This window comes from Limnohabitans sp., from assembly GCF_036804465.1.
Lineage (GTDB): Bacteria > Pseudomonadota > Gammaproteobacteria > Burkholderiales > Burkholderiaceae_C > Limnohabitans.
Genome location: NZ_DAIRSK010000004.1, coordinates 55,472 through 113,142 on the forward strand (window position 1 = coordinate 55,472; position 57,671 = coordinate 113,142).

Consider the following 57,671-nt stretch of genomic DNA (forward strand, 5'->3'; position numbering starts at 1 on the left):
CGCTGATGTGCAGGCACGTGCCATCGAAGAGGTGCGCAAAGCGAGTGCCTCGGATGAGATCAAAACCAGTTGGGCCAACAGCGGCGCCGATTTTCCAAATTTAACGGGCGCGCAGTTCGGCAGCTTTGTGTCGGCTGAAATTAAAAAGTGGGCGGTTGTGGTGAAAGCTTCAGGCGCCAAGCTTGATTAATTGAAAACAGATGATGAATCACAACCTGTATGCGGCCCTGCGGGCCGGGTTTGCGAAAGCGTTGAACGCAACCGCGATCGAAACTGCCGATGGCTTGCATTACAGCTGGTCTGATCTTGAGCGTGCCAGCGCGATGGTGGCCAACCTGTTGGACTCACTGCACATGCCAAAGGGCTCGCGCGTGGCCGTGCAAGTGGAAAAGTCGGTCGAGGCCCTCATTCTCTACTTAGCCACTTTGCGTGCGGGCTATGTGTTCTTGCCTTTGAACACGGCTTACCAAAGCGCTGAGATGGAATACTTCATCAGCAATGCCGAACCTGCCGTGGTGGTCTGCAGCAGCAACAACTTTGGTTGGGTCAGCAAGATCGCCTTCAAGGCCGGCACACAAAGTGTGTTTACCTTGGACGATGACCGCACGGGTAGTTTGCTTGTGCGTGCTGCGCATTTTTCAGATCAGCACCAAGTGTCGCAAAACAAGGCTGACGATCTGGCCGCTATTTTGTACACCAGTGGTACGACCGGACGAAGCAAAGGCGCGATGCTCTCGCATGGCAACATGCTGAGCAACGCGCAGACCTTGAAGGATTATTGGGGCTGGAAGCCAGATGATGTGTTGATTCACGCCTTGCCCATCTTCCATGTGCATGGTTTGTTTGTGGCCATACACGGCGCTTTGCTCAACGGCAGCAAGATGATTTGGATGTCCAAGTTCGACCCCAAAGGTGTCATCGCCAAAATGCCACACGCCACGGTCTTCATGGGCGTTCCCACCCTGTATGTGCGCATGTTGGATGAGCCGAGTTTGACGAAGGCACAAGCCGCCACTATGCGTTTGTTTGTGGCGGGTTCTGCGCCGCTGTTGCTGGAAACTTTCAACGCTTGGCAAGAGCGCACAGGCCAGACGATCCTCGAGCGCTACGGCATGAGCGAAACCGTCATGCTCACCTCCAACCCTTACGCCGCCGATGCGCGCTACCCCGGCCAAACCGAACGCCGTGGCGGCACGGTGGGGTTCCCGCTGCCCGGCGTGTCGCTGCGTGTGCAAGATGACGCAGGCCAAGCCTTGCCTGTGGGTGAGATCGGCGGCATCCAAGTCAAAGGCCCCAACGTGTTTGGCGGCTACTGGCGCATGCCCGAGAAAACCAAAGAAGAGTTCACCTCAGACGGCTATTTCAAAACCGGAGATGTGGGCAAGGTGGACGAGCGTGGTTACGTGGTCATTGTGGGTCGCAGCAAAGACCTCATCATCAGCGGCGGCTACAACGTCTACCCTGCAGAGATCGAGGGCTACATCAACGACATGGCGGGTGTTGCTGAAAGTGCTTTGGTTGGCGTGCCGCATCCCGACTTTGGTGAAGTGGGCGTGGCGGTTGTCATTGCCAAACCCGGTGCCAAGGTTGATGCTGACACCGTCATTGCCGCACTCAAGTCACAGCTGGCGAACTTCAAAATTCCTAAGAAGTGTTTTGTGGTTGCAGAGTTGCCTCGCAACACCATGGGCAAAGTGCAAAAGAACTTGTTGCGCGACCAGTACAAGGGTTTGTTTTAAAAACTTAGCCGGACAAAGCAGCGGAGTTCACCCGCTGCGTGATGTGCGCCAAGGCCTCATCCACTTGGTCAATCAAGATCAAGCACAAATCGCCTTTTTGTAAACGCGCCATCGCGCGGTCAATCGCCAAAAATTCACCATGAATTTCATCGATGTGCGTTGTCCGCTTGGCCCCCTCCAATCCTTGACGCAAGAGCTTGAGCACCTCGCCATCGACGCGACCGCGTTGACAGGCGTCTTGGTACAACACCACATCGTCAAATGCTTCGCCAATGATGCGCGTTTGTTCACGTATGTCTTCGTCTCGACGGTCTCCCGCCCCGCTGATCACCACGCTGCGACGCTGGGCGGGCAGGTTGGTCACGGCTTGGACCAGCGCTTTGATGGCATCTGGGTTGTGCCCGTAGTCGGCAATCACAGTGGCGCCTTTGTAGTCAAACACATTGAAGCGTCCGGGTACCGCGTTGCTGTCGCTCACAAAGGTAGCCAAGCCTTTGCAAATGGTCTGCCAAGGCACACCAACAGCCCAAGCGGCACCAATCGATGCCATGACATTTTCAATTTGAAAGCCAATCGCACCACCACGCGTGACAGGAATTTCTGACAAAGTAATCCTCACCGAGTGGTTGCCTTGCATGGCTACGATTTGGTCATCATCGACAAACACCACGCGTTTGCCTTGCGCTCGGTGGGTCGCAATGATGGGGTGGTGCGAATCTAAACCAAAGAAGGTGACTTGTCCCGGGCATTTGTTGGCCATGGCCGCGACGATGGGGTCGGTGGCATTGAGCACTGCCGTGCCAGACTCTGCCACGTTTTGCACAATCACGCGCTTTAAGACAGCAAGGTCTTCTACAGTGGAGATGTAATTCAGACCCAGGTGGTCGCCCATGCCAATGTTGGTGACCACCGCCACTTGGCAGCGGTCAAAGGCCAAACCTTCACGTAGCATGCCGCCGCGTGCTGTTTCGAGTACGGCGGCGTCCACATCAGGATGGGCCAACACATTGCGTCCGCTGCGGGGGCCGCTGCAGTCGCCGCTGTCCGTTTGTCGGCCATTCACATAAACGCCATCGGTGTTGGTCATGCCCACGCGCCAACCATTGGCGCGTAGCAGGTGCGATGTCAAGCGCACCGTCGTGGTTTTGCCGTTGGTGCCAGTCACAGCGATCACTGGAATTCGGCCATCGCCACCGTCTGGAAACATGGTGGCTATGACCGCCTCGCCCACATCACGGCCTTTGCCAAAGGATGGGCTCAGGTGCATGCGTAAGCCAGGAGCTGCGTTGACTTCGACCACGCCGCCGCTTTGTTCCTCGAGGGGACTCAGCACGGATTCGCACACCACATCGACGCCGCAAATGTCCAAGCCGACCATTTGCGCCGCAGCAATGGCACGCAGAGCCACTTCTGGATGCACATCATCGGTCACATCTGTGGCCGTTCCGCCAGTGGACAAGTTGGCGTTGTTGCGCAGAATCACGCGAGCACCTTTGGCAGGAACGCTGGTGGCTGTGTAGCCCTGTTCTTGTAGACGCGCAATGGCGATGTCATCAAATTGAATTTTGGTCAGCGAGGTGGCGTGTCCTTCACCGCGGCGTGGATCGGCATTGACGATATTCACAAGTTCGCGCACTGTGTTTTTACCGTTACCAATGACCAGGGGCGGCTCACGTCGCGCTGCAGCAACCAACTTGTTACCGACCACCAACAGGCGGTAGTCGCTGCCGGGCAAGAAGCGTTCAACCAGTACTTCTTGGCGGCAAGCGCGAGCAGCCAAATAGCCCGCTTTCACACCTTCTTGCGTCGTGACGTTCACAGAGATGCCTTTGCCTTGGTTGCCATCTCGAGGTTTGACGACAACCGGTAGGCCGATCTCTTGTGCTGCAGCCCATGCATCATCTGGGCTGCTCACGGGCCGACCCCACGGTATAGGGACACCAGCCGCATGCAGCAAGCGTTTGGTGAGTTCTTTGTCTTGCGCGATGGACTCGGCAATCGCGCTGGTGGAGTCAATTTCAGCTGCTTGAATGCGGCGTTGTTTGCTGCCCCAGCCCAGCTGAACCAAGCTGCCTTCGGTCAAACGGCGGTAGGGGATGCCGCGCGCTATCGCAGCGTTGACGATTGAACCGGTGGATGGGCCTAGGCGAATATCTTCGTCCAGTTCGCGCAGTTGCTCAATGGCAGCGTCCACATCAAAACTGGAGTTGTTGAATGCCGCATGGCAGAGTTCATTGGCCAGTTGGATGGCCATGACCCCCACTTGTTCTTCGGTGTACTCCACGGCAACTTGGAACAAGCCCAGGTCTGTGGTTGCCGTGCTACGGCTGAAGGTGACGGGACAGCCTGCCTCGATTTGCAAATGCAAGGTCGCAGCTTCAAGGGCATGCGCCATGCTGAGTTTGACTTTGTGATCGGTGGGCTGCAGGTTGCCAACGCCAGGAAATAAATTGCGCAATCGGTTTTCAAAGTCAGGATGTTGGCTCAGGTCGATTTCACCTTCAGCACAGGTCACCATGGCCTCTATTGCCGTGTGCCGCGTCCAGAGATTGGGGCCGCGTAGAGCGCGAATGCGAGAGACTTCCATGAACCATTCATCCTTGCAAGGTGTGGGCAACATGTTGGTTTTGTTGCCCGAAATTTTTTAAGCCAGCACGAATCAGCAATGGTGCAATGTCTAGCGACCATGCAGCGGCAACAGCCGCCAGCAGGGTGGAGATGTGCAAGCCGTTTTTGAGCAAGCGGGCAATCAACTCGAGGTCTAAGTGAAACAACTGAGTTTCTTGGTCGCCACGCGCCAAGGTCACATGACCTTCTTTGCAATAAACGCCTCGCCCACCAGATTGCAAGTGGGTCAGCATGGTGGCGTTGTCTTTGGTCTTGGCGTAGAAAAGCACTTCGCCGTCGCTCAATTCGGCCAGTGAGGTCACGGCTTGTTCGTCAGCGTTGAGCACGGCGGCACCTTCGGGTAAAACCAAGTCAATTTGGGTGCGAACCACCGTGCGCATTTGATCGGACGTTTGGATGTCGTGCTTGTCAATTAACGTGGGCGTGGTATCGGGCATGTTGGTCACGATACCGACCAAACAACGGTCGTAAGCCAAGCCTTCGTCCAAGATGAGGGCTGGCGTGGTTTCAAACACCGCAGCATCCAGCGCGCGGTTGATGAGCAAGCGCTCTGAGGCTTCAAAGCCCCGTGAGTCGGTTTTGCCCAAATGCTGTTGGTCCATATAGAGCCCGTCCTTGCAAGCCAAGCCGGTGCGTTTGCCCGAGAGGTGCAGCAGCCAAGCCACCAACTGTGACAGCTCGGTGGTTTGTTGGCTGCCCACAATGCCTACCACGGGGATGCGGCCAGATTCGTTGGGACCAAACAAGTGTTCAACAATGGCTTTGCCCACGGGTCGGGGCTGACCTACCGCGGGTTTGACGTGCATCAGCAAGCCTGGTCCTGCGTTGACTTCGATGATGGCGCCTTTGGTTTCTTCCAAGGGGCGAGAGATGTCTTGGGTGACGATGTCAATGCCCGCAATGTCCAAGCCAATCACACGAGCAGCAAGGGTGGCCACCGCTGCGACGTCTGGATGGACCCAATCAGTCACATCATTGTTCAGATTGCCGTTGCGTTGCACCACCACGATGCGGCCTTGGGTGGGGATGCTTTCGGGCTTTAATCCTTGGCGTTGGATTTCGAGCAGCGACATTTCGCCACGCGGTGTGTTGAGGCGAATCAGGTCAAGCGGAAAGCCTTCTGCAAGACCTCGACGTGGGTCGGTATTGATTTGAGAGTCAATCAGCTGCTCCACGGTGGAGATTCCGTCGCCCGTGATGCAAGCTGTTTCGCCTCGTGTAGCGGCCACCACGCGGTCACCCACAACCAATACGCGGTGCTCGTCGCCGCGCACGTAGCGCTCAATCAGCACCTCACTGCCTTCTTTTTCAGCGGCAGTCCAGGCGGCGCGCACACCCTCTTCGGTATTCACATCGAGTGACACGCCCCAGCCACGGTTGCCGTCAAGGGGTTTGACCACCACGGGCAAACCAATGTCTTGGGCAGCCTCCCAAGCTTCGTCAGCAGTTTTCACAATCTGGCCCTCAGGCACAGGAATGCCGCATTGCGTGAGCAAGCGTTTGGTCAAATCTTTGTCGCTAGAAATACTCTCGGCAATGGCGCTGGTTCGGTCGGTTTCAGCAGTCCAGATGCGGCGCTGTTTGGCGCCATAGCCCAGTTGCACCAAATTCCCTTCGGTCAGGCGTATGAAAGGCGTTTTGCGCTCGACCGCGGCATCCACAATGCAGGCAGTGCTGGGGCCTAGGCAGCGCAAGTCAGCAATCTTTTTCAAACGATCGACGGTGGCCGTGATGTCGAACGCAAGGTTGTTGGCCGCTGCCATCACGATCGCGCGAGCAGCCAAAAAGCTTTCGCGGCCCAGTTCTTCATGCTCGGTACGAAACACCACTTTGTAGATGCCACGTTTGCTGATTTCTCGCGCTTTGCCAAACTCAGCGCGTGCGCCAGCCAAGAGTTGCAACTCGATGGAGACGTGCTCCATGATGTGGCCCATCCAAGTTCCGCCCACCAAGCGGGTCAAAAACCCGCCGCGGTGACCCACGCCGCAGTGATGCTCGACCAGACCAGGGAGCCAGCCATTGATACGGTCGTTGAAGCCGTCAATTTTGTTGGAAGGGTGGTCTTCCATCTCGCCCAAGTCGATCAGCGCTTCGATGATGGGGCGGTAAGTCCAGATATTGGGCCCGCGCAAGTAGTTCATGCGCAGGATTTGGATGTCTTTGAAGGCCATAAAGTAGCGTGTGTTTAAAGCGGGAGTTTGGGTGGCCTAAGCAGGAGAGCGCGCCAAGGCTGCGGCGATACAATCAATTGCAAACGTGCTGGGGTTCAACAAAGTCCTGGCTCCTGCTTTTTTATTTTTATCGCCGTCCGTCGATTTGCATCGATTGAAAGCAGCAACATTCCAATAATGAATTCTTACTTATCGGCTTTTGCCAAAGTTGTTTTGCCTGAGGGCTGGCAATCTTCGGCTTTGGCGCAACTGTCACCTCAAGAAAACGTTCTAGCTTGGCTAGAGGTTGACTTGAACGCCCAATTACATTTTTCGCTAGGGCTACTCATTGTGACAGACCAAAGGGTGCTTTTTGCCTCTCAAGACCTGGGTTCAAACCCTGCTTGGAGCAGTTGGGCGTTGGTGGCAGGCATGAAATTGACGCACACCGACCACGCGGGTGTCGGTACCTTGAGCTTGTTAGATGACAAGCACCGTCTGGCGAGTTGGCGATTTACCTTGACGCACAACGTGACGGCCATGCGTTTGCAAGAAACCTTTGCAGACCGATTGGAAGTGCTGACACACGGCAAATCGATGGCGGCCTCGGTGCAGGCGCGCTGCCCACAATGCAAATTACAGCTGGAGACGGTGGGTGATGATTGTCCCGTGTGCAGTCGTGAACAGCATGCACCTTTGTCGACTTGGGGCTTGTTTCGCCTGTGGCGCTTTGCCCATCCCTACCGTTGGCGCTTGTTGGGCGGGTTCTTTTTGACCTTGGCTTCTACGGCGGCCACTTTGGTGCCGCCTTACTTGACCATGCCGTTGATGGACGATGTGCTGATCCCGTTTCAAAATGGCAAAGACATTGACCATGACCTGGTCTACCTGTATTTGGGGGGCTTGCTGGGTGCGGCCTTGTTGGCATGGGGATTGGGCTGGCTGAAAACCTATATCTTGGCCTTGGTATCCGAACGTATTGGTGCTGATTTGCGCACCACGGCCTACGAGCACTTGATGCGTTTGTCACTCGAATACTTTGGCGGCCGTCGCACGGGTGACTTGATGAACCGTATTGGCGCTGAGACTGACCGCATTTGCGTTTTTTTGTCGCTGCATTTGCTGGACTTTGCCACTGACGTGTTGATGATTGTGATGACGGCTTCGATCCTCATCAGCATCGATCCCAAGTTGGCTGCAGCCACTTTGCTGCCGCTGCCATTCATCGTGTGGTTGATTCACACCGTGCGCGACAAACTGCGCACGGGTTTTGAGAAAATTGACCGTGTGTGGTCAGAGCTCACCAATGTGTTGGCCGACACTATTCCAGGGATTCGTGTGGTCAAAGCTTTTGCCCAAGAAACACGCGAAGCCAATCGCTTTCGCGATGCCAACAAACACAACTTGGCCGTCAACGACCGCATCAACTTTGTGTGGTCGTTATTCTCGCCCACCGTCACGCTGATGACCGAGGTGGGTTTGTTGGTGGTGTGGGGGTTTGGCATTTACTTGGTCTCACATAACCAAATCACCGTGGGTGTGTTGGCTGCATTTTTGGCCTACATAGGGCGTTTCTATACGCGGCTTGATTCCATGAGCCGAATCGTCTCACACACGCAAAAAGCGGCGGCGGGTGCCAAGCGTATTTTTGAAATTTTGGACCACGTCTCCAGTGTGCCTGAGACACTCAATCCACAAAAACTGCCTGTGCCTTTGCAAGGCAACATTGAAATTCAAGATGCGGGTTTTCGTTATGGCAACCGTGCGGTGATTCGCGGCATGAACCTGAGCATCCGCCCCGGCGAGATGATTGGATTGGTGGGCCAAAGCGGCTCGGGCAAGAGCACGCTGGTCAACTTGATTTGCCGCTTTTACGATGTGAGTGAAGGTTCGATCAAGCTCGATGGCATCGACATTCGCAACATTGCCTTATCAGACTTTCGCAGCCACATCGGCATGGTGTTGCAAGAGCCTTTCTTGTTCTTTGGCACGATTGCAGACAACATTGCCTATGGCAAGCCCGACGCCACGCGCGAAGAAATTGTGGCTGCCGCCCGTGCCGCGCACGCGCATGAATTCATCTTGCGCTTGCCACAAGGCTATGACTCTTTGGTGGGTGAGCGCGGCCAGGGCTTGTCGGGCGGCGAGCGTCAGCGCATCTCGATTGCACGTGCTTTGCTCATCAATCCTCGTATCCTCATCTTGGACGAGGCCACCGCTTCGGTGGACACCGAGACCGAGCAAGAAATTCAAAAGGCCCTGGACAACTTGGTGCAAGGCCGCACCACGATTGCCATTGCACACCGTTTGTCTACCCTCAACAAAGCCGATCGTTTGGTGGTGATGGAGCAGGGCGTGGTGGTGGAGGAGGGCGACCATGACACGCTCATGTCTCAACAAGGCGCTTATTTCCGCCTTTATGAAGCCCAAGCGAAAAATGCACAAGACGCCGTGGTACGCGCTTCGACTCAGGAGACTGTATGAGTGCTGCGTTCAGCTTAGCGTTTGATGCCTTTGGCAAACTGGTGGTCACCTTGGCCGACGGCACGCAACATGTGGGCGCTGTGGTGGCGCGTGCGTTCCCCATTGCGTCGCCCACTCAAAGTATCTCGGTGTTGAGTGCCGAAGGCAAAGAGCTGGCTTGGGTGGAGAACCTCAATGACTTGCCAACACAAGCGCGCGAGATCGTGGTGCAAGCTCTGCAAGGTCGCGAGTTCATGCCTGAGATATTGCGTTTGGACGGCGTGAACAGCTTTTCGACGCCCAGTGTGTGGCGCGTGCAGACCAACCGTGGCCCAACGCAGCTGGTACTTAAAGGCGAGGAGGACATTCGACGGTTGAGCGCCAGCCGCCTCATCGTGGCCGATGCCCATGGCGTGCAGTTTTTGATTCGTGACTTGCCCACGCTCGACCGTCACACCCGCAAGCTGCTCGACCGCTTTTTGTGAGCCCGCCAGGGGCGGGCGCGTTTAGTTGAAAAAGCGCTTGAGCTTATCGGCCCAACCCCCCTCGGCAGGTGAGTGCTTGGTGCCACCCTTTTTCAGTGAATCGTCTAACTCCTTGAGCAGCTTGCGTTGATGCTCGGTGAGTTTGACCGGTATTTCCACCGAAATATGGCAGTAAAGATCGCCGGGCAAACTGGAGCGAATGCCCTTCAAGCCCTTGCCGCGTAGTCGGAACTGCTTGTCGCTTTGCGTGCCTTCTGGAATGTCAATCGCTGCTTCGCCTGCCAATGTGGGCACGCGTATTTCGCCACCCAAGGCTGCGGTGGTGATGCTGATGGGTACCGAGCAATGCAAGTCGTCGCCATCACGCTCAAAGATGTCGTGCTTCTTGACGCGAATTTCGATGAACAAGTCGCCTGGTGGGCCGCCATTCGTGCCAGGTTCACCGTTGCCAGTGCTGCGAATGCGCATGCCGTCGTCGATGCCTGCCGGAATTTTGACTTCCAGTGTTTTTTGCTTTTTGATTTTGCCCTGACCATGGCAACTGGGACATGGATCAGAAATGGTTTTGCCACTGCCTCGGCAATGAGGACAGGTTTGTTGTACGCTGAAAAACCCTTGGCGCATTTGCACCTGACCGCTGCCATGACAGGTGCCACAAGTTTTGGCCGATGTGCCGGGCTTGGCGCCGCTGCCATCGCATGGTTCACAGGCGTCCCAGCCTGGAATTTTGAGTTGGGCGTCTTTGCCATTGGCCGCTTCTTCGAGCGTGATTTCCATGGCATAGCTCAGGTCATTGCCGCGGTAGACCTGTCGGCCCGCAGGCCCGCGGCGTTGCTGACCAAAGATGTCACCAAAGATGTCACCAAAGGCCTCACCAAAGCCCGCACCACCAGCCCCAGCGCCAAAGCCGCCGGGTCCACCGCGCATATTGGGATCGACACCTGCGTGGCCGAACTGGTCAAAGGCAGCTCGCTTTTCTGGATCCGACAACATTTCATAGGCCTCTTTGACCTCTTTGAACTGCGCCTCAGCCTCCTTGGCTTTGTCGCCTTGGTTGCGGTCAGGATGGTGCTTCATCGCCAGTTTGCGATAAGCCTTTTTGATCTCATCATCGCTGGCGCCTTTGGCAACCCCGAGGACTTCATAAAAATCGCGTTTGGACATGGTATGGACGGTGCCGTGTTTTGAGGGGCTTGGTTACGACGACGCCGCGTGTTCACCTGGTCAGGTGAAACGCGGCGAGGTCAGATCAGAAGTTGGGAAAGGCTTAGCCTTTTTTGACTTCTTTCACTTCAGCGTCGACCACATTGTCGTCGGCTGGTTTGGCTTCAGGGGCAGAGGCTGCACCACCACCCGCAGCTTGGGCTGCTTGCATGTCGGCGTAGACTTTTTCACCCAATTTTTGCGAGGCAGTCATCAAGATTTCTGTTTTCGCATCAATGAGGGCTTTGTCTTCCCCCGTCAGTGCTTCTTCAACTTCTTTGATCGCCGCTTCAATGGTTTCTTTTTCGCCAGCATCGAGTTTGTCGCCGTGCTCGCCCAAGCTCTTTTTCACGCTGTGCACAGCTGCGTCAGCTTGGTTGCGAGATTGCACGATCTCGAGTTTTTTCTTGTCTTCAGCGGCGTTCAACTCGGCGTCTTTCACCATTTGTTGAATTTCGTCTTCGCTCAAACCAGAGTTGGCCTTGATCGTGATTTTGTTTTCTTTACCAGTGGCTTTGTCCTTGGCCCCCACATGCAAAATACCGTTGGCATCAATGTCAAAAGACACTTCAATTTGAGGGGTGCCGCGAGCTGCAGGTGCGATGCCTTCCAGGTTGAACTCGCCCAAGCTCTTGTTGCCGCTGGCCAATTCGCGCTCGCCTTGGAAGACCTTGATGGTCACGGCGGGTTGGTTGTCATCGGCGGTGGAGAAGGTTTGTGCAAACTTGGTAGGAATGGTTGTGTTCTTGACAATCATTTTGGTCATCACGCCGCCCAAGGTTTCGATGCCCAGCGACAGCGGTGTGACGTCCAGCAACAACACGTCGGTGCGGTCGCCAGACAAGACTTGGCCTTGAATCGCAGCGCCCACAGCCACAGCTTCGTCGGGATTGACGTCGCGGCGAGGCTCTTGGCCAAAGAACTCTTTGACCTTTTCTTGTACCTTGGGCATGCGGCTCATACCCCCGACCAAGATCACGTCGTCGATGTCGCTCACTGACACGCCGGCATCTTTGATGGCGGTGCGACAAGGCGCGATGGTGCGCTCGACCAACTCATCCACCAGTTGCTCCAGCTTGGCGCGGTTGAGCTTGATGTTCAAGTGCTTAGGGCCTGAGGCATCGGCCGTGATGTAGGGCAAGTTAATGTCGGTCGAGGTGGCGGATGACAACTCGATCTTGGCTTTTTCAGCGGCTTCTTTGAGGCGCTGCAGAGCAAGGACGTCTTTGGACAGATCCACGCCAGACTCTTTCTTGAACTCAGCAATGATGAAGTCAATGATGCGTTGGTCAAAGTCCTCGCCGCCCAAAAAGGTGTCGCCGTTGGTGGACAACACTTCAAATTGTTTTTCGCCATCGACGTCGGCGATTTCGATGATGGACACGTCAAACGTGCCGCCACCCAAGTCATACACCGCAATCTTGCGGTCGCCTTTTTCGGTCTTGTCCAAGCCAAATGCCAAAGCGGCGGCAGTGGGCTCGTTGATGATGCGCTTGACATCTAGGCCTGCGATGCGGCCTGCGTCTTTGGTGGCTTGGCGCTGTGCGTCGTTGAAGTAAGCGGGTACGGTGATGACGGCTTCAGTTACTTCTTCGCCGAGGTAGTCTTCGGCGGTTTTTTTCATCTTGCGCAAAATTTCAGCGCTGATTTGGGGCGGAGCCAACTTGTTGCCGCGCACTTCCACCCAAGCGTCGCCGTTGTCGGCTTTGGCGATCGTGTAGGGCATCAAGTCGATGTCTTTTTGAACTTCTTTTTCCGCAAATTTGCGGCCGATCAAACGCTTGACCGCATAAAGTGTGTTGCGGGGGTTGGTCACCGCTTGGCGCTTGGCAGATGCACCCACCAAGATTTCACCGTCTTCTTGGTACGCAATGATGGACGGGGTGGTGCGAGCGCCTTCGGCGTTCTCGATCACTTTGGTTGTGTTGCCTTCCATGATGGCCACGCACGAATTGGTTGTGCCCAAGTCAATACCGATGATTCTTCCCATGATTAACTCCAGTGATTTTCAAAAATTCAGTTAAGGCTTAGTTGTGGATAACTTCGCCAATTTCAAGTGTTTTATTTCGGTGCGGCCACGGTGACCAGTGCAGGGCGTAACACGCGCTCGGCAATCAAGTAGCCTTTTTGCAGCACGGCAACCACGGTGTTGGCCTCTTGCGTGGATTCGGGTGGCACGGGCACCACGCTGATGGCTTGGTGTTGCGCGGGGTCAAATTTGGTGCCAGCGGCTGGGTCGATGGCGACGATTTTGTTGCGCTCCATGGCGCTTTTGAGCTGACGCAGCGTGGCTTCAGCGCCTTCACGAATTTGTTCGGGTGTGGCAGTTTGCACGGCCAAGCCGGCCTCTAAGCTGTCAAGCACGGGCAGCAAGCTGTCGGCAAAGCTCTCGAGAGCAAATTTGCGGGCTTTGGAGACTTCGTCATCCGCACGACGGCGGGCGTTTTGCACATCGGCTTGGCCGCGCACGAATTGGTCTTGCAATTCAGCAGCTTTGGCTTGCAAAGCAGCAATTTCGGCGTGAGCGGCGGCCAGTGGGTCGAGCGCCGCTGGGGCTTCAGCCGATGCTGGCGCTTGTGCGGCAGGCGCCATGCCTGCCATGTGGGCGGCCAAATGGTCAGCGGCAGAGGGCGCGGCTGCGCTGTCTTTGTTTTCTGTAGGTTCTGACATGCTGTGTAGGGCGGGTGTGAATGAGGTGCAGCAGAGCTGAGGCCATCCAACCCTTTTTCAAGAGGGGTTTTGTAAAAAATTTGAACAAGAAAAACAAAGCGGGGTCTAGCCCCGCTGTGACTTGGCAGCCCAACAGGGCTACCGTGGCGCTTGTTTATTCGACGCCAAGCAGCTCGACGTCAAACTTCAGGGTGGCATTGGGTGGAATTACGCCACCCGCACCGCGCGCGCCGTAGCCCAGCTCTGGCGGGATGATGAGGGTGCGTTGGCCACCAATCTTCATGCCTTGTACGCCTTCGTCCCAGCCTTTGATGACCATGCCTGCGCCCAGCGCGAAGTCAAACGCGTCATGGCGGTCACGGCTGGAATCAAACTTAGCACCTTGCTCGCCGTCTTGGTAAAGCCAGCCGGTGTAGTGCACGCTCACATGCTGACCAGCGGCGGCTTGTGCGCCGTCGCCCACCACGTTGTCGATGTATTGCAGGCCGGAAGGGGTTGTGTTCATGGCAAATCCTTGATGTGGTCGATTAAATAACTTGCCCAAGATTCTACCCAGTGACAGGGTCTGGCCATGCAGGCGGATGGCGCTGGTAGGCGTCATGCATGAGAATCTGGGCTTGCTTCATTTCTTTCCTGTTTGGAGATCTCTGTTATGTCAACACGTCGCTTCTTCGTTTCTTATGTGGCCACCGCTTGTCTGTTGATGTTTGGCGCGGCCAGTGTGCAGGCGCAAAGCTACCCCACAAAACCTCTGCGCATCGTTGTGCCCTTTGGCGCGGGCGGCGTGGCTGACTTGACGGTACGCACCGTTGCGCAAAAAATGTCTGAGGGCTTGGGCCAATCGGTGGTCATCGAGAACCGCCCTGGCGCTGGCGGCATTGTGGCCGCCGAGATGGTGGCCAAGTCTGAGCCCGATGGCTACACCTTGCTGTTGATGTCGAATGCCAACGCGGTGAGTGCCGGCTTGTTCAAGTCGCTGCCTTTTGACCCCGTGAAAGACTTCACGCCCGTCGCCTTGATGGGCACCTTTGACTTGGCCATCGTCACCAGCGCCGAGTCGCGTTTTCAAACCTTGCCCGAGTTGCTGACATGGGCCAGAGCCAATCCTGGCAAGCTCAACATGGGCAGCATCAACATCGGCAGCACCCAGCATTTGACGGCCGAGCTCTTCAAGTCGGTGGCAGGTTTGGATGCGCAGGTGGTGCCTTTCAATGGCACACCTGCGGTCATCACGGCCTTGCGTGGCGGCCAAATTGATGTGGCGGTGGAGGTCCTCAGCCCGGTGTTGCCGCAAATAAAAGGCGGTGTCATGCGTGCCTTGGCCGTGACAGGCCCCCAACGCAACGCCGCGTTGCCGCAAGTGCCCACGGCCAAAGAGGGCGGCGTGCCCAATTTGGTGGCCACCTCTTGGAATGGTTTGGGCGTGCCTGCCAAAACACCGCAAGCGGTGGTGGATCGGCTGAACAAAGAGGTCAATGCAGCCTTGCAAAATCCAGGCGTGCGCCAAAAGTTGTTGGAGTTGAATGTAGAGCCTCAACTCACCACCGTGCCTCAATCGTTGGAGTGGTTGCAAACCGAAATCAAGCGCTGGGGTGATGTGATTCAACGCGCTGGGATTCAAAAACAATAAGCTGCCTTGACGTGATGCACATCAACGAATCCGAAGTTGAGGTCACTGCCATCCGTGCCCAAGGTGCGGGTGGGCAACACGTCAACAAGGTGTCCAGCGCCATTCATTTGCGCTTCGATATTTGGGCGTCCTCGCTGCCTGAGGATGTGAAAGAACGCTTGCTGTGTTTGTCAGACCACCGCATCACCCAAGAGGGCGTGGTGGTCATCAAGTCGCAAGAGCACCGCAGCCAAGACATGAACCGAATCGAGGCATTTGCGCGTTTGCATGATTTGGTCAAAAGCGTGGCCAAGCCGCCCAAAAAACGCAAACCGACCAAGCCCACGTATGCCTCTCAGTTGCGACGCTTGGACAGCAAGAAAAAGGCCTCGGCGATCAAGTCAAACCGAGCTCGGGTGCTTTAGCCCCGTTGCCTGCCGTGATGTTTTAACTTGGCAATGGCGCCAATTCTTGCAACCATTTTTGTGCAGGCAAAGACCAGCGAGTTTGAATCATCTGCGCCTGCAACAGCAAGGCGCGCTTGTCCCATGCGCGCGGTGTGCGAAACGCCAACACAATGGTGTTGCCCGCCGAAGTGGGCTTGAAGGCCCACATGGCTTCTTGGCCAAATGCTTTGGCGATGCGTTGCACGCTGGTTTCTAAGCGCGAATGGCGGCCATACACATTGACGGTCATGCAGCCTTGGGCTGTGAGCAGTTTGTGGCAATCGGCATAAAAAGCTTCGCTGTCCAGCGCAGGGCAGGCGGCCTCTTGGTCATACAGGTCAACTTGCAGTGCATCGATTTTTCCGTGCCATGTGTTGTTGCTGGCAATGTCAGCAGCGTCTGCCAAAAGCACTTGTAAGTTGGCGTTGTTTGGGGGCAGATGAAACCAGCGCCTGCAGGTGTCAATCACTTGCGGGTTGAGCTCCACGGCGATGGTGGGCATGCCCAATCGCAGGTGACAAAACTTGGTCAGCGATGCAGCACCCAAGCCAAGCTGCATCGCTTGCAAGCGTTGGACTTGATCCAAGTCGGCCACCAGCAACCAGGCCATCATGCGCTGCACGTATTCGAGGTGGATTTCGTGAGGCTGGCTGATCTTCATCGAACCTTGAACCCAAGGGGTGCCCAAGTGTAAAAACCGCATGTCGCCATAGTCTGCAAAAGTCACAGCGGGCAAGTGACCTGCTTGCTGTTTTTGCCCGCTGAATTGAAGGGCTTGTTTTTTTGCCAACTGCACGCCCACAAAAACTGCTGCCAAGCATCCCATCACGGCGTAAATCAGGTCGGCTAGCTCAAAAGAAGCGGCCCAATCTGGCGAAATGATGTTTGCTAAATCCATGTTCAAAATTTTAGGGTGCTCAGCCAGCTTTTCATTGATTCAAAAATAGGTCATAAAAAATACACAAAGTCATAGTACAAATGTCTTTGTCAGATTTGCAGGCGATCCCTGCGTCTGTCACGTGTGAAGTCTGAATGTTTGAAAGTTGCACATTCCACAAGGAGGTTGCCAATGGACACGTCAGTTTTTTCAATAGAGGCATTAGCCAAAGAGTTTGGCCAATCGTTGTTTGAAAGAGGATTCTCGCGTGGTGTCCTCAGGAGCCTCAAACCTCAGCAATGCAGCGGTGTACTGGAGAGTGAACATGCTGTACTTGGCTTGGTGCTCTCGGGAGAGCTCTTGATTGAACTGCCCGAATGCCTCTTGCTCAACGGGGTGGGCGACGAGTTTTTTCTTCCCCCAAACATCTTTTTCCAAGCGACAGCGGGTGAGTTAGGCGCACAGTTTTTGTTTGCCAAACGAAGCGCACTTGCCCCTGTTTGTTCAGCTTAGGTCAGGCTAGCCTCAGCGAGGAATGATGGCTATGCCTTCTCCTCGGCCACCCGCTCGAGTTTCCTGCTGAGAACCCACGACAGCACGAGGAAAACAACCAGCATCACGATGCCCAGTCCTGAGAACGCATCGCTCATGAGCTTTTCTGAGACTTGGCCAAACGCATGGCCTGCCGAGACAATGGCACCCGACCAAAGCCCTGCAGCGACGAAATTGAATGCCATGAATGTGGGCCAGGGCAGTTTCGACATGCCGTAGGCAAAACCGGCGACCCCGCGAATGCCATGCGGATAGCGATGAAACAAAATCAGCCACACATAGTAGTGATCCACCAACCGCACCACGATCTGGCTGGTGCGGTAGAGCCTTGGAAAAGGTGAAAGCCATCGGTTGCCGAAAGTGCGGCCTATCCAAAAGCGGACCGCATCCCCCAGAAAACTGCCGGCCCAGACGACCGCAACGAGGGTGCCCAAATCAAGCGCCCCTGAACTGGAGGCATATCCTGCAAACAGTGTGAGCAGCAGACTGTGCGAGGTAGCGAAGGCAAAGATCAGGCCATAGGCCTCATCACCATACAGTCGCAACAGCTCGAGAAACGAGGCTAAATCGGTGGGGTAGATCATGGATGAATACCTCTATGAATCATGGTGGACATGGCGCATGCGCATGGATGTTTATTTGGCTTGACACACCACTTGTTGTGCTTGAAGTGGGGTTTGCAGATGGGTCTGAGGCGCGTTTTGAATCCAGTGGGTGATGTCTTCTAGCGTTTCTCGGGGGCTCAGTTGGCGCGTCAGCATGTGCCAACCCTCTTTGTAAATCAAGACATCGGTTTTGTGCGTGACAGACGCAGTGCTATTCAAGTTCGTCAACCAATCGCACACCGGTTGCGGCGGAATAATTCTGTCGCGCAAACCGTACAACACCAAGGTGCGCTGTGGTGGTAATTTTGTTTGGGTTTGGGCACGCCCCATAAGTTCGGTCAAACCCGCCAAACTGCTCACGCGGGTCGCTTTGATGACCAGTGGGTCACGGCTGAGATCGCGTGCGACTTCGGGGTCGTCGGTGGGACGAATGCCTAGCGAGGGTAGACCTCGTCCAGTCAAGCTCATGTCTGGTGCGATCCAATTCATGGTGTACAGGCTCAGGCGTTGGTACAGCGGCATGCTTTGCGCGCCCCAAACCGCAGGGGCTTTGAGGATGAGTTGGTCTGCTGCAAGTCCTGGTGTCTCGCTGGCAGCCACCAGCACCACAGCGCCTCCCATGCTTTCACCGATCACGGTCAAGGTTAAATCAGGATGGCGCTCACGCAGTTGCGCGGTGATGTGGCGCAAATTCTCGACCAATGCTTGAGATCCAGGCCAAACGCCAGGCAGTGGGTTAGCACCAAAGCCGCGTTGGTCATAGGCATACACCGTGGCTTGCGTTTCAGCAACAAGGTGTTGGGCCAATCGCTCAAACGATTTGCTGTAGTCGTTAAAGCCATGCACCCCCAGCACGATGTGCTGAGGCTTGGCATGGCGCCACACCCGAGCTGCTAGTCTGGATCCATCCGGTACATTGAAGTGTGTGGATTGAGCGGGCAACAGGTTGGCTGTTGCGCTCGCGTCACCCGCCAAGGCTTGCCATGAGATGGCAGAATAAACCGTCAGCAATGCGACCCGCGCGATGGTTGACCTATACATGAGCCGCATCAAAAACATGGGTATGGCGTGCATCAGAATGTGGGCAGCATTCTTGGCACAATGAATTGGCCCTCGCCCCAAGCCTCGGTCTTCGTGATGGCGCCTTCGGCGGTGGCCAACACTGATTGCACAATGACATCGCGCGCTGCGTCCAATGACATGGCTCCTGCGATGACTTGGTCGAGTGCCACATCGATCCCATCATCCCAATCTCGCAAAGTCTGTGGATTGCCGCAGACCTTGATCGTGGGGGCCAGCTGATTGCCTGACGGGTTGAACACGCCCATCGAAAACAGCGTGACCTGAGCGCCTGCAGCCAACATGCCTGTGATGGAGCAGGGGCTGAAAAAAGGCGTGTCCATGAAATACAAGCCAGCAGCGTCTGGCGGCTCCGCAAACGAGAGGCATCCAACAAAGCGTGTGCTTCCGATCTTGCAGACAGCACCCATGGTTTTCTCGACCAAGGTGGTGAGACCGCCTTCGATATTTTCCGCCGTGGGGTTGACGCCTCGGTATTGGTCTCCGTCGCCCTCCATGCGTGCTTCTGTTTCAGCGATGCGATCAATGATGGCTTGGGCAACTGCAGGGGATACGGATTGCGCGCGGACCACTTCTTCGCCGCCGATGAATTCGGCTGTCTCTGAAACGATCACGCTTGCGCCCTGAGCGGTGGCCCAGTCGACAAAACGGCCGATGGCTGGGTTGGAGCAAACGGCGCTAGAGGCATCGGAGCCTCCGCATTCGAGGGCAAATGTCAGGGCACCAAAAGCGCAGGGCACGCGCACTTGGCCTTGCAGTGGTTGGCCCAGCTTGGCCAGATGCTGTGTCGCCAAATCGATGGCGCGTTGCACGCCTTGGCTGTCCATCACGGCCATGACCTCTATCGGCTTGCTTGCCTGCGCGAGACGCTTTTGCCAAGTGTGTGCCGCGCGCCTATCGTGACACAGCACCAAGACTGCGCCAATGTTTGGATGGTCGACGATTTGCGTCAGCACTTGGTCTTGAAGGCGTGCGTCTGCGTGTTGGAGGCCGCGTTGGAAATCGCCCTTGACCACTAGGACAGGCTGTCCGCTCTCGGCCTCATGGCGCTGCGAAGCGAGCTCGCCTATGCGGTTGCACAAGGCCACGGTGGAGACCACGGCCAGATGGTTGCGGACACCGACACGTCCCCCGCTGCGTGCATAGCCCAGAAAGGTAAGTGGTTGCAAAGGGGTGTGAGGCTCAACGGCAGTTGTGAACATGAACATGGTCTCCAGACTTGATGTCATGGGTGGCCACGCCGATCAACACGCCGTACTTCACCACAGGTTGACCCATTTGAATGGCTCGCAGGGCAACTTTGTGACCAAAGGGAATGGGGGCGGCGAGCGAGAGGCCGTCTTGGGTCAACCGCTCTTCGAGATTGAAATCTAAGAGCGTGGCGACGTTGTCATCGGGATGGACGGTGAGGCTGATGCGTGGCATGGTGTTGTGATGATAGATTGGGGTAAAAGGCTATGGAGGTCAGGCTGGCAAAGGCAGGGCCCAAGCCTTGACTGACGCCAAGTCCAGCTGCAGCCCCAGACCTGGTCCATCATTCAAGCTGACCCAGCCTTCATGGGGCGTCAAGGCGCCTGCAAGAACCTCATTGCGCAGTGGGTTGGGATTGATGTCCATCTCCAAAAGGCCTGCTTGTCCCGATGCCGCCAACAGGTGAGCCGAGGCCATCAGGCCGATTCCGCCGCCAAGGTAATGCGGGCAATAACTCACCCCGTGACGGCGCGCTTGGCGAACTACCTCGAGACAACCTGTGAAGCCCCCCCACTTGGCGAGATCGGGTTGAATTACACCCAGTCCCCATGTTTGCAATGCAGCTTCGAAGGCAGGCAGATGATTGATGTTCTCTCCTGCAGCGAGCAACAGAGGGGCGCGAGATTTCAAGGCCTGCCAGTCCGCCGCAGAGGAGTCGGCTGCCAGGGGTTCTTCGATCCAGGCAAGGCCGAACTCTTCCAGCACAGGCATGAAGGATGCGGCTTGTGTGAGCGTCCAACCTTGGTTGGCGTCGGCTGCAAGCCATTGGTCGCCCGCCGCTGCCCGAGCCTCCTTGAGGGTGTTGAAGTCCTGTTCATGGCCAAAGCCAACTTTCACTTTGAACGCACGGTGGCCAGCTTTTTGCGCACGTTCCAGCGTCTGCGCAGCGCCTTGGGGGTTGATGCCGCTGGCATAAGCCCGTACCTGCGGCGAAGAGGGTGGTGAGCTCACGCCCTGCGCCTGTGGGGAGGTCGTGTGCATCTCACTCGACAAGTTCGCGCCAGTGTTTGAGGCATGCAGCGCTTGATGCAACAACGCGTAGAGGGGTTGCCCCAGTCTTTTGGCATACAAATCCCAGATCGCCCCATCTAGTCCCGCAGCGCATTGGTCGATTGGGCCGTATTCAGCTGATTGCAGCCGCAGGATGCGCGTGTGAGCGGTCACCTGTGCGCTCAGTTGTGCAGGATTGTCCCCGCTTAACCTAGGCAGCAGCAGCGCGAACACCTCTTGGATCAGCCTGCACCTATGCAGCGCCCCGCTGTCTGGGAAGTTACACCAGACCTCGCCCCAGCCTTCAACCCCGTCCGCGTCTCTCACGCAAACCCATAATGCCCACCGCGCACGCATCGTTCCAAACGATGTGACCACAGGCTGATCGAGCGGTACCCGGTACAAGTGCGGTGTCACGGATTGCAAGCGAAAAGTGTTCATATTAGGGAAAACATTAAAATATTAAAGTTCCATCTATAGTAACATTCAACCCATACCAAAGATTAGGAGAAACGCTATCGTGGCACGTCTGCATCATCTCAGTTTCCTGCTTTTGCCGTGGATTCTGCTCATCGGGCTGTGGCAGATGGTGGCTACATCTGGCTGGGTCAACCCAGGTCTCATGCCCACGCCGTGGCAGGTCGCGTCCAAGTTGGTCGATCTGCTTTTTAACGGGCGTCTCGCCATCGACATCCTGAAGTCAACCCAGCGCGTCATATTGGGCGTATCCCTGGGTATTGCTGCGGCTGTGCCGGTGGGTTTTCTCATTGGCTGGTACAAGGGTGCACGCACTTTTTTGGATCCTCTGATTAACTTTTTTCGTGCGTTGCCGCCGATTGCGCTGATTCCTCTGGTGGTGGTGTATTTCGGCATTGATGAGCCAGCCAAGGTGGTGATCTTGTTTTACGCGAGCTTTTTTGCCGCTGTGATTGTGATGTACGAGGGCGTTTCACAGATTAGCCCGATCTTCATCAAGGTGGCGCGCACGCTCGGTGCCAACGATTGGGAGATCTTCAGCCGCGTGATTGTGCCCATGACCACCCCCCACATTCTCACATCGGTGCGCGTCGCGCTGGGCGTGGCTTGGGCGACGCTGGTCGCGTCCGAGCTCGTGGCGGCGCAGCAGGGCCTTGGCGCCTTGATTCAGAGTGCGGGGTCATTTTTTCAGCTCGACGTGATCTACGTGGGTATCGTGTGCATTGGCTCGGTCGCGCTGAGTATGGATATGGCGCTGCGAGTGCTCACGCGCCGCATGTTGCGTTGGCAAGACCGTGTGGAGGCCGCATGAACGCGCCGCGTATTCAATTTCAAAATGTCTCGGTTGACTTCCAGACTGAAACCGGGCCGCTCAGAGTGGTGGACAACCTAAGCCTTGATGTCCGCGACAACGAGTTCATCTGTGTGGTCGGCCCCTCTGGCTGCGGTAAGACGACCTTGATGAATCTTTTGGCAGGTTTTGTGCAACCCACGCAGGGGCGTGTCACGCTCGATGGCCAGCCCGTGCAGGCGCCGGGTCGCGACCGAGGCGTCATATTTCAAGAGTACGGGGTGTTTCCTTGGCTGACCGTTGAGCAGAACATCCAGTTTGGTCTGAATTTATCGGGTAGCAAGACGCCAGCCGCTGATCGGGATGAGGTGTGCCACAAATATTTACAGTTGATGGGCCTCAAGGACTTTGCCAAGGCTTTTCCCAAAACGCTCTCGGGCGGCATGCGCCAACGCCTTGCGATTGCACGTGCCTATGCAGCGCAGCCTGAATTTCTGTTGATGGACGAACCGTTTGGTGCGCTGGATGCCCAGACCCGCTCCAAGATGCAGAACCTGCTGCTGGAGGTGCTTCAGCGAGAAGGCAAGACGGTGATGATGATCACGCACTCGGTGGATGAGGCCGTCTACCTTGCCTCGCGCATTGTGGTGGTGACCGCGCGCCCGTCTCGCATCAAAGAAATCATCGACGTGCCATTTGCTTACCCGCGCCAAGATGACCTGCATGAATCGCCCGAATTCATCGCCATCAAGGCGCATGTTCGGGACCTCGTGATGGCGGAATATGAGGCTCAGCAAAAGTTGGGCGCCGCCGCCGGATAAATTTTTCAACCACGCCACCTGAGCCAACCCACCAAGGAGACTTTCATGGACAAAAACTTCCAACCCAATCGCCGCCAAGTTGTGATGAGCCTGGCCGCCGCCGGCCTGACCACGATGGGGGCCCCGGCTATCGCGCAGCAACGCACCAAAATTCGAATTGGTTATGTCGACACCTTAGCCGTGACTGGGCAGCTTTGGACGGGTATGCACCGGGGCCACTGGGCCGCGGAGGGCATCGAGTTCGATCCGGTCAAATTCAACACGGGTCTGGAATTGTTCAACGCCATGATTGGCGGCAGCTTGGACATGCTCTCCACTGGCGCGGTGATCTCCAACTTTCCGGCACGCGGACAAGGCAAGGCATTCCTCATTAACAACATTGAGTTCGCAACCGCGCAGTTGTGGATTCGCGAGGACCAGGGCGTCAAGACTTGGGCTGACCTCAAGGGCAAGAAGATTGCAACCACATTGGGCACGACCGCCCACGTGTTTCTAGACGCCGCGCTGCGTGCCAATGGTCTAGATCCCGCCAAGGACGTGGAGTTGGTCAATCAAGGCATGCCAGTGGCTGTGACGTCCTTTATCTCCGGTGCAGTGCCAGCGGTGGCGCTGTGGGTGCCCTTCAATATGCAGGTGAAGGCACGCGTGCCAGGTGCGAAGATGTTGGTCGATGCCTCCGCCTACTTCCCCAAGTCTGCCATCGTGGGTGGCTGGGCCGCCCGCAACGATTACTTCGAAAAGAACCGTGCAGTCGTGGCCAAAGTGGTCAAGGGCTGGGCCGCGGCCAATGACGACTTGATCAAGAACTCGGCTGCCATCTTGCCTACCATTCAGGCGCAAAACTATGCGCAGGTGCCGCTGGTGGAGTTGCAAGAGCAGTTCAAAGCGTCCAAGTACCACACCGCCTCTGAGTGGCGCAAGTTGTATCAGGACGGTACGGCGCAAGAATGGTTGCAACAGGTCACCGATTTTTATACGCGGTTTGGGGGCATTCAAAACCCTGTGCCGTCCAAAACATACTTCGACACCAGCCTGCTGCTTGATAACGTCAAAGGCTGATCGATGTCAAACATCACCGGCAATTGGGATCATATTGTGGTTGGCGCGGGTTCGGCTGGCTGCGTGGTGGCTAACCGGCTGCTTCGCGCGGGTCGGCGTGTGCTGATGCTGGAGGCGGGCGGTGCCGATCGCTCCTTGTGGCTCAAGCTGCCGGTGGGTTACTTCCGAACCATCTTTGACGAGCGCTTCGCCCGTCAGTTTCAAGTGCAGCCGCAGCCTGAGAGCGGCAACCGCCCCATCATCTGGCCACGCGGTCGCATCTTGGGTGGTTCGAGCTCGATCAACGGGCTGATCTACATCCGCGGGCAACACGCCGATTACGATGGCTGGGAGCGCTTGGGCGCAAAGGGTTGGTCCTACGCTGATGTGCTGCCATTTTTTCGCAAATCAGAGGCGTTCGCTGGTCAAGCCAATCACTACCATGGCACGCAAGGCGAGTTGGGCGTATCCGAGCTACAAAACGATGACCCGAGTTGCCAGGCATGGTTGGATGCGGCGCAAGAATACGGGCTGCCTTTCAACCCAGACTTCAATGGTGAGACCGACTACGGGGTGGGCCGCTACCAATTGTCCATCAAGGGCCGGTGGCGATCCAGCACAGCGGCGGCCTTCTTGCGGCCTGTGGAACACCACTCAGGTTTGACGATAGCGACGGGGGTACTGGTCTCGCGCGTGTTGATCGAGCAAGGCCGTGCAGTTGGCGTGGTGTGCCGTCAAGATGGGCAAGAGCAAACCTTTCGCTGCGACGGCGATGTGATCCTGTGTGCCGGTTCGCTCCAAAGCCCTCAGCTTTTGCAACTCTCTGGCGTGGGTCCAGCTGATCACTTGCGCGCATTGGGCATTCCTGTGGTGCACGACGCGCCTGAGGTGGGTGAGAATCTGCAAGATCACTACCAAGCCCGCACCATCGTGCGCCTCAAAGATCGCATTTCACTCAATAACCAAGTACGCAGCCCCATAGGTCTGGCGCGTATGGGGCTGCAATGGTTGTTTGATGCGCGTGGCCCGTTGACGGTGGGCGCAGGGCAGGTGGGGGGTTTCGCCCGCACCTCGAATGCCCAAGACGGTCGCGCCGACATTCAGTTCAATGTGATGCCGTTGTCAGTTGACAAACCGGGCACGCCTTTGCACGAATACCCGGGCTTCACCGTCTCGGTGTGCCAATGTCGTCCGATGTCCAGGGGTTCGCTTCGTATACAAAGTGCGGATCCGCAGCAAGCGCCGACCATTGTGTCCAATTACTTGAAAGAATCGCTCGATGTCCGAACCCTGGTGGAGGGTCTGGGCATGTGTCGTGAGATTTACCAGCAAAAGAGTTTTGCCCATCTCTGGGTCGAGGAGAAGCTGCCAGGCCCGAGCGACTTGGAGGCCTTCGCGCGCAACTTCGGCAGCACCGTGTTTCATCCAACCAGCACCTGCCGCATGGGAGATGACGACCTTGCGGTAGTCGACCCAGAACTGAGGGTTCACGGTGTAGAGGGTCTGCGTGTGATGGATGCCTCGGTCATGCCGCGCGTGGTGTCGGCCAACACAAATGCTGCGACCATCATGATCGGCGAAAAGGGGGTCGCCATGCTGCTGCAGGACGCCGTTTAAACACATCCCCCCATGCGCCATTGATTCCTTGTTGGCGATATTTTTTTACCTTTTCAGCGACCCCTGACCCATGACTGACTATCCTGACATTCAGCTTTATATCAACGGACACTGGCGAGAGGGTGCTGGCGCGCGCCAGCTGCCTGTGCACAACCCCGCCACTGGCAAAGTACTGGGTCAGGTGGCATGCGCCGAGACCGCCGATCTGGCCGAGGCGGCCGATGCTGCCGAGCGTGGCTTTGCCCGTTGGCGAATCACCAGTGCGTTTGAACGCTACAAAATCTTGCGCAAAGCCGCGCAGTTGTTACGCGAGCGGCTTGAGCACGTGGCTAGGCTGATGACTCAGGAGCAGGGCAAACCTTTGGCAGAGGCGCGGATGGAAATTCTGGCCGCTGCAGACACCATCGACTGGTTTGCCGAAGAGGGGCGACGGGCTTATGGCAGGGTGATCCCCCCACGCCAGCAAGACGTCTACCAATTGGTCATCCAAGAGCCCGTGGGGCCCGTGGCTGCTTTTACACCTTGGAACTTTCCAATCAATCAAATCGTGCGCAAGCTGTCTGCAGCTTTGGCGGCGGGGTGTTCCATCATTGTCAAGGCACCCGAAGAAACGCCAGCCTCACCAGCCGAGTTGATTCGTGTTTTTATTGATGCTGGTGTGCCCGATGGCGTTGTCAATCTGGTTTACGGAGACCCTGCTCACATTTCGTCTTTCTTAATCGCACACCCGGTGATTCGAAAAATATCGTTTACCGGCTCTACGCCAGTGGGAAAGCAACTTGCAGCCTTAGCGGGCGAACATATGAAGCGCATGACCATGGAACTTGGCGGCCATGCACCGGTGATCATTTTTAACGATGCCGATGTGGCGCTGGCGGCCAAAACGATGCTGGCAGGAAAGTTTCGCAATGCGGGCCAGGTGTGCGTCTCTCCCACGCGTTTTTTGGTGCAAGAAGGCGTCTACCAAGCATTCGTCGAGCAGTTTGTGGCACAAGCCCGAAGCTTGCAATTGGGCAACGGACTCGATGCGGCCACCACCATGGGGCCTTTGGCCAACCCACGACGGCTCAGCGCAATGAACAGCCTGACGGCTGATGCGCAAACCCACCATGCCAAGCTCCAGCTAGGTGGCAAAGCGCTGGACGGTGCAGGTCATTTCTTTGCTCCTACGGTGCTGACCGAAGTACCGCCTGAGGCCCGGCTGATGAACGAAGAACCTTTTGGTCCGATCGCGCTGATCAACCCCTTTGCCACCTTTGATGATGCGGTGCGCGAAGCCAATCGCCTGCCCGTCGGCCTAGCCGCCTATGCATGGACCCGCTCTGCCCGCACAGCCCAGCAAATCGGTGGCGCCGTGCAAGCCGGCATGGTCAGCATCAACCATCTGGGCTTGGGCATGCCAGAAACACCTTTTGGCGGCGTCAAAGACTCAGGCTACGGCTCGGAAGGTGGCACCGAGGCGCTGCAGGCTTATCTGAACCCAAAGTTCATTTCGCAAGCCGGCTTGTTGTAGCGGATGAGATGGCCTCATCCACCCGTTGAGGCCGTTCTAATTCAGCCGTTCTAATTTGCGCCTGTCGCGTGTGCGAGGGCTTCACTTGTTGAGATCGGGTTGCACAGGCTCGACGAAAGGAAAGCGCGCACGCGCTTTCACCGCAGTCGGCCCAGCAGTCCCCGAGCCGCGTATGAATCGCTGACTTTGATCCACAAAGGGTTGGTAGGCCCAGTTGGACTTGGCCTCGGACCGGTTGGCAATTTCTGCCAAAAACAAGCGCTCTTGCTGGCTGGCCAAAATTTGCGCATGCACGGTGGGCGGATCCCAATCCTGCACCAATCGGGCATGCAGGGTTTGCTCGGTTTGTGTGTGTGCAGTTTGCCCGGCTAGGTTGTCGAGTTCGTCGGGATCGTTGTCTAGGTTGAACAGCAAAGGCGCTAGGCCGTGCGTGAAGATGTATTTCCAAGGGCCCATGCGCACCATGCGCGAGGGGGCCATCACGCCTTCGGAACTGTATTCCGACACCACGCAGCGTTGTGGCTCGGCTGCGCCTTGCAGCAAGCCCAAAAGGCTTTGCCCATGCAAAGGGCCGACTGCGGGGGGCGGCTGCCCCTCATGGGCGAGGTCGCGCAAGGTCGGTAGCAGATCCACTAGCGAAACATGTTCACTCACCCGCGCAGGCGCAAAGCGCTTGGGCATGGAGACAATCAGCGGCACACGCACCGAGGACTCGAAAAAGCATTGTTTGAACCACATGCCGCGTTCGCCCAGCATCTCACCATGGTCAGCGCAAAACACCACCACGGTGTTGTCTTGTAAGCCGGTCTCTTCCAACACATTCAGGATGCGGCCAATTTTTTCATCCACATAACTCACCATGCCATAGTAGGCATGGCGCGCGCGGCGAACCTGCGCTTCGGACACGCTGTACAGATCTTGCGCATGGGCCACATACAGCCACTGGCTGTGGACGTCCAGCGCTTCATAGGGGATAGGGGGCACACGCGGCGCGTCTATGTCCTCTTCGCGGTACAAGTCCCAAAAGCGCTGCGGTGCCACAAATGGCGGATGTGGGTGGGTGTAAGAGACCGTCAGGAAAAACGGTTTGTCACTTGGTGACCGCGCCAAGTCGTAGAGGCACTGCGCGCCTTTGTATTCCACTTCGTCGTCGTAGTCAATTTGCATGCTGCGCACACAGGGGCCCGCCTCCAGCACCGGGCGCATGCTCACGCCGGTGGGTCGGTAGGCGGGGCCTTTGCGCCAGTCGGGCGTCCAGGCAAAGTCGGCGGGGTAAATGTCGGTGGTCAAGCGTTCATCAAAACCATGCAACTGATCTGCACCAATGAAATGCATCTTGCCGCACAAGATCGTGCGGTAACCCGCATGCTGCAGGTAATGCGCCACGGTCGGTGTGGCGGAGGGAAATTCGGCCGCGTTGTCATACGCGCCCACGGCGTGGGGCAAGCGCCCGGTGAGCATGGACACGCGTGAGGGTGCGCAGATCGGGAAATTGCAGTAGGCGCTGTCAAACACCACGCCTTGGGCGGCCAAGCGGCTTAAATGCGGGGTCTGAACCAGCGGGTGCCCGTGAAAGGGCAAGGTGGGGACGGCCAATTGATCGGCCATGACCAGCAAGATATTGGGTTGAACGTGATTCATCGCTGCAATGGGGCAAGGCGACTTAATCGGGCTTGATGTCTGCTGCTTTGACCACTTTGATCCATTGCCCCAGCTCTTGATTGAAAAATGCCTCAAACGCTTCTGGCTTGCCCGGTTTTGCGCTTTGCATACCGATGTTGGCCATGGCAAGACCAAAGTCCTCTTGCATCAGCACTTTGTTGATTTCGCCCACCAATTTGTCAACCACCACCACTGGCGTTCCCTTGGGAGCCAAAAGTCCGAGCCATTGCTCGACTTCAAAATCTTTCATGCCAGCCTCTGCCATGGTGGGCACCTGCGGCAGGCCAGGCATGCGTTGCGGGCTGGTGACTGCCAGTGCACGCAACTTGCCTGCTTTGATCTGAGGCAAAGCCACCGCGGCATTGGCAAACTGGTAGTCGATGCGACCGGCTATTTGGTCGTTGATGGCCGCAGGCGCACCTGTGTAGGGAATATGGACGACAAATAAATTGAGCCTGGACTTCAATAATTCGCCGGTCAAGTGCGCGGGCGATCCAAGGCCCGCAGACGCATAGCTCAACTTGCCAGGATTGGCGCGTGCGACCGTGATCAAGTCTTGCAAGGAGTTGATCTTGCTGCCTGTGTGGACCACCAGCACTTGCGGGCCGGAGGCCACCACTGCCACGCGTTCCAAATCCTTCACTGCGTCAAAGCTCATAGGGGCTCGCATGGCTGTGGCAATCGTCAAAGCGCTGGTGGTAAACAGCAGGGTGTAGCCGTCCGCACTGGCTTTGGCCACTTGGTCGGCTCCGATATTGCCGCCTGCACCGAGCTTGTTTTCTACCGTAAAAGGCTGCCCCAGGGTGTTTTGTAATCGGGTGCTGAGTTGGCGCGCCGCAACATCTACGAGACCACCAGCAGGCCACGGTACGACCACACGCACTGGTTTATTTGGATAGCTTTGGGCCTGTGCCCAGGGCAGGCAAAGCACAAACATGCCGCTGGCGAGCAGCAAGGTGTTCAGTGCGCGACGTCCGGTAGATGCGTTTTTATACATGGAAGCGTCCTTCGTGTGGATTGAAAAAGTTTTCTACAGCGTGAGCTGCATTTCGAATTGGATGAAATCACCGCGGTAGGTAATTTGCCCAAGGTACAACACGGTGCCGTCAGGCGCCAAGCAAAGACGTCGAACTTCTGCAACTGGCGATCCAACCGCGACTGCAAGCAGGTGCGCGATTTCTAAATCGGCCGTGGAAATACGCAAAGTCTGGCGGGCTGAAGCGATCGTCACTTTTGGCAAATCCACCATGACCGGAATAACCGTTTCTTGGCGAAAGCGCTTGGGGGCTTGGCGAAAGACGCGCTGGTCAATGTAGAGCGAGGCGGCGCAATAGGCCTGACCATCCCGCGAATGAACACGGCGCATATGGTGGTAAGCGGGCGCAGCGCTGCCGTCCATGGCACTGAGCGGCGGTTGCACGCCAGACTCTTCCAAAAGCGTCAAATCAGGCTTGTCGTTGCGGTATGCATCCGCTAAGCCACTCAAGGAGGTCTCGAGTGTCAGGGAGTGTTCGGTGTGAATTTGATCGGTCACAAAGGTACCCCGCCCGCGCTGCGGCAGCAACAGGCCTTCGCGGGTCAGAATGTCTATGGCCTGGCGAACCGTGATGCGAGCGACCTGAAATTCCGCCACCAAGGCTTCCAGCGACGGAACTTTAGCGCCCGGCCCCCACAGACCACGCCGAACACGCTGACGCAACAAGTCGGCCAGCTGTGAATACAGTGGGACAGGGCTGTCAGGAAAGATGGGATGGGCCGAGGACTGCATAAATATCTGATAGTTCTACCTATAGTAACATGTGTTGGGCTGCACGCCCATAAACCGTCAGGCCCAAATCAGCTTGAAGTGCACGCTTGTCTTAAAGGCTGCCCAATGAAAACTATTTTTGTATTGTTTGATTCGTTGGTGCGTAATGCGCTGGAATGCTATGGCGGCAGCGACGTGGCTACCCCTCAGTTCAAACGCTTTGCACAGCGTGCGGTAACGTTTGATAACCACTACGCAGGCAGTCTGCCCTGCATGCCCGCCCGGCGTGACCTGCATACCGGACGCTTGAATTTTTTGCACCGCAGCTGGGGTGCGCTCGAGCCGTTTGACCAGTCGTTTTCTGAGCTGCTGCGTGCCCAAGGCACTTACACACACCTGATTTCAGATCACTACCACTACTGGGAAGACGGCGGGGCCACTTACCACAACCGCTATTCGTCCTGGGAGTTCATACGCGGCCAAGAGTGGGACAAATGGAAGGCCATGGTGCAGCCGCCCCTCGATCGGTTCAAGCAGATGTATCACCCGATGCAGCAGCCCGAAGGTCCCAACGATGGGCGACTGCAAACCATGGTGAACCGCGAGTACATGCAAGACGAGGCAGACTACTGCTGCCCGCGCAGCTTTCAGGCTGGCTTTGATTTTTTGGACACCAACCGGCATGCGGACAACTGGGTGCTGCACTTGGAGTGCTTTGATCCGCACGAGCCTTTTTCCGCGCCGGCCCGTTTTCGCGAGCGCTACCCCACGGGCTACAACGGCCCAATCCTGGATTGGCCGCGCTACAAACGCCATGAGGAAACCGCGCTGGAAGTTCAGGAGATGCGTGCCAACTATGCCGCCTTGCTGAGCATGTGCGACGAATACTTTGGCCGCCTACTCGATTACATGGATCGCCACGCCATGTGGGAGGACACCACCCTCATCCTCAGCACCGACCACGGCTTTTTGCTGGCCGAGCACGACTGGTGGGGAAAAAACCGCATGCCTTTTTTCAATGAAATCGCGCATATTCCGCTGCTGATTGCACACCCCGCTTTCACCGCCCAAGCGGGTCAGCGTCGTCAGACCCTCACGCAGACCACCGACTTGATGCCTACCTTGCTCGATTTGCACGGGGTCAAACCACCGGCCACAGTGGAAGGCCACTCGCTGTTGCCTGTGCTGGCGCAAGACATGCAGTTGCGTGAAGCGGCGATTTACGGCATGTTTGGCGCGGCCACCAACATCACCGACGGGCGCTACACCTATTTGCGTTACCCGCAGGACATGACGCGCCAGGATTTGTTTGAGTACACCTTGATGCCCATGCACCTCAAGTCCATGTTTGCCGTCTCTGATTTGGCCCAGGCCGAATTGGCGCGTGGCTTTAACTTCACACAAGGCGTGCCCTTGCTCAAAGTACCGGCGCGGCGCAATGCCAAAGGCCAGCCGGTCGGCCACACAGGGCAGGGAAGTGGCTATGAAGACACCACAACTGTTTTGTTCGATCTGGCAGCGGACCCGGCGCAATTGCAGCCTATCCGTGACGCGGCAGTGGAACAACGCTTGATGGCGCAGATCGGTGCCATCATGGAAAAAAATGATGCCCCAGCTGAAGCATTTTTGCGACTGGACTTACCGGTGCCACACAAGCCATAAATCGCTAGGCAGCCGTTTATGTCAAAGCTACAACCTCGTGTGCTGCCATTAATTCCAGTGCCTTGACCAAAGCGGAGTGGTCAAGTTGCCCCCACCCATTGGCCGCACAGGCTTGCATGAGTTGCGCTGCACCCGCCGTTTGAGGCAGTGACACACCCATGGATTTGGCGCCATTGAGTGCCAAGGCCAAGTCTTTTTGGTGCAAGGCGATGCGAAAGCCAGGATCAAAAGTTCGCTTGATCATGCGCTCGCCATGCACCTCCAAAATACGGCTCGAGGCAAAACCACCCATGAGTGCAGCACGTACCTTGGCTGGGTCTGCGCCTGCTTTGCTAGCAAACAACAAAGCTTCGCCTACAGCAGCAATGTTCAACGCGACGATGATTTGGTTGGCCACTTTGGTGGTTTGGCCGTCGCCATTGACACCCACGAGGGTGATGTTTTTGCCCATCAATTCAAGCAAAGGCTTCACCGTGTTGAAGGTGGCTTGTGAGCCGCCCACCATGATGGTGAGGCTGGCTGCTTTGGCGCCAACTTCGCCGCCCGAGACGGGGGCGTCTAAATATTCGCAACCCAAGGCGTTGATTTTTTGTGCAAAGGTTTTGGTCTCCATGGGGGAGATGGAACTCATATCCACCACGATTTTTCCTTGACTCAAACCTTCGGCCACACCACCTTGACCAAATAGCACAGCGTCCACATCGGGCGTATCGGGCAACATCAAAAAGATGATGTCTGCGGCGCGAGCTACATCGGCATTGGTGGCACACACATGGGCATTGGCCAACTCGACAGGTACTTTGCTGCGAGTGCGAATGAACATCTCATGCTTAGCTGCCAACAGATGTTGCGCCATGGGAGAACCCATGATGCCGAGTCCGATAAAACCGATCTTCATAAAAATTCCTATTCAATTCAGTAGCTGCCAGATGACACAGTTAACTTTGATGCGCGCATTTTGGAGATGACTTGCTGAGCCCCAGCCGCCATCAAGCGTGCATCTGAGCTCACGGTGACAAACTGAAAACCTTTGGCCAAGCGTTTTTGCGCGGACTCTGGCGTGCCGTTGTGAATGCCTGCCACCACGCCGTGTGCTTTGGCACGTGCCAAGATGTGATCCACTGCCTCAGCGGCTTTGGGGTCGAGGTCGTCAAAGGTGGGGTTGCAACCCAAGGCCAAAGACAAATCAGAGGGCCCGATGTAGATGGCGTCCAAACCCTCGACGCTGAGGATGTCATCCAAATTCTCGAGCGCTGCTGCAGTCTCAATCATGGCAAAGGTCACGATGGTGTCGTTGGCGTGCTTGGGGTAGTCAGCACCGCCATAGAGCAGGGCGCGCACGGGGCCAAAACTGCGCGTGCCTTTTGGCGCATAGTGGGTGTAGGCCACCAGTTTTTGTGCATCTTCTTTGGTGTTGACCATGGGGCAAATCACGCCGTAAGCGCCTGCATCCAATGTCTTCATCAATATCCCAGGTTCTAGCCAAGGCACCCGCACCACAGGAACAGTTTCGGTGGTGGAGATGGCTTGCAGCATGGTGACCATGGCTTGGTAGTCCACCACGCCGTGTTGTAAGTCGATGGTGAGTGAATCCCAGCCTTGGTGGGCCATTGTTTCAGCCGAAAAGCTGTTGGGGATGGCGAGCCAACCATTCACGACGGCTCCGCCGGCTTGCCAAATCTCTCTGATTTTGTTGGGGCGCATGGTGTGTGTCTTAGAAGAAAATAGTTATCGAACCATGCAAGGGCGCTTGTGATCAAACGACCAGCCGGGGATGAGGTATTGCATGGCCATGGCGTCATTGCGCGCGCCAAGGCCGTGCTGCAAATAGAGCTGATGGGCTTTTTCGACTTCCACCATGTCTAGCTCAATGCCCAGTCCTGGCTTGTTGGGAACTTCCACATGGCCATTGACGATTTGCAAAGGCTCTTTGGTGAGGCCTTGACCATCTTGCCAAATCCAATGGGTGTCAATGGCGGTGACTTTGCCTGGTGCGGCTGCGGCGACATGGGTGAACATGGCCAGTGAAACGTCGAAATGGTTGTTGGAATGTGAGCCCCATGTCAGACCCCAATCGCGGCAGGTTTGCGCCACCCGCACTGAGCCGGCCATGGTCCAAAAGTGGGGATCTGCCAAGGGAATATCCACGCTTTGCAGTGAGAGCGAATGCACCAGTTGTCGCCAATCGGTGGCCACCATGTTGGTGGCTGTGGGCAAGCCGGTTTCGCGGCGAAACTCTGCCATCACCTCGCGTCCGCTGAAACCGTCCTCTGCCCCGCAAGGGTCTTCGGCATAAGCGACGACACCGCGCATGTCGCGCATCAAACGTACCGCATCTTTGAGCAGCCAGCCGCCATTGGGGTCTAGCGTCACGCGAGCGTCTGGAAAGCGTTGGTGCAAGGCCGTGACTGCCTCAATCTCAGCCTCGCCTGCGAGCACGCCTCCTTTGAGTTTGAAGTCGTTGAAGCCGTATTTTTCGCGCGCCGCTTCGGCCAAACGCACCACCGATTCGGGAGTCATGGCTTTTTCGTTACGCAGGCGAAACCATGCGTTGTCGGCCTCGTGCTCGGTGCGATAGGGCAGGTCGGTTTGGGTGCGGTCACCGATGAAAAACAAATAGCCCAACATCTCAACCGAGCTGCGTTGCTGCCCTTCGCCCAAGAGCGCGGCCACTGGCACGTTCAAATGCTGGCCAAGCAAGTCGAGCAAGGCTGACTCCACTGCCGTCACGGCATGGATGGTGGTGCGCAAGTCAAAGGTTTGTAAGCCGCGACCACCGGTGTCACGGTCTGCAAATTTCTTTTGCATGGTGTTGAGCACCGCTTGCACATTGCCAATGCTTTGGCCCACGACCAGTTCGGTGGCATCTTCCAAAGTGGCGCGGATTTTTTCCCCACCAGGCACTTCGCCAAGACCCGTGCGGCCAGCGTTGTCGGTCAGGATGAGCAAGTTACGCGTGAAAAAGGCGCCGTGTGCGCCAGAGAGGTTCATCAACATGCTGTCATGCCCCGCAACGGGGATGACGCGCAACTGTGTGATGACGGGGGAGGTGTGAGGCATGAGGTCTTGGATGGCCAACTCAGTCGGCTTTGATGTTGCGGGTTTCAATCAGCTTTTTCCAGCGCACGAATTCAGATGCTTGGTAAGCAGTGAATTGTTCGGGTGTGTTGGCCACTATCTCAAAACCTAAGTCGAGCAATTTAGTTTTGACTTGTGGGTCATTCAAGCCGGCCACAATGGCCGCATGCAGTTTGGTTTTGATGTCGGCCGGCAAACCTTTGGGTGCTGCAATGGCTTGCCATGAATACACATTGGCCTCTTTGATGCCCAACTCTTCGAGTGATGGCACATTGGGCAATAGGGGAGAGCGCTTGACGCTGGTGATGGAGAGGGCGCGCAGTTTGCCAGCCAAGATTTGCGGCATGGCTGTGTTGATGTTCATGAACGATGAGTCCACTTGTGCACCGAGCAAATCGATCATCACAGGGCCACCGCCTTTGTAGGGCACATGGATGCCGGTGGTGCCGGTTTGTAGCCAAAACAACTCGGCGGTCAGGTGGTCGCTGCTGCCGTTGCCGGATGAGGCAAAGGTCATCTTGTTGGGGTTAGCCTTTTGGAAGTTAATCACATCGGCCATGGATTTATGCGGTGAGCTGGCAGGCACAACCAACACATTAGGGGCTTGTACAGCAATGCTGATGTAGTCGAAATCTTTCAGCGCGTCATAGGGTACTTTGGCCAGCAGATGCGGCGCAATCACATAAGGCCCGAGGGAAGACACCAACAGCGTGTGGCCATCTGCCGGTGCGCGTGCCACCAAGCCCGCGCCAATCGTGCCAGTCGCGCCTGCTTTGTTCTCGGTGATAAAGCTGCCGCCCAGTTTTTCTTGTAGCTTAGGCATCAAGGTGCGGGCAATCAAATCTGTGGCGCCACCAGGCGGGAAGGGAACCACCAAAGTAACAGGTTTGTCAGGCCAGGCGTGTGCAGTCCCCGCGGCGCAAACGCTCATCATTAGGCTTAAAAATAGTTGACGTTTGTTCATTTTGGCTCTCCTTGTGTGTGTATGAAAAGGCGGTGCTTAGGTTGCGCCACGTGTGTTGGTGTAGAGCGCATACAGCGAGTGACTGCTCGCCATAAAAAGGCGGTTGTTTTTGACCCCGCCAAAGCACAGGTTGGCACAGCGCTCTGGTAAATGGATGTGGCCAATGGCTGTTCCATCGGGTGCGAACACGCGCACGCCATCCAGCGCTTCGGGTTTGGCGTGCGCCGAGCCGTCGCTGCCCCAGCCACACCAAATGTTGCCGTTGATGTCCACTGCAATTCCATCTAACGCGCCTGGCCCATTGGCATCAATCACCACGCGCTTGTGAGATAAATCGCCGTTCAAATCAACGTCGTAAGCCCATACTTTGCGATGAGGCTTGGCTCGGCTCTCGACCAAATAGAAAACAGATTCATCGGGTGAAAATGCAAGCCCGTTGGGTCCATCAATGTCTGTAAGCACTTGTTGGAGCGAGCCATCGTGAGCACGGATGCGATACAAGGCATGAGGCAGTTCAGCTGGTGCCGCATCACCCTCCCAATCGCCTGAGATGCCAAAGGGTGGATCGGTGAACCACACGGTGCCATTGCGTTGGCACACGATGTCGTTGGGGGAGTTCAAACGCTTGCCTTCAAATTGATCTGCTAATACGGTGATCGTCCCGTTGTATTCCGTGCGTGTGATGCGGCGTGTTTGGTGCTCACAGCTCAGCAGACGGCCTTGTGCATCGCGCGTCAAGCCATTGGTGTTGTGCGATGGTTTGCGAAATTCACTCACATGACCAGACGCTTCATCCCATCGCAGGATGCGGTTGTTGGGAATGTCTGAGATCAGCAAATAACGCCCATCCCCAAACCACACCGGACCTTCTGCCCAACGCATGCCGCTAGCAAGCTGCTCGACGCTGGCGCTGAACAAGCGCAGACTCAAAAATCGTTCATCCAAGACCTCGACGCGAGGGTCGGGGTAGCGGGCGTTGGTGTCAAAAGCAATTTCAGGTCCAGTGGTCATGGTGCTATTTCAAAATTAAGTTGGGCAGCCACATGGAGAAGGCGGGTACATAGGTGACCAGCATCAAGGCTGCAATCAATCCGCCGTAGAACGGCCAAATGGTTTTCATGACCGTGCCCACCGAGATCTCACCAATCGTGCAACCAATAAATTGCGTCGTGCCAACAGGTGGCGTGTTCAAGCCCAGCGCGCAGTTGATGAGCATGACGATGCCAAACTGTTCGGTGCTCATGCCCATTTGTTGGCAGATGGGTAAGAAGATTGGCGTGCAAATCAAAATCGTAGCAGCCATGTCAAGGAACGTACCCAGCACAAACAAGATGATGTTGACGCATAGGAAAATGACCCATGGTGTGGAGCTTAAGCTTGACAACATTTGACCCGTCAGTTCTGCCACGCCGTATAGGCCAATCAAATAGCCAAACATCGAGCTGATACCAATCAACAGCAAGACGGAGCCGGTGCTTTTCACAGCTTTTGACGCTGCTTTGAGCAACTGCTCACGGGTGAGCTTTTTGTAGACGAAGGCTGCTAAGAAAAGCGCCCAAATAACCGCAACAGAGGCGGACTCGGTTGCTGTGAATGCGCCAGACAAAATGCCTGCGATGATGATGACCACGACAAAGAGTCCTGGCAAGGATTGCGCGAAGGAGTAACCCACCACTGACCAGCCTGGGAAAGTCCCAGCGGGGTAGCCACGCTTGACAGCCACAGCATAGGCCGCAACCAAATTGCAAATGGTCAACACAACGGCAGGCACGATACCCGCCAAAATCAAAGCTGCAATGCTCACCTTGCCACTTGCCGCTAATGCAAAGATGATGAGGTTGTGGCTGGTAGGCATCAAAGCACCCACCAATGAGGCATGGGTGGTGACGTTGACCGCGTAGTCGGCGTCATAGCCTTCTTTTTTCATTTGCGGAATCAACACGGCGCCCATGGCTGACACGTCGGCGACGGGGGATCCAGATACGCCACCAAACAAGGTACACGCCAGCACGTTGCTCATACCCAAGCCGCCACGCAGATGGCCTGCCAGAGATTTGGCAAAGTTGACTATCTTGTCGGCGATACCGCCGTACATCATGATTTCACCCGCGAAGATGAAAAAAGGAATGGCCAGGAATGAGAACGGGTTCATCCCAGAAATCATTTGCTGAAAGCCGACCGCCAAGGGCATGCCTTCAAACATCAAGGCTGCCAATGAAGACAAACCGATGGAAAACGCCACGGGCACGCCTAGAAGCAAAAGTAGCGTGAAGCTCACACACAAAATAGTCAGTGCCATGCGGGCTCCACCTCTTCACCGCGCACCAAAGCGATGATGTGTTCCAAAGAAAATAAGGCGATCAACAAGCCAGCAAAAGCTGGCGGTGCGTATTTGAATGCCTCGGACAAGCCGAGGGTTGGGATTTTGTAATCCCACACGCTTTGTGCCAGCACGGCGCAGTTGTAGGCCATCACCAAGCCAAACCCCAACACGAGGGCGTGGATCAGCAACTCCATCTTCAGGCGTATACCCTCAGGCACAAGCACCAGCAAAGACTCCAAGCCTATGTGCCCCGCATCGCGCACGCCCACGGCCATGCCCAGCATGGTCACGTAGAGCACGAGCAGCACTGCGCTACTCTCAGCCCAGGTAGGCGTGTCATTCAACACGTAGCGGCCCACAACTTGGTAGAGCACGGCCACTATCAGCAGCAGCAGACCGCCAACGCCTACCTTTAAACACAGCCGCGCAAGGGCGGCACAAAAGCGTGTGTACATGCGTTACCTGACGGCGTTGATGCGTTTGACCATGTCTTGGAGTTTGGGGTCTTTCAAGAACTTGTCATACACAGGTTTCATCGCAGCTTGGAACGCGGCCTTGTCGATCTCCACAATCTCTGCGCCCCCCGCTTTCACGATGGCGAGTGATTTGGTCTCACGCTCATCCCAAAGCTTGCGCATGTAAGTCACAGACTCTTTGGCGGCAGCGCGGATTTGTTTTTGCTCGTCAGCAGGAAGCGTGTCCCACACCTTCTTTGAAAACAGCAAGATTTCAGGGGCCATCGAGTGCTCAGTTTTGTTGTAGTACTTGGCTACTTCAAAATGACGCGAGCTCTCATAAGAGGGGTAGTTGTTTTCTGCGGCATCGACCAAGCCGGTTTTGAGCGCGGTATAGACCTCACCAAACGGCATTGGCGTTGCATTAGCGCCCATGGCTTCGAGCAAGGACACCCACAAATCGCTTTGCTGCACGCGCACCTTCAAGCCTTTGGTATCTGCCAAAGTTTTGATGGGTTTTTTCACGGTGTAGATGGAGCGTGCGCCCGAGTCATAAAACGCCAAGCCGATAAAACCTTGGGCTTCGCAGTCTCTCAGGATTTCTTCGCCAATCGCGCCGTCCAACACTTTGCGCATGTGCTCGGTGGAGCGGAATAAGAACGGCATGGTGGGCACCATGGTGGAAGCGCAAATGTTGTTCATGGGCGCTACGTTGACACGGGTCATGGCAATGGCCCCGAGTTTGGTTTGCTCAATGGTGTCTTTCTCGTTGCCCAGTGCCGACTTGGAGAACACTCGGATGCTGTGTTTGCCGTTGGTGGCTTTGCTTAGCTCTTCGCCCATATGCCGCACCGCTTGCACAGTGGGGTAGTCATCGGGGTGAATGTCTGATGAGCGGAATTCAGTGGCGTGTGCAGCCATCGCAAAAAGCGATGTTGCCGCAGCAGCGACCAAGGGTTTGAGTGAATTTGAGCGAATTTTCATGGCTGTCTCCTGTTGTGGTTTGAAATTCAGAAAGGACCGGCTTTGACAAAACCACCGCCTTGGTAAATCACGGCGGGGTCATTCAAATCGAGGGTGAGTTGCTTGGCTTCTAGCGCGGCGCGAAACGGCTCGGAGCTGTCTTGCGGGCGATAGCCAATGTGTTTGGCGGCTGTGTTGTCCCACCACACGTGGTGGTTATCTGACATGCCATAAATCACGCTGAACCCCGCGACGGGAGAGTTCAGGCTGGCGATGACCAACCGCTCAAGGTCGTCATAGCTCATCCATGTGGCGAGCATGCGGCGGTCTTTGGGTTCTGCAAATGAGGAACCAATGCGCAAGCAAACGGTTTCAATGCCATAGCGGTCAAAGTAAAAACGCGCCAAGTTTTCGCCAAAGGCTTTACTCAGGCCGTAATACCCATCTGGACGAACGGGCATCGAGGCATTGACCACTTCGTCTTGGCGATAAAACCCTGTCACGTGATTGGAGCTGGCAAACACAATGCGGCGTGTGCCGTGTGTGCGGGCGGCTTCATACAGGTTGTAAGCGCCAATGATGTTGGCTTGCACGATGTCGTCAAAGGGCTGTTCAGTTGAGATGCCACCCAAATGCACGACAGCGTCCACGCCCTCCAGTAGCTTGAAAACTGCGGGGCGATCTTGCAACGGGGCGTGCATGACTTCTTCGCCGAGTTCAGCTGAGCCCAAATTCTCCAAGTCGCTGACTCTGAGCACATCGCAGCGCGCTTTGAGGCGTTTGCGAAGGATGCGCCCAAGACCACCTGCAGCACCTGTCAACAGCAGGCGGGGATACATGTGAGAGGAAGTGGCCATAGATGTGAAGTTTCGATCAAGAGAAATGGATTGCCATGTTTAAATTGGTAGCGCTACCAAAATGATTTTGGCCATCTTAGCCACACCGAAACAGGCCGTCAATACTTTTAAATCAGGGTTTTCGCTAGGTGCGGGTGCTGTCACGCTCGATGATGGAAAAGCCCACATCCACGATGCGTGGTTCAACGGATCGGCCGTCGGCGCGATCGATCAAAAATTGCGCTGCGAGTTGGCCAATTTGCCCGCCATTGATGCGCACGGTGGTGAGGGCGGGTACCATGTCTGCTACAAAAGGCACATCACCAAAGCCCACCACGGCAATGTCGTCTGGCACTGTCAAACCACGGGCGCGGGCCTCGGTCATGACACCCAGAGCCAAGAGGTCAGAGCTGCAAAAAATAGCTTGGGTATCGGGTGCTTCGGTCAAGATCCGAGACATGGCTTCGCGACCGCTTTTGAGGGAGCGTGAGGCACCCACATTGGTGATGAATACGGGTGGCAAATTTTGCTGAGCGACAGTCTCTTGAAAGGCCGTGGTGCGGCGGTCGGCGCGCTCGTCTTCGGCGCGGACGATGGCAAATTTTTTGTAGCCTTTGTGCATCAAAAACTGAGCCACTTCGCGCCCAATGTCCGAGTGAGAAAAGCCAATCAGCATGTCAATCGGTGTAGGGGTCAAGTCCCACGTCTCGACCACGGGGATGCCCGATGCCATCAGGCGCGTGCGTGCCTTGCCCGGCGGCAAGATGCCAGTGATGAAAATGCCGTCGGGGCGGCGGCCAATGATGGCTTCAAGCAGCAGTTCTTCGCGTTCGGCAGAGTAGCCTGATTGACCCAGCATCAGCTGGTAGCCCGCATCAAACAAAGTGCCGTTCAAAGACTCGATGGTCTCCATGAATACCGACACCACCGTGCTAGGCACCACCGCCGCAATGAGTCGGCTGCGTGAAGAAGCCAGGCCACCGGCGATGCGGTTGGGCACATAGCCTGTGCGCTGCACAGCCTCTTGCACTTTGCGCAACACATCGGGCGAGACTTGGTTGGGCGTATTGATGGCACGTGACGCTGTGATGGGTGCCACCCCCGCGAGCATGGCCACATCGCGCAGGGTGATGGCGCCGCTGCTGCGGCGTGAGCGTTTGGGGTGTTCTTTGTCGGTCATGAAATTGTTTGGCGAACCGTGCTTGCACGTTTCTATATGGTACCGCTATCATTGGGTTTGTAAAGGTTTCGACGGGAAGCCAAAAGTTAGGAGACCTTGATGACCCCACTGACCATCCGAATGCAGGACCAAGACAATGTGGCGATTGTGGCCAACCACGGCGGTTTGCCCCAAGGGACGGTGTTGCCAGATGGTTTGTGTTTGCGTGACGCTGTGCCGCAGGGCCACAAGGTGGCTTTGGTCGACATTCCTGCGGAGGGTGCGGTACTGCGCTATGGGATTGCCATTGGTTATGCCTTGAAAGATATTCCAGCCGGCAGTTGGGTGCATGAACGTTTGCTGCAAATGCCGTCGGTGCGCGGTTTAAACAACTTGCCCATGGCCACGGTGAAGCCCAAATCCCTGCCGCCGCTCGAGGGCTACACCTTTGAGGGTTATCGCAATGCCGACGGTTCCGTGGGCACCCGCAATATTTTGGCGATCACCACCACGGTGCAATGTGTGTCCGGTGTGGTTGAGTTTGCCGTTGGGCGCATCAAGGCGGAGCTGCTGCCCAAGTTTGCCCATGTGGATGATGTGGTGGGCCTTGAGCACACCTACGGCTGTGGCGTAGCCATTGATGCTGATGGCGCAGAAATTCCCATTCGTACCCTGCGCAACATCAGCCTCAACCCCAACTTTGGTGGTGAAGTGATGGTGGTGAGCTTGGGCTGCGAAAAGTTGCAGCCTGATCGCTTGATGCCACCGGGTGCAATCCCCATCAACGACCAGCGAGGCGAGGCACTGGATGTGGTGTGCCTGCAAGACCAAGCGCATGTAGGCTTCATGTCGATGATTGACGCCATCATGGCAGCAGCCGAGCAACATTTGCAGCGCTTGAACCAACGCCGCCGTGAGACCGTGCCTGCCAGCGAATTGGTGGTGGGGGTGCAATGCGGTGGCAGCGATGCGTTCTCGGGCGTGACTGCCAATCCAGCCGTAGGCTATTGCTCCGATTTATTGGTACGAGCGGGCGCCAGTGTGATGTTTTCAGAGGTAACGGAAGTGCGCGATGGCATTGACCAACTCACCTCTCGCGCCACCTCGCCAGCGGTGGCCGAGGCCATGATTCGTGAGATGGCTTGGTACGACGCTTATCTTGACCGTGGCAAGGTCGATCGCAGTGCCAACACCACACCGGGCAACAAAAAGGGGGGCCTGTCCAACATCGTTGAAAAAGCCATGGGCTCCATCGTCAAGTCAGGCACTATGCCGATTTCTGGGGTGTTGTCACCGGGCGAAAAGCTCAAGCAAAAAGGCTTGATTTATGCGGCCACGCCTGCGAGTGATTTCATTTGTGGGACCTTGCAACTCGCAGGAGGCATGAACTTGCATGTGTTCACCACAGGGCGCGGTACCCCTTACGGTTTGGCTGAGTGTCCTGTTATCAAAGTGGCCACACGCACTGATCTTGCGCGACGCTGGCATGACCTGATGGATGTGAATGCGGGCGCGATTGCCGACGGCACCAAAACAATTGAAGAGGTGGGTATGGAGTTGTTTGAGCTCATGCTGGAAGTGGCCAGCGGTCGCAAAAAAACATGGGCCGAGCACTGGAAACTGCACAACGCCTTGGTGTTGTTCAATCCCGCGCCTGTCACCTAAAGCCTGCGTGTGCAGCCTGGCTGTCCTCAGTCGTGGCTTGAAGTCTGCATTTCAAATGGCGACAAGTGTTGGACTCTAGGCTAATTTCATTTTGCAGAGCATGGCCAGAGGCTAAGCCCAAAGCGCCCGGCAATGCACCCACTGGTTCAATGCAGGCGTAGGCCAATTCTTTGGGCACATGGTGAACGAGGTGTGCAGCGTCTGTCGTCAAAATCCATCGCTCACGCATGAATGACTGAATCGACCAGTTGGAACGCAAGTCCTGAAGCGCCAGTGTGTGGGGAGAGCCGTAATTTGCCACGATGTGTTGGGGCTCGTTCCCCGTAATGTCTAAGGTGCATGAACCGTCATCATCCACATCATGCACCGCACATGCCATCCCACAAGCGCTGTCGCCGCTAAACCAAAGGGCAGGGACGTAGGGATGCCAGCCAAGAATCGCTGGCATCGACGTGGCGGACTCGTTACGAATCATCAAATCCACTGCAAGGCCGTGGTCTGACAGTGAATACACAAGTCGCGCCGTGAATGACCAAGGCCACTCAATGGCATCGGCTTCGTGGCGCAAGCGCATGGACACGGAGTGCGCGTGTACCTCATCGACTTGCCATGCTTGTCGATGACCGAATCCATGAAGTCCATAGCCGTGCCCTGGGACTAAGCGAATTTGGTAATCATTGCCATCCCATTGAAATCGCCCATCTTTCAACCGATTGCTGTAAGGCACCATCGGAAATGCGCCCTGCTTAGGCCACGCGTCTTGATCAAACGGCAGATGGGTGTCTACCGGGACCACAAGATTTCTATCGCCATTTGGCCCATGCCAGATCAATCTGCAAAGCCGGCCACCTGCCCCAGGTGAGATCCAAGCCTCGTAGTCGCCACATCTCAAATGCACCCATGGCAACCAGCTCAGCTTTAGGTATATTAGATGCTGTTCAAAACAACTCAGTTGAGTGCGGCCACACTGCGGGATTTTATTATCTTGGGAAAGAGTCTGCGCTTGTATTTGACACAGGTGTTCCGTTCGGACTTACACCTCGTCAACAACATGCATGGATGAATTACGGTGGTGGTCTGGAGTTGATGCGGGATGTGTATTCTAAATTTAATATTATTCAATTTCCCGCTGGAAATACTGGCGCACAAATGGGTGGGTGGTTTAGGAAAAAGATTAATAATTTAAATGATCTTAAAGGCTTACGTATAAGAAGCCCAGGCCTAGTTGGTCAAGTTTATGCCAAACTTGGTGCTATTCCACAACAAATCCCCGGGGGTGAAATCTACACTTCAATGGATAAAGGAACTATTGATGCTGTTGAGTGGGTCGGGCCTTATGATGACGAAAAGTTAGGTTTGAACAAGGTTGCTAAATTCTATTACGGACCCGGAGTAATGGAATTAAACGCATCTCTTTCTCTATTAGTCAACAAGCAAGCTTGGGAGGCTTTGCCAGTCCCATACCGAGCAGTTTTGCAGTCAGCATGTAGTGAGGCTTCAATCGACATGCTCGCAAAGTATGATGCTTTAAATATTCCTGCATTGAAACGAATTGTTGGCGGCGGAGTTCAGTTAAGCACTTGGCCGACTGAGGTAATGCGTGGAATGCAAAAGGCTGCCGATGAAGTTTTAGATGACAACGCTACTAAGAACCCACTTTTCGCAAAAATCTTATCTAACTTTAAATCTTTCCAGAAAGACCAACTCTTATGGAATTCGATTAACGACACTGCTGCTGAGCGTTTTTTACAGCAAAAAAAATCATGATTTATTGACTAAAATTACTCTCGTAATGCAAGATTACTTGAGTAATTTTTTAAAATTAATTCATTTACTGCGCATGCAAGTTTTTTATCGACATTACTCAGCTGTATAGCCGCGCTCGGTGATGATCTTTCCCCAAGAAGCATATTCGGACTTTACAAACGCAGTAAATTCTTTAGAGTTTGCTGGATTTGGCAAAAAACCGTTTAAGTCGAGAGTTGTCTTATTTTTAGGATCAGAAATCACTTCGAGTGCAGCTAGTTCTAACGAGTTGGAAATTTCATATGGTAGCCCTGCTGGCCCAATAAGTCCTAGCCAAGCGACTACATGATATCCAGGATAACCAGACTCGGAAATTGTTGGAATTTCTGGATAACCAGGTAAACGCTTGCTTGTTGTTACAGCAATAGCTCTTAACTTTCCTGCTTCAATACTTGGCATATACGAAGGCAAAGAACCAAAACTTGCCATCACCTGTCCACTCAAGAGGTCATTGAGAATCTGCCCAGAACCTTTGTAGGGTACTTGCAGGAAATCCACACCAGCTTCTTTCTCGAGCCATGCGCCACTGAGGTGGCCTACAGTTCCCACGCCTGCATGGCCAAGAGTAACCTGACCAGGCTTGTGTTTTGCAAGAGCCATGAACTCTTTGAACGTCTTGACATCAGTCGATGGATGAACGGCCAGAACGTTAGGAGCATCAACCAATCGAACAATGCTTGTGAAATCAGTAAGAGGCTTATATCCCACATTTTTCAAAAAATGGGGGTTAAGCGCCAGCTGAGCAATGTGCCCGATACCCAATGTGTAACCGTCCTTGGGAGATGAAGCCAAAGCTTGATATGCAATTGCACCATTGGCACCGCCTCGATTATCAACGGAGACGGGTTGCCCTAATTTAATTGAAAGTCTGGTTGCAAGCAGCCGAGCAAATGTATCTACATTGCCGCCAGGTACAAATTGAACAATCAAACGAATCGGTTTAGATGGGTAATTCGATTGAGAAACTGCATTAATTGGTACAAGAGAAAGACAGCCGTATTCAAGCAGAGTTCTTCTACGAATAGTTTTAATGGATGGTAATTTCATACTTATGTTTCCTACTTGATTAATCCAAAAATGTTGTCATGCTTGAATCCTTTGAGAAATCCAGGAGTGAGTAAATTTCGTTAGCACTTCCATCTAAAATCTTTAAGTAGTTATGGTATTCAGATACAGATGGAATAAATCCAAGGAGGGAGCAAATGGATGCAAGCTCAGCGGATCCTAAGAAAACGCTTGTGTCTTTTCCCATTCGGTTTGGGAAATTTCTGGTGGAGGTCGACATAACAGTTGATCCTTGGTTGACCACTGCTTGGTTACCCACGCAAAGAGAGCAGCCAGGAATTTCTAAACGTGCTCCTGAGTCTTTCAATATATCAAAGTATCCATCTTTTTGAAGCTTTACAGCGTCCATTTTGGTTGGAGGGGCAATCCAAAGCTTGGTCGGTATATCAATTTTATTTTCAAGTATCTTGCTAGCTGCCCGAAAATGTCCAATATTGGTCATACACGATCCGATGAAGACTTCATCAATTTTTGTACCAGCAACCTCTGAAAGTGGCTTCACGTTGTCTGGATCATTTGGGCAGCAGAGGAGTGGTTCTGTAATTGTTGCTAGATCTATGATCAATTCTGTTGAGTACTCTGCGTCATGATCAGGTTCTAAAAGAGTAGGGCAATTTTCCCAAACTTGCATGGCCCTCACTCGACGCTCAAGGGCACGTTTATCTTCGTAACCTTGGTTCGCCATTTTTTGCAGCAGTGCGATATTTGACTTGATGTACTCCGCAACGGGAGCTTTATTCAGACGAATCGTGCATGCAGCAGCAGATCGCTCAGCAGTGGCATCGGCGAACTCAAATGCCTGCTCTACTTTTAGGTCAGGAAGCCCTTCAATCTCGATAATTTTCCCTGAGAAGATATTCTTCTTGTCATTTTTTTCAAGGTTCAAATGTCCTTCTTTTAGCGCTTGATATGGAATTGCATGCACAAGGTCACGGATGGTGATTCCTGGTTGGATATCGCCCTTGAAGCGCACCAGTACGCTCTCTGGCATGTCAAGGGGTATCACGCCGGTTGCTGCAGCAAAGGCAACAAGTCCTGATCCTGCAGGAAAGCTAATTCCGATCGGAAATCGTGTGTGACTGTCTGCACCTGTTCCAACTGTGTCAGGCAGCAGCATTCGATTCAGCCAGCTGTGAATGATGCCGTCCCCCGGGCGTAAAGAGATTGCGCCTCGCGTTGTCATAAAGCTTGGAAGATTTTGGTGCATCTCCACGTCAGCAGCATTCGGGTAAGCTGCTGTGTGACAAAAGGACTGCATGACCAGATCAGCGCCAAAGCCCAAGCAAGCAAGTTCAGTAAGCTCATTCTTTGTCATCGGCCCAGTTCCATCTTGTGAACCGACCGAGGTCATCTTTGGTTCGCAATAAGTGCCTGGTCGAACCCCAACACCTTCAGGCAAGCCTATTGCTCGCCCAACCATTTTTTGAGCTAGCGTAAAGCCTGTCACCTGAGAATTAGGAGCTTGTGGAAGTCTGAAGGCAGTTGATGGCTTGAGTCCTAGAGCTTCGCGCGCCTTAGAGGTAAGGCCTCGCCCAACAATTAAAGGTATTCGGCCACCTGCTTGGACAGCGTCAAGCATCACCTCGCTTTTTAACTTGAATTCAGAGATTGATTCAGAATTTCTAAGAACCACACCATCGTAAACACGAAGCTCTACATGATCCCCCATCTTTAACTTACTGACATCTAATTCAATGGGAAGTGCACCGGCATCTTCGAGCGAGTTAAAAAAAATGGGTGCGATCTTATTTCCAAAACAAATACCTCCTGCGCGCTTGTTGGGTACGAATGGAATATCTTGGCCAGTCCACCAAAGTAGCGAGTTGATTGCTGATTTGCGTGACGATCCGGTGCCAACCACATCACCTGTATAAACAAGGGGAAAACCTTTCTTCTTCAACTCTTCAATGACATTTAGAACTGAACCTTCACCTCTTTTATATCCTAAAAGCTCAGTATCAAAAAACCGATGGAAAGAAAGCGCGTGAAGCGGAATATCTGGCCTGCTGGATGCATCTTTTGCTGGAGAAAGGTCGTCCGTGTTTATTTCTCCAGGAATTCTTAGTACAGTCAAATTGATGCAAGAGGCAAGGGCCTTGAAGTGAACCATTCCGCTTCTGCCCAACTTTGTAAGACTGAAAGTGCGTGCGTATTGCCTGCTTCTGTTTTTTGCTTGACTTCATGGAAGTGGTCGAAGACAAGTAAAGTATTTTTTAAAGCGTTGGCAGCTGCCGCGGCCACTGATTCAAGGTCCAACAAGCTGACTAATATTGGAACGTTGTAACCACCTAGCATGGTGCCCAGAAGAGTAATTGCTGTTTCTGCAGAAATGGTCGCGCACTTGGTCTTACCGCGTGCAAGTTTATCGAGATATTCAGCCTTTACCAGCGCAGATGGACTCACGCCGGCAGGAACTAAATTCGATAACAGATGCACAAGAGAGGCGTCGGTTAAGGATGACGTTGACAAGAGGCTTGTCAATTCTCTGGTTTGATCAGCTGAAAGCGGTAAAGGAGGAATTCCAAGTGCCAACCTTTCATGAGCGCTTGTAGCGTGTTCACTCAATAATTTCATAAAAAAATTCCAAAGTTATGGGTGACTTTTTTAAGTGTTTTTTTAAAGCTTAATCATAAGAATTGTTTTGCATTGTGCCTGAGGCCGATAACGTCAATGAACATTACCTTGCAAAAAGCGGAGTGTCTTTACTTCAGCTTAGAAGCAGGGAATACCCCTGTTGTAGACGACCGGTCTATTACTAAACTGACCCACATGGTTTTGTGCTGAGGCCTAGAACGTCTGCACAAAAAACATTTAGCTACTTCAATTGCAACCGTGAAAGACACAGTTCAAATGCCTGAACAAGAGCGACTGCTAACTTTGAATCAAGTCAGTAAGAATTTTGGTGGCGTACAAGCCGTTAAGAATTTAAGCTTGCATGTGAATTCAAATGAAATTGTGGGTTTGATTGGACCAAACGGATCTGGAAAATCTACATCGGTGAATTTGATTTCAGGCTCCATACCACCGAGTTCCGGCGATATTGTTTGGCGAACCCAAAACGTCAACAAATTTCCCATCAGTCAGCGTGTACCGCTTGGCTTATCGCGAACATTTCAAACTACAAGTTTGCTTTCAGAATTCACTGTGCTCGAGCAAGTTTTGACAGCCTGTCATACAAGCTACGGCCTCTCTCCTTGGCGTTTTGTTCTAAGACTTAAGGAAGCAAGAGTTCAAGACGCTGAACAAAGAGCTAAGGCACAAGAGTTAGTTGAATTTGTTGGCCTGGGTGGTGTAACAAACGATCCAACTTCAACTATTTCATCTGCTCAGCAGCGGCTTTTGATGATCGCGACCGCACTGGCAGCAGATCCAAAACTGATTTTGCTGGATGAACCCGCTGCAGGAATGGTGGCAAAAGAACGTAAAGAACTGGCTGACGTCATCATGCGTATTCGCAAAAGAGGTTTAGCCGTTTTGGTCATCGAGCATCACATGGGGTTGATTATGGAAGTGTGTGATCGTATTGTGGTGCTCAATTTCGGGGAAAAGATAGCGGAAGGTAGGCCTGAGGAAATTCAGCGAGACTCGGCTGTCATTGAAGCGTATCTGGGTGGAGTGCACTGATGCTACATATTAAAAACCTAACAGCAGGCTATGGGAAAGTTAATGTCTTGCACGGGGTCAGTCTCGATGTGAATGAGCGTGAATGTGTTGCACTTATCGGAGCAAATGGAGCTGGAAAAAGCACCACATTGCGCTGTATCTGTGGTCTTAACGAAGTTCGTTCCGGAAGCATTGAATTCTTAGGGGAGCGTTTGGATGGTCTGAGTGGTCATGCGATTGTCCGCAAAGGCATCACCATGTGTCCTGAAGGCAGGCAAGTATTTTCAGAAATGTCGGTTGTTGAAAATTTAGAAATGGGTGCACATACGCGCAGAGATATCGAACAGAAAAATGATGTCGAAAAAATGCTTGATCTCTTTCCCGTTTTGCGCCAACGTGCCAAGCAAAGAGCAGGAACACTTTCAGGTGGTGAACAAGAGATGCTAGCTATAGCTCGGGCACTAATGGCGAGGCCAAAACTTTGCATCTTTGATGAACCTTCGTTAGGTTTAGCTCCCAAAATTGTTGAAGAAGTTGAGCAAATTTTGGCTCGCATTAAGGCAATGGGAACAACCATCGTTTTGGTTGAACAAAACGCATCAATGGCATTGCGTTTGGCAGATAGAGCTTATGTTTTGGAAGCGGGCGAAGTTGTGCTTCAAGGCACAGGGCAAGAATTAAAAAATGATCCGCAAGTTAGTAAAGCCTATTTGGGCTATTGATGTAGAAGCAGCATCCCAATAATGGGTAGTTGCAAAACTTTTAACTGGAGACAAAAATGAGACTGAAAAAACAGATGACTTTGATAGCGCTGGTCATTGGCGCAGCACTGACTTCCGTTGTGCATGCAGCCGATGAAGTCTTGGTGCTCGGGGTCAACGATGCGTTGACCGGTGGTGGTGCTGTTTATGGCTTACCGCAAGCTAACGCAGTACAAATGGCGGCTGATGAGATCAACGCGGCAGGCGGCATAAAGGCCGGTGCAACCACCTACAAACTCAAGGTCATTACTTCGGACGACAAAGCTAACCCAACTGAGGCTACCAATAGTGTGCGCAAGCTGATCGACCGTGATAATGTGAAATACCTTTTGGGTTTTTGCTGCTCCGGTTCAACCAGTGCTGTGGCATCCTTCATTGCCAAAGAGGACGCATTGATGTTGGTCGGTAATGCTGCTGAGCGTGCCATTACGGCTCAGGGAATTCCTAATGTATTCAGGACGCGTCCTCCAGCAGACTTCACTGGCGCTGCAGCCGGTACATTTGTCGCACAAAAGGGTGCTCGAAATGTCGCTGTCATTGGCGCTTTAGAGGTTGGTTTTTATACCCAATACGTCGACGCGTTTGAAAAAGAATTAAATAAAGTGGGCGGCAAGATCATTGCAAAAGAAGCATTTGGTCTTCGTGATCGCGATATGACACCGCAATTGACAAAAATTCGCGGACTCAAACCTGATGCCATCTTGGTCGTGGGTTACGTTGAGCCAGCGGCATTTGTTTACCGTCAAGCAGTGGAGTTGGGTCTAAATGTTCCGCGTTACGGTTTTACAAGTGGTAGTGAGGAGCAGTTCCTCAAAGTGGTGACGAGTGCGCAAATGGAAGGTGTTTGGGATCTACGCCCAACAGAGCTGACCGTAGAGGCTTTGGGGCCTCAGGCCAAGGCTTACGAAGCCAATTACAGAAAAAAATTCGACCAAGCGCCTACACCTAGCTCGCCCTACGCTTATGACCAAGTTTATGTGTTGAAAAATGCCATCGAGCGCGCAGGTAGCGCAAAGGATGCCAAAAAAGTGGCTGACGCAGTCCGTACTTTGCCTATTCCCAAGGAAGCTGTCATGAAGTACATGGCAAACGATGGAGGTGCCATGTTTGACCAGAACGGTCAGGCTTATACGACCAATGGTGCTTTCCAGTGGCAAAAGGGCAAGTGGGTCTTCGTGTCCGAATTGCCATCCGATAACAAAGCTTATTCACAATTTTTGCGCAGTATTCGCAAATAGGTCCTGAGCTTTAATGGCCAATAACCCGCGACTCAGTTTGTAGCTGAGTCGCGAGGTTTTCTGTCTTCCTCAGTTGGCACATCCGAACGGTGAAATGCGATGAATGAATTACTGCAACAAATATTCAATGGACTAACCATTGGTTCCGTCTACACATTGGTAGCGCTCGGACTCACAGTGGTTTTTGGAATTTTAGGTATAGCGCATTTTGCGCATGGCTCCTTGGCCATGTTTGGAGGGTACTTAACGTTTGTATTTTCCACTTCGATGGGGCTTTCATTTTTTACAAGTATTGCAATGGCTATGCCAGTAGGTGCTGTGATGGGCATGCTCATAGAGCGCTTGGCTTATCGACCTGTACGTGATGCACCACACATCAATGCCTTCATCATCGCTTTAGGTTTAACAATGATGCTGGAGGGCGGCAACTTACTGCTGTTTGGTGCCGATCAGGTGATCATTCAAACGCCATATCAACAGGTGTTTGATTTTGGAGGAATCTTCGTTGCGCAGTTACGAATGGTTGTAATCGTTACAGCAGTCACATTGGTCGCAGTTGTGACGGTACTTCTTTTAAAGACGAAAACGGGAAAGTCTGTTCGCGCTGTGGCTCAAAACCGGCATGCAGCGGTGCTGATGGGTGTCAATGTGAACTTTGTTTCATCTGTTGTATTTGCTATTTCTTCCGCCCTAGGGGTGGCTGCAGGTGCGCTCATTGGCGCTTTGTTAGCTCTTGCACCTGGCGTCGGTGAAAGTTTTGCGGTGAAAGGTTTTGCCGTCTTGATATTGGGTGGACTTGGATCATTACCAGGTGCAATTTTGGGTGGCTTGGTTTTGGGTGTCAGCGAGTCCTTGGCAGCAGGTTTTTTATCGTCAGCCTATAAGGATGTGATTTCCTTCTTAATCATGATCTTGGTCTTGCTGGTCATGCCACAAGGCTTGATGGGGAAAAAATGAGACGCCTTTTTACCAATCCTTTGATGTTGAGTTTTGCTGCCGTAGCAGTTGCTTTGGTATTGCCTCATGCCTTCAAATCTCCTTATTACATTCATTTGATGACCTTGGCTTTGATTTGGATTGTGCTTGCGCAAGGCCAAAATTTAACGCAAGGTTTCATAGGTTATGTGTCGATTGCTCAAGCGGGATTTATGGGTATTGGTGCCTACATATCCACCCTATTGACAATGAACTTTGGTATTTCTGTTTGGGTAACGCTAGTGGTTGCGCCTTTGCTGACTGGGGTCATGGCAATAGTTGCGGGGTATCCGAGTCTTCGCGTCAAAGGACACTACTTTTCAATCGTCACGCTAGCCTACAACATGGTTATTTTTATTGTGCTGATGACGTTTCGCGCGCTGACTGGAGGCGAAGCCGGCATACCTGATGTGCCCCGCCCGAGCGAGCTGACATTTTTTGGGCATGTCTTCAATTTTGAGGGTCGCAGCAATCTCAACTATTACGCTCTTGCTTTGTCTGCAGCAGTATTGGCAACCATTTTTTGCGCCTTGGTACTGCACTCCCGTGCTGGACGGGTGATGTTGGCGATACGCCAAAACGAAGATCTGGCAGAAGCCATGGGTGTCATGACTTCACGCTACAAGTTGTTTGCGTTTGTGATGAGTTCAGTTTTGGCTGGTTTGGCTGGGACTCTTTATGCGCATTACATCGGCTTTTTAAATCCCGAGCCGTTTGGCGTCGATCAATCTTTAAACATTATTTTGGCGGTCATTTTGGGCGGTAGCGGGACGCTAACAGGCCCCATAGTTGGGGCAGTTTCTGTCACATTCTTGCCAGAGCTTTTAAGGTTTGCTGACAGTTTTAGGCTCATCACATATGGTTTGATTTTGGTGGTCGCGACTATCTTCTTGCCCAAGGGGCTGGTGCCGTTGATTGCTTCCATTTGGCGGTGGTTACGTTCGAGTCAATCCATCGCAAGTGATAACAAGCCAACAAGCAAGGCATGATGAAATGACCTTAGATACAGAAGAGATGTCCAAGCGTGGGGCAAGCGTATTTGAAAAAGCGGATCAATTTGCGCAACTGCACCTAGTTCCGAACGCACCGCAATGGGGGCGGGGTCTTTTTGATCGACGTGCATTGTTTGAGCCTGCTGGTGCTGCGGGATTATTGAGCCTACAAGTGCCGCTTGACTTAGGTGGATTTGCATTGTCTTTTGGTGACAAGGTACAGGTGTTGCACAAGCTAGCGCTGATTGATTTCAGTGCTGCTATGGCATTGGTGAATTCACACAACGTTGCAGTTCAGTTGGTGAAAGCATCGCCCAATGAGTTGTCACCTCTTTATTTGAATGATTTATTGCGTGGCAACTTCGTTGCATGCACTGCTCTGACTGAGCCTGGCGCTGGATCAGATTTAGGGCAAATTCAAACCACAGCCATCCAAAATGGCGATGGTTGGATGCTGAACGGGTCAAAGACTTGGATCATCAATGCTGCTCATGCTGACGGTGTCGTGGTTTACGCACAAACTCAAGTGGGTTCAGGAGTCAAAGGAATTGCGGCATTTTTTATCCGTGCTGACTCTCCAGGTTTCCAGCGTGTTGCCATTGCCACCAGTAGCGCCCTGAGTAGCATGGGTATTGGTGGATTTCGCTTGACAAATGTCTATTGCGATTCATCTCACCTCTTGTACGAACCAGGAAAAGCGATTGTTGACATCATGGGTGCTATCAATCGTGCGCGCACTTATGTTGCGGCAATGTGTTGCGCTATGGTGTCTCAAGCTTTGACTGATGTTTGCGTTTATGGGCAAAAGCGAACTGCATTTGGCCAGTCATTAGATCAATACCAAGGCTGGCGTTGGCAGGTAGCGCAAGCAGCAACAGCATTACAAGCGGGTGAGCTATTGGTGAGGGAGGCGTGTGACCTCATTGACAACAGTGGTGAGGTTCAAGTTGCTGCGGCCCAAGCGAAACTTTATGCAACAAGTATGGCTCAGACTCAATTGGGAACTCTCCTGCACGCTATGGGGGCGGAAGGATTTTTGGATCGCTATGCTTTTTTAAGGCATCTCACTGCAGCCCATACAGCTTCATTAGCTGACGGATCGACTGCAATGCTGCTGGAGCGTGTGGCAAATGACTTTCGTTTCAAACCAGGAGCAATCTAGATGCGCGTTTTTCAAATTGAGGGGGAGTGGGGAATTGACAACCTAAAACTTTCACAGCGTCCTGAGCCGACAGCGAGGGATGGTGAAGTCTTAGTTCGAATGCGCGCTTCTTCGCTCAATTACCGCGACCTCGTTGTGCCAGAGCGCGGCTATGGTAGCTATACCGGTCAATTGCCATTGATTCCCATCTCTGATGGTGTTGGGGAAGTTATTGAAGTTGGGGTAGGCGTTTCGCGTGTTCAGATAGGTGATCGAGTCTGCCCCACATACTTTCAGGGTTGGATCGGGGGCGAACCAGATTTGCAGAGACTCACCCAATCTCTGGGGGGGCCTATTGATGGGACCATGACAGAAGTGATGTGTCTGTCTGAACAGGGCTTGGTTCGAGTCCCTGACTACCTGAACGATATCCAAGCTGCAAGCCTTCCTTGCGCCGCATTGACTGCTTGGAGTGCTGTGGTCACTAATGGTTATGTCAAAACAGGCGATCGAGTTTTAGTGCAAGGATGCGGCGGCGTTGCTTTGTTTGCACTGCAGTTCGCCAAAAGTTTAGGAGCACATGTCACCGTCATCAGTTCAAGCGAAGAGCGAATGGATCGCGCAGTCGCCTTGGGTGCTGATGCCGTGATTAATTACCGTGAACAGCCCGAATGGGCAAAAGCCACCCGAGAGATTACTCAGGGGCGTGGTTACGATTTGATTTTGGAGTTAGGTGGTGAAAAAACACTTCCACAATCTCTTCGCTGCATTCGACCAGGCGGTACTTTGGCAATGATTGGCATCTTGTCGGGAAGCAGTGTAAACACCTCTTTAGGCCACATCATCACACGCCAAGTGCGTCTTCAAGGCATAACCGTTGGGCACCGTGATGGCATGGAGGCTATGTTGCGTGCCATGGCGCAGCATCAGATCCTGCCTGTGACCGATAAGGTGTTTGCATTCGAGGAACTCAAAGAAGCCATGACCTATTTGAAGAGCGGTGCTCAGTTCGGCAAAGTCTGTATTGCCCATTAAAAATGGGGGCTTGATGCTAATTCCTATTCAACCTGTCAACGTTGATCCTGAAAAAGTCGCATTTCAGATGTGCGAGAGTGGTGAGCAAGTCACATACGCACAACTCGAAGACCGTGCTAACCAAGTTGCGCATTTGGTTTCAGATTTAGGCATCCTTCCAGGCGACCATGTGGCCGTGCTGATGAATAACTGCCGTGAATTACTGGAGCTTTGCTTTGGTTTGGATCGAAGTGGCGTGTATTACACACTGATCAGTACCCGCCTGGCAGCCGATGAGATTGAATACATCATCCGAGATTGCGGTGCACGCTTGTTTGTTTATTCGGTAACTTTGGATTCTGTTGACCAAGATTTGTTCTCCAAGCTACCCAGTTCGCTTCAGTGCATGAGCTTAGGTGCATGTGTTGAAAAAAAGGCGCATGGAGATTGGATTGCTCAATGTGCGAAAAAACCGACATCTGCACTTGAACGACCTTTCCAAGGCAGTGACATGCTTTATTCGTCGGGCACAACTGGACGCCCAAAAGGGGTGCTGTGGCCACTGCCCAAGACAGCGGCAGGACAACGAACCATGTTGGTGACGTTGCTGTCGCCACTGTTTGGATACGACGCAGACAGTCATTACTTGTCTACCGCGCCTCTCTACCATGCTGCTCCTCTGCGTCACAGCATGACGGTGATCAAGATGGGTGGAACCGTTACGGTCATGGAGCGATTTGATGCACTTCTGGCCCTGCAGACGATTGAGCGATGCCGCATCACCCACAGTCAATGGGTGCCCACGATGTTTGTGCGATTGCTCAAACTTGACCTAGCCATACGTGAAAAATTCGATCTGTCATCCATGAAAATGGCGGTGCATGCTGCCGCCCCTTGTCCAGTTGATGTGAAAGAACAAATGATGCAATGGTGGGGGCCAATCGTGCACGAATACTATGCAGGGACTGAAAACAACGGTTTTTGTAGCATCACTCCCGCTGAGTGGTTGCAGCACAAAGGGTCGGTGGGTCGTGCTTCACAAGGCAAGCTGCACATTTGTGATGAAGAAGGAATTCCTTTAGAGGTAGGTCAGCTAGGAGCTGTGTATTTCTCTGATGGTCCCCAGTTCACTTATCACAACGACCCCGTGAGTACCGCACAAACACGTAACTCCTTGGGCTGGACGACCCTCGGTGACATTGGCTACCTGGATGAGCAAGGTTATCTCTATTTGGTAGACCGAAAAGCCTTCATGATCATTAGCGGTGGCGTCAACATTTATCCCCAAGAAATCGAAAACGTGTTGCTACAACACCCGAAAGTATTGGACGCAGCTGTTGTCGGTGTTCCCAATAATGATTGGGGTGAGGAAGTTAAAGCCGTTGTACAACCAGTCCACGCATCCGATATTGGCCCAGCTTTGGCGCTAGAGCTACAGACATTTTGTCGGGAAAAATTAGCAGACTTCAAATGTCCGCGATCGATAGATTTCGACTTAGAGCTCCCGCGTTTGCCTACAGGAAAGCTTTATAAAAAATTGGTTAAAAAACGCTACTGG

At 54.0% G+C, this 57,671-nt stretch carries 50 protein-coding genes and 1 pseudogene (2 of these 51 running past the window's edge); 23 read left to right on the forward strand and 28 right to left on the reverse strand.

Features of this window, described 5'->3' with window-relative positions; all coding sequences use genetic code 11:
• Together V7Q41_RS03005 and V7Q41_RS03010 are read left to right on the forward strand one after the other, a co-directional pair.
• Positions 1 to 190 carry the end of a Bug family tripartite tricarboxylate transporter substrate binding protein gene (locus V7Q41_RS03005; protein WP_333842829.1) on the forward strand. The gene continues 767 nt to the left of window position 1, outside the view, so the window shows 190 of its 957 coding nt (coding positions 768-957); its start codon lies beyond the left edge, outside the window; it ends in the stop codon at positions 188 to 190.
• A gap of 10 nt (positions 191 to 200) precedes the next feature.
• Complete coding sequence (locus tag V7Q41_RS03010) at positions 201 to 1,739, forward strand: malonate--CoA ligase (protein WP_333842608.1); 1,539 nt, start codon at positions 201 to 203, stop codon at positions 1,737 to 1,739.
• 4 nt (positions 1,740 to 1,743) lie between these two features.
• On the opposite strand, the gene cphA is transcribed toward V7Q41_RS03010, so the two are convergent.
• Together cphA and V7Q41_RS03020 are read right to left on the reverse strand one after the other, a co-directional pair.
• Complete coding sequence (gene cphA / locus V7Q41_RS03015; protein ID WP_333842610.1) at positions 1,744 to 4,326, reverse strand: cyanophycin synthetase; 2,583 nt, start codon at positions 4,324 to 4,326, stop codon at positions 1,744 to 1,746.
• A gap of 7 nt (positions 4,327 to 4,333) precedes the next feature.
• Positions 4,334 to 6,538, reverse strand: a complete 2,205-nt coding sequence (locus V7Q41_RS03020; protein WP_333842613.1) for a cyanophycin synthetase — start codon at positions 6,536 to 6,538, stop codon at positions 4,334 to 4,336.
• A gap of 177 nt (positions 6,539 to 6,715) precedes the next feature.
• On the opposite strand from V7Q41_RS03020, the gene V7Q41_RS03025 reads away from it, so the two are divergent.
• Complete coding sequence (locus tag V7Q41_RS03025; protein WP_333842616.1) at positions 6,716 to 9,001, forward strand: cyanophycin metabolism-associated ABC transporter; 2,286 nt, start codon at positions 6,716 to 6,718, stop codon at positions 8,999 to 9,001.
• On the forward strand, positions 8,998 to 9,465 hold the full coding sequence (locus V7Q41_RS03030; protein ID WP_333842619.1) for a cyanophycin metabolism-associated DUF1854 family protein: 468 nt from the start codon (positions 8,998 to 9,000) through the stop codon (positions 9,463 to 9,465). The genes V7Q41_RS03025 and V7Q41_RS03030 overlap by 4 nt, the downstream gene beginning before the upstream one ends.
• A 21-nt stretch (positions 9,466 to 9,486) precedes the next feature.
• Here V7Q41_RS03030 and dnaJ read toward each other — a convergent pair whose 3' ends face one another.
• From dnaJ to V7Q41_RS03050, 4 genes are all read right to left on the reverse strand, one after another.
• A complete protein-coding gene (gene dnaJ / locus V7Q41_RS03035) occupies positions 9,487 to 10,629 on the reverse strand; it encodes a molecular chaperone DnaJ (protein WP_333842621.1) in 1,143 nt (380 codons plus the stop codon).
• 103 nt (positions 10,630 to 10,732) lie between these two features.
• Entirely contained in the window at positions 10,733 to 12,658 is a 1,926-nt protein-coding gene (gene dnaK, locus V7Q41_RS03040) for a molecular chaperone DnaK (RefSeq protein ID WP_333842624.1), read from the reverse strand.
• A 71-nt stretch (positions 12,659 to 12,729) separates the two neighbouring features.
• Complete coding sequence (grpE, locus tag V7Q41_RS03045) at positions 12,730 to 13,260, reverse strand: nucleotide exchange factor GrpE (protein WP_333842832.1); 531 nt, start codon at positions 13,258 to 13,260, stop codon at positions 12,730 to 12,732.
• A gap of 232 nt (positions 13,261 to 13,492) precedes the next feature.
• Positions 13,493 to 13,843, reverse strand: coding sequence for an FKBP-type peptidyl-prolyl cis-trans isomerase (locus V7Q41_RS03050; RefSeq protein ID WP_333842626.1), 351 nt, complete (start codon positions 13,841 to 13,843; stop codon positions 13,493 to 13,495).
• 147 nt (positions 13,844 to 13,990) lie between these two features.
• On the opposite strand from V7Q41_RS03050, the gene V7Q41_RS03055 reads away from it, so the two are divergent.
• Entirely contained in the window at positions 13,991 to 14,968 is a 978-nt protein-coding gene (locus tag V7Q41_RS03055) for a Bug family tripartite tricarboxylate transporter substrate binding protein (RefSeq protein WP_333842628.1), read from the forward strand.
• A gap of 14 nt (positions 14,969 to 14,982) precedes the next feature.
• On the forward strand, positions 14,983 to 15,372 hold the full coding sequence (gene arfB / locus V7Q41_RS03060; protein ID WP_333842630.1) for an alternative ribosome rescue aminoacyl-tRNA hydrolase ArfB: 390 nt from the start codon (positions 14,983 to 14,985) through the stop codon (positions 15,370 to 15,372).
• A gap of 22 nt (positions 15,373 to 15,394) precedes the next feature.
• Here arfB and V7Q41_RS03065 read toward each other — a convergent pair whose 3' ends face one another.
• Complete coding sequence (locus V7Q41_RS03065) at positions 15,395 to 16,096, reverse strand: spermidine synthase (RefSeq protein WP_333842834.1); 702 nt, start codon at positions 16,094 to 16,096, stop codon at positions 15,395 to 15,397.
• Positions 16,097 to 16,462: 366 nt separating this feature from the next.
• Between V7Q41_RS03065 and V7Q41_RS03070 the strand changes: the two genes are divergently transcribed.
• On the forward strand, positions 16,463 to 16,783 hold the full coding sequence (locus V7Q41_RS03070) for a hypothetical protein (protein ID WP_333842633.1): 321 nt from the start codon (positions 16,463 to 16,465) through the stop codon (positions 16,781 to 16,783).
• Positions 16,784 to 16,812: 29 nt separating this feature from the next.
• On the opposite strand, the gene V7Q41_RS03075 is transcribed toward V7Q41_RS03070, so the two are convergent.
• The 5 genes from V7Q41_RS03075 to V7Q41_RS03095 are packed head-to-tail and all read right to left on the reverse strand — an operon-like array spanning position 16,813 to position 21,189.
• A complete protein-coding gene (locus V7Q41_RS03075) occupies positions 16,813 to 17,406 on the reverse strand; it encodes a DedA family protein (RefSeq protein ID WP_333842635.1) in 594 nt (197 codons plus the stop codon).
• Positions 17,407 to 17,457: 51 nt separating this feature from the next.
• Entirely contained in the window at positions 17,458 to 18,468 is a 1,011-nt protein-coding gene (locus tag V7Q41_RS03080; protein ID WP_333842637.1) for an alpha/beta fold hydrolase, read from the reverse strand.
• Positions 18,469 to 18,500: 32 nt separating this feature from the next.
• A complete protein-coding gene (locus V7Q41_RS03085) occupies positions 18,501 to 19,709 on the reverse strand; it encodes a UxaA family hydrolase (protein ID WP_333842640.1) in 1,209 nt (402 codons plus the stop codon).
• Positions 19,690 to 19,932 carry a UxaA family hydrolase gene (locus V7Q41_RS03090; protein ID WP_333842642.1) on the reverse strand — a complete coding sequence of 81 codons (243 nt, stop codon included), beginning with the start codon at positions 19,930 to 19,932 and terminating at the stop codon, positions 19,690 to 19,692. Before V7Q41_RS03090 ends, V7Q41_RS03085 begins: the two co-directional genes overlap by 20 nt.
• A gap of 39 nt (positions 19,933 to 19,971) precedes the next feature.
• Positions 19,972 to 21,189 carry a mandelate racemase/muconate lactonizing enzyme family protein gene (locus V7Q41_RS03095; protein ID WP_333842645.1) on the reverse strand — a complete coding sequence of 406 codons (1,218 nt, stop codon included), beginning with the start codon at positions 21,187 to 21,189 and terminating at the stop codon, positions 19,972 to 19,974.
• Between the two features lie 112 nt (positions 21,190 to 21,301).
• On the opposite strand from V7Q41_RS03095, the gene V7Q41_RS03100 reads away from it, so the two are divergent.
• From V7Q41_RS03100 to V7Q41_RS03120, 5 genes are all read left to right on the forward strand, one after another.
• Positions 21,302 to 22,036, forward strand: a complete 735-nt coding sequence (locus V7Q41_RS03100; protein WP_333842648.1) for an ABC transporter permease — start codon at positions 21,302 to 21,304, stop codon at positions 22,034 to 22,036.
• Positions 22,033 to 22,836: an ABC transporter ATP-binding protein gene (locus V7Q41_RS03105; protein WP_333842650.1), complete on the forward strand. Its 804-nt coding sequence runs from the start codon at positions 22,033 to 22,035 to the stop codon at positions 22,834 to 22,836. Before V7Q41_RS03100 ends, V7Q41_RS03105 begins: the two co-directional genes overlap by 4 nt.
• A gap of 45 nt (positions 22,837 to 22,881) precedes the next feature.
• Positions 22,882 to 23,895 (forward strand): ABC transporter substrate-binding protein, encoded by a 1,014-nt coding sequence (locus V7Q41_RS03110; protein ID WP_333842653.1) that lies wholly within the window; start codon positions 22,882 to 22,884, stop codon positions 23,893 to 23,895.
• Positions 23,896 to 23,898: 3 nt separating this feature from the next.
• A complete protein-coding gene (locus V7Q41_RS03115; RefSeq protein ID WP_333842655.1) occupies positions 23,899 to 25,491 on the forward strand; it encodes a GMC family oxidoreductase in 1,593 nt (530 codons plus the stop codon).
• Positions 25,492 to 25,561: 70 nt separating this feature from the next.
• Positions 25,562 to 27,004 carry an NAD-dependent succinate-semialdehyde dehydrogenase gene (locus V7Q41_RS03120; protein WP_333842658.1) on the forward strand — a complete coding sequence of 481 codons (1,443 nt, stop codon included), beginning with the start codon at positions 25,562 to 25,564 and terminating at the stop codon, positions 27,002 to 27,004.
• A gap of 81 nt (positions 27,005 to 27,085) precedes the next feature.
• Here the strand turns inward: V7Q41_RS03120 and betC are convergent, their stop codons facing one another.
• The 3 genes from betC to V7Q41_RS03135 are packed head-to-tail and all read right to left on the reverse strand — an operon-like array spanning position 27,086 to position 30,434.
• Complete coding sequence (gene betC / locus V7Q41_RS03125; protein ID WP_333842660.1) at positions 27,086 to 28,645, reverse strand: choline-sulfatase; 1,560 nt, start codon at positions 28,643 to 28,645, stop codon at positions 27,086 to 27,088.
• A 22-nt stretch (positions 28,646 to 28,667) separates the two neighbouring features.
• Positions 28,668 to 29,663 carry a Bug family tripartite tricarboxylate transporter substrate binding protein gene (locus V7Q41_RS03130; protein WP_333842662.1) on the reverse strand — a complete coding sequence of 332 codons (996 nt, stop codon included), beginning with the start codon at positions 29,661 to 29,663 and terminating at the stop codon, positions 28,668 to 28,670.
• Positions 29,664 to 29,696: 33 nt separating this feature from the next.
• Complete coding sequence (locus V7Q41_RS03135; RefSeq protein ID WP_333842666.1) at positions 29,697 to 30,434, reverse strand: GntR family transcriptional regulator; 738 nt, start codon at positions 30,432 to 30,434, stop codon at positions 29,697 to 29,699.
• Between the two features lie 105 nt (positions 30,435 to 30,539).
• Here V7Q41_RS03135 and V7Q41_RS03140 point away from each other — a divergent pair, with 105 nt between their 5' ends.
• Positions 30,540 to 32,075 (forward strand): sulfatase, encoded by a 1,536-nt coding sequence (locus V7Q41_RS03140; RefSeq protein WP_333842669.1) that lies wholly within the window; start codon positions 30,540 to 30,542, stop codon positions 32,073 to 32,075.
• Positions 32,076 to 32,091: 16 nt separating this feature from the next.
• Here the strand turns inward: V7Q41_RS03140 and V7Q41_RS03145 are convergent, their stop codons facing one another.
• The 10 genes from V7Q41_RS03145 to V7Q41_RS03190 form a co-directional block, all read right to left on the reverse strand.
• On the reverse strand, positions 32,092 to 32,973 hold the full coding sequence (locus V7Q41_RS03145) for a 2-hydroxy-3-oxopropionate reductase (RefSeq protein WP_333842672.1): 882 nt from the start codon (positions 32,971 to 32,973) through the stop codon (positions 32,092 to 32,094).
• Between the two features lie 17 nt (positions 32,974 to 32,990).
• Positions 32,991 to 33,779 carry an HpcH/HpaI aldolase family protein gene (locus V7Q41_RS03150; protein WP_333842676.1) on the reverse strand — a complete coding sequence of 263 codons (789 nt, stop codon included), beginning with the start codon at positions 33,777 to 33,779 and terminating at the stop codon, positions 32,991 to 32,993.
• Between the two features lie 24 nt (positions 33,780 to 33,803).
• Positions 33,804 to 35,135: a glucarate dehydratase gene (gene gudD, locus V7Q41_RS03155; protein WP_333842836.1), complete on the reverse strand. Its 1,332-nt coding sequence runs from the start codon at positions 35,133 to 35,135 to the stop codon at positions 33,804 to 33,806.
• A 19-nt stretch (positions 35,136 to 35,154) separates the two neighbouring features.
• Complete coding sequence (locus V7Q41_RS03160) at positions 35,155 to 36,117, reverse strand: Bug family tripartite tricarboxylate transporter substrate binding protein (protein ID WP_333842678.1); 963 nt, start codon at positions 36,115 to 36,117, stop codon at positions 35,155 to 35,157.
• A gap of 36 nt (positions 36,118 to 36,153) precedes the next feature.
• A complete protein-coding gene (locus V7Q41_RS03165) occupies positions 36,154 to 37,128 on the reverse strand; it encodes an SMP-30/gluconolactonase/LRE family protein (RefSeq protein WP_333842681.1) in 975 nt (324 codons plus the stop codon).
• A gap of 4 nt (positions 37,129 to 37,132) precedes the next feature.
• Positions 37,133 to 38,416 (reverse strand): TRAP transporter large permease, encoded by a 1,284-nt coding sequence (locus V7Q41_RS03170; RefSeq protein WP_333842684.1) that lies wholly within the window; start codon positions 38,414 to 38,416, stop codon positions 37,133 to 37,135.
• The gene (locus V7Q41_RS03175) at positions 38,407 to 38,895 is read right to left on the reverse strand and encodes a TRAP transporter small permease (protein WP_333842686.1); all 489 of its coding nucleotides are present in this window, start codon (positions 38,893 to 38,895) and stop codon (positions 38,407 to 38,409) included. Before V7Q41_RS03175 ends, V7Q41_RS03170 begins: the two co-directional genes overlap by 10 nt.
• Before the next feature lie 3 nt (positions 38,896 to 38,898).
• The gene (locus V7Q41_RS03180) at positions 38,899 to 39,879 is read right to left on the reverse strand and encodes a TRAP transporter substrate-binding protein (protein WP_333842689.1); all 981 of its coding nucleotides are present in this window, start codon (positions 39,877 to 39,879) and stop codon (positions 38,899 to 38,901) included.
• A 26-nt stretch (positions 39,880 to 39,905) separates the two neighbouring features.
• Positions 39,906 to 40,715 carry an NAD-dependent epimerase/dehydratase family protein gene (locus tag V7Q41_RS03185; RefSeq protein ID WP_333842691.1) on the reverse strand — a complete coding sequence of 270 codons (810 nt, stop codon included), beginning with the start codon at positions 40,713 to 40,715 and terminating at the stop codon, positions 39,906 to 39,908.
• Between the two features lie 124 nt (positions 40,716 to 40,839).
• Positions 40,840 to 41,874, reverse strand: coding sequence for a LacI family DNA-binding transcriptional regulator (locus tag V7Q41_RS03190; RefSeq protein ID WP_333842693.1), 1,035 nt, complete (start codon positions 41,872 to 41,874; stop codon positions 40,840 to 40,842).
• Between the two features lie 99 nt (positions 41,875 to 41,973).
• Between V7Q41_RS03190 and garD the strand changes: the two genes are divergently transcribed.
• Positions 41,974 to 43,518, forward strand: coding sequence for a galactarate dehydratase (garD, locus tag V7Q41_RS03195; RefSeq protein WP_333842695.1), 1,545 nt, complete (start codon positions 41,974 to 41,976; stop codon positions 43,516 to 43,518).
• Here the strand turns inward: garD and V7Q41_RS03200 are convergent.
• A complete protein-coding gene (locus V7Q41_RS03200) occupies positions 43,511 to 44,314 on the reverse strand; it encodes an aldose epimerase family protein (protein WP_333842699.1) in 804 nt (267 codons plus the stop codon). The genes garD and V7Q41_RS03200 overlap by 8 nt on opposite strands.
• A 104-nt stretch (positions 44,315 to 44,418) precedes the next feature.
• Between V7Q41_RS03200 and V7Q41_RS03205 the strand changes: the two genes are divergently transcribed.
• On the forward strand, positions 44,419 to 45,285 hold the full coding sequence (locus V7Q41_RS03205; RefSeq protein ID WP_333842701.1) for a TRAP transporter substrate-binding protein: 867 nt from the start codon (positions 44,419 to 44,421) through the stop codon (positions 45,283 to 45,285).
• 93 nt (positions 45,286 to 45,378) lie between these two features.
• On the opposite strand, the gene V7Q41_RS03210 is transcribed toward V7Q41_RS03205, so the two are convergent.
• Both V7Q41_RS03210 and V7Q41_RS03215 read right to left on the reverse strand, forming a co-directional pair.
• Complete coding sequence (locus tag V7Q41_RS03210) at positions 45,379 to 46,371, reverse strand: Bug family tripartite tricarboxylate transporter substrate binding protein (protein WP_333842704.1); 993 nt, start codon at positions 46,369 to 46,371, stop codon at positions 45,379 to 45,381.
• Between the two features lie 19 nt (positions 46,372 to 46,390).
• A pseudogene (locus V7Q41_RS03215) lies at positions 46,391 to 48,963 on the reverse strand (bifunctional aconitate hydratase 2/2-methylisocitrate dehydratase).
• Between the two features lie 258 nt (positions 48,964 to 49,221).
• On the opposite strand from V7Q41_RS03215, the gene V7Q41_RS03220 reads away from it, so the two are divergent.
• The 8 genes from V7Q41_RS03220 to V7Q41_RS03255 all read left to right on the forward strand — a co-directional run.
• Positions 49,222 to 50,013: an ABC transporter ATP-binding protein gene (locus tag V7Q41_RS03220; protein WP_333842705.1), complete on the forward strand. Its 792-nt coding sequence runs from the start codon at positions 49,222 to 49,224 to the stop codon at positions 50,011 to 50,013.
• Positions 50,013 to 50,714, forward strand: coding sequence for an ABC transporter ATP-binding protein (locus V7Q41_RS03225; RefSeq protein WP_333842708.1), 702 nt, complete (start codon positions 50,013 to 50,015; stop codon positions 50,712 to 50,714). The genes V7Q41_RS03220 and V7Q41_RS03225 overlap by 1 nt, the downstream gene beginning before the upstream one ends.
• A gap of 56 nt (positions 50,715 to 50,770) precedes the next feature.
• Positions 50,771 to 51,991: an ABC transporter substrate-binding protein gene (locus V7Q41_RS03230; RefSeq protein WP_333842711.1), complete on the forward strand. Its 1,221-nt coding sequence runs from the start codon at positions 50,771 to 50,773 to the stop codon at positions 51,989 to 51,991.
• A gap of 99 nt (positions 51,992 to 52,090) precedes the next feature.
• Complete coding sequence (locus V7Q41_RS03235; protein ID WP_333842713.1) at positions 52,091 to 52,948, forward strand: branched-chain amino acid ABC transporter permease; 858 nt, start codon at positions 52,091 to 52,093, stop codon at positions 52,946 to 52,948.
• A complete protein-coding gene (locus tag V7Q41_RS03240) occupies positions 52,945 to 53,955 on the forward strand; it encodes a branched-chain amino acid ABC transporter permease (protein ID WP_333842716.1) in 1,011 nt (336 codons plus the stop codon). The genes V7Q41_RS03235 and V7Q41_RS03240 overlap by 4 nt, the downstream gene beginning before the upstream one ends.
• 4 nt (positions 53,956 to 53,959) lie before the next feature.
• Complete coding sequence (locus V7Q41_RS03245) at positions 53,960 to 55,120, forward strand: acyl-CoA dehydrogenase family protein (RefSeq protein WP_333842718.1); 1,161 nt, start codon at positions 53,960 to 53,962, stop codon at positions 55,118 to 55,120.
• On the forward strand, positions 55,121 to 56,134 hold the full coding sequence (locus V7Q41_RS03250) for a zinc-dependent alcohol dehydrogenase family protein (protein ID WP_333842720.1): 1,014 nt from the start codon (positions 55,121 to 55,123) through the stop codon (positions 56,132 to 56,134).
• 13 nt (positions 56,135 to 56,147) lie between these two features.
• Positions 56,148 to 57,671: the 5' portion of an acyl-CoA synthetase gene (locus tag V7Q41_RS03255; RefSeq protein ID WP_333842838.1), read on the forward strand. The gene runs 9 nt beyond the window's last position; the window shows 1,524 of its 1,533 coding nt (coding positions 1-1,524); the start codon lies at positions 56,148 to 56,150; the stop codon falls past the right edge of the window.

Coding starts and splice junctions, on each gene's coding strand:
- V7Q41_RS03010 (WP_333842608.1), top strand. CDS start 201: ATGATGAATCACAACCTGTATGCGGCCCTGCGGGCCGGGTTTGCGAAA.
- cphA (WP_333842610.1), bottom strand. CDS start 4,326: ATGGAAGTCTCTCGCATTCGCGCTCTACGCGGCCCCAATCTCTGGACG.
- V7Q41_RS03020 (WP_333842613.1), bottom strand. CDS start 6,538: ATGGCCTTCAAAGACATCCAAATCCTGCGCATGAACTACTTGCGCGGG.
- V7Q41_RS03025 (WP_333842616.1), top strand. CDS start 6,716: ATGAATTCTTACTTATCGGCTTTTGCCAAAGTTGTTTTGCCTGAGGGC.
- V7Q41_RS03030 (WP_333842619.1), top strand. CDS start 8,998: ATGAGTGCTGCGTTCAGCTTAGCGTTTGATGCCTTTGGCAAACTGGTG.
- dnaJ (WP_333842621.1), bottom strand. CDS start 10,629: ATGTCCAAACGCGATTTTTATGAAGTCCTCGGGGTTGCCAAAGGCGCC.
- dnaK (WP_333842624.1), bottom strand. CDS start 12,658: ATGGGAAGAATCATCGGTATTGACTTGGGCACAACCAATTCGTGCGTG.
- grpE (WP_333842832.1), bottom strand. CDS start 13,260: ATGGCGCCTGCCGCACAAGCGCCAGCATCGGCTGAAGCCCCAGCGGCG.
- V7Q41_RS03050 (WP_333842626.1), bottom strand. CDS start 13,843: ATGAACACAACCCCTTCCGGCCTGCAATACATCGACAACGTGGTGGGC.
- V7Q41_RS03055 (WP_333842628.1), top strand. CDS start 13,991: ATGTCAACACGTCGCTTCTTCGTTTCTTATGTGGCCACCGCTTGTCTG.
- arfB (WP_333842630.1), top strand. CDS start 14,983: ATGCACATCAACGAATCCGAAGTTGAGGTCACTGCCATCCGTGCCCAA.
- V7Q41_RS03065 (WP_333842834.1), bottom strand. CDS start 16,096: ATGCGGTTTTTACACTTGGGCACCCCTTGGGTTCAAGGTTCGATGAAG.
- V7Q41_RS03070 (WP_333842633.1), top strand. CDS start 16,463: ATGGACACGTCAGTTTTTTCAATAGAGGCATTAGCCAAAGAGTTTGGC.
- V7Q41_RS03075 (WP_333842635.1), bottom strand. CDS start 17,406: ATGATCTACCCCACCGATTTAGCCTCGTTTCTCGAGCTGTTGCGACTG.
- V7Q41_RS03080 (WP_333842637.1), bottom strand. CDS start 18,468: ATGTATAGGTCAACCATCGCGCGGGTCGCATTGCTGACGGTTTATTCT.
- V7Q41_RS03085 (WP_333842640.1), bottom strand. CDS start 19,709: ATGTTCACAACTGCCGTTGAGCCTCACACCCCTTTGCAACCACTTACC.
- V7Q41_RS03090 (WP_333842642.1), bottom strand. CDS start 19,932: ATGCCACGCATCAGCCTCACCGTCCATCCCGATGACAACGTCGCCACG.
- V7Q41_RS03095 (WP_333842645.1), bottom strand. CDS start 21,189: ATGAACACTTTTCGCTTGCAATCCGTGACACCGCACTTGTACCGGGTA.
- V7Q41_RS03105 (WP_333842650.1), top strand. CDS start 22,033: ATGAACGCGCCGCGTATTCAATTTCAAAATGTCTCGGTTGACTTCCAG.
- V7Q41_RS03110 (WP_333842653.1), top strand. CDS start 22,882: ATGGACAAAAACTTCCAACCCAATCGCCGCCAAGTTGTGATGAGCCTG.
- V7Q41_RS03115 (WP_333842655.1), top strand. CDS start 23,899: ATGTCAAACATCACCGGCAATTGGGATCATATTGTGGTTGGCGCGGGT.
- V7Q41_RS03120 (WP_333842658.1), top strand. CDS start 25,562: ATGACTGACTATCCTGACATTCAGCTTTATATCAACGGACACTGGCGA.
- betC (WP_333842660.1), bottom strand. CDS start 28,645: ATGAATCACGTTCAACCCAATATCTTGCTGGTCATGGCCGATCAATTG.
- V7Q41_RS03130 (WP_333842662.1), bottom strand. CDS start 29,663: ATGTATAAAAACGCATCTACCGGACGTCGCGCACTGAACACCTTGCTG.
- V7Q41_RS03135 (WP_333842666.1), bottom strand. CDS start 30,434: ATGCAGTCCTCGGCCCATCCCATCTTTCCTGACAGCCCTGTCCCACTG.
- V7Q41_RS03140 (WP_333842669.1), top strand. CDS start 30,540: ATGAAAACTATTTTTGTATTGTTTGATTCGTTGGTGCGTAATGCGCTG.
- V7Q41_RS03145 (WP_333842672.1), bottom strand. CDS start 32,973: ATGAAGATCGGTTTTATCGGACTCGGCATCATGGGTTCTCCCATGGCG.
- V7Q41_RS03150 (WP_333842676.1), bottom strand. CDS start 33,779: ATGCGCCCCAACAAAATCAGAGAGATTTGGCAAGCCGGCGGAGCCGTC.
- gudD (WP_333842836.1), bottom strand. CDS start 35,135: ATGCCTCACACCTCCCCCGTCATCACACAGTTGCGCGTCATCCCCGTT.
- V7Q41_RS03160 (WP_333842678.1), bottom strand. CDS start 36,117: ATGAACAAACGTCAACTATTTTTAAGCCTAATGATGAGCGTTTGCGCC.
- V7Q41_RS03165 (WP_333842681.1), bottom strand. CDS start 37,128: ATGACCACTGGACCTGAAATTGCTTTTGACACCAACGCCCGCTACCCC.
- V7Q41_RS03170 (WP_333842684.1), bottom strand. CDS start 38,416: ATGGCACTGACTATTTTGTGTGTGAGCTTCACGCTACTTTTGCTTCTA.
- V7Q41_RS03175 (WP_333842686.1), bottom strand. CDS start 38,895: ATGTACACACGCTTTTGTGCCGCCCTTGCGCGGCTGTGTTTAAAGGTA.
- V7Q41_RS03180 (WP_333842689.1), bottom strand. CDS start 39,879: ATGAAAATTCGCTCAAATTCACTCAAACCCTTGGTCGCTGCTGCGGCA.
- V7Q41_RS03185 (WP_333842691.1), bottom strand. CDS start 40,715: ATGGCCACTTCCTCTCACATGTATCCCCGCCTGCTGTTGACAGGTGCT.
- V7Q41_RS03190 (WP_333842693.1), bottom strand. CDS start 41,874: ATGACCGACAAAGAACACCCCAAACGCTCACGCCGCAGCAGCGGCGCC.
- garD (WP_333842695.1), top strand. CDS start 41,974: ATGACCCCACTGACCATCCGAATGCAGGACCAAGACAATGTGGCGATT.
- V7Q41_RS03205 (WP_333842701.1), top strand. CDS start 44,419: ATGGCAACCAGCTCAGCTTTAGGTATATTAGATGCTGTTCAAAACAAC.
- V7Q41_RS03210 (WP_333842704.1), bottom strand. CDS start 46,371: ATGAAATTACCATCCATTAAAACTATTCGTAGAAGAACTCTGCTTGAA.
- V7Q41_RS03225 (WP_333842708.1), top strand. CDS start 50,013: ATGCTACATATTAAAAACCTAACAGCAGGCTATGGGAAAGTTAATGTC.
- V7Q41_RS03230 (WP_333842711.1), top strand. CDS start 50,771: ATGAGACTGAAAAAACAGATGACTTTGATAGCGCTGGTCATTGGCGCA.
- V7Q41_RS03235 (WP_333842713.1), top strand. CDS start 52,091: ATGAATGAATTACTGCAACAAATATTCAATGGACTAACCATTGGTTCC.
- V7Q41_RS03240 (WP_333842716.1), top strand. CDS start 52,945: ATGAGACGCCTTTTTACCAATCCTTTGATGTTGAGTTTTGCTGCCGTA.
- V7Q41_RS03245 (WP_333842718.1), top strand. CDS start 53,960: ATGACCTTAGATACAGAAGAGATGTCCAAGCGTGGGGCAAGCGTATTT.
- V7Q41_RS03250 (WP_333842720.1), top strand. CDS start 55,121: ATGCGCGTTTTTCAAATTGAGGGGGAGTGGGGAATTGACAACCTAAAA.